The 57,671-nt window shown below is 40.9% G+C and carries 50 protein-coding genes (1 of these 50 running past the window's edge); 21 read left to right on the forward strand and 29 right to left on the reverse strand.

The window, feature by feature from the left end; genetic code table 11:
• Positions 1–47 precede the first annotated feature (47 nt).
• Positions 48–974: a manganese-dependent inorganic pyrophosphatase gene (locus H5158_RS08470; RefSeq protein WP_182739835.1), complete on the reverse strand. Its 927-nt coding sequence runs from the start codon at positions 972–974 to the stop codon at positions 48–50.
• 172 nt (positions 975–1,146) lie between these two features.
• Here H5158_RS08470 and H5158_RS08475 point away from each other — a divergent pair, with 172 nt between their 5' ends.
• A complete protein-coding gene (locus H5158_RS08475) occupies positions 1,147–1,665 on the forward strand; it encodes a hypothetical protein (RefSeq protein ID WP_145234706.1) in 519 nt (172 codons plus the stop codon).
• Between the two features lies 1 nt (position 1,666).
• Positions 1,667–2,476 carry a bifunctional DNA-formamidopyrimidine glycosylase/DNA-(apurinic or apyrimidinic site) lyase gene (mutM, locus tag H5158_RS08480; protein ID WP_182739836.1) on the forward strand — a complete coding sequence of 270 codons (810 nt, stop codon included), beginning with the start codon at positions 1,667–1,669 and terminating at the stop codon, positions 2,474–2,476.
• A gap of 72 nt (positions 2,477–2,548) precedes the next feature.
• Here the strand turns inward: mutM and H5158_RS08485 are convergent, their stop codons facing one another.
• From H5158_RS08485 to H5158_RS08495, 3 genes are read right to left on the reverse strand one after another with little or no spacing between them, the layout of a single operon-like run.
• Positions 2,549–3,049 carry a DUF3299 domain-containing protein gene (locus tag H5158_RS08485; protein WP_182731300.1) on the reverse strand — a complete coding sequence of 167 codons (501 nt, stop codon included), beginning with the start codon at positions 3,047–3,049 and terminating at the stop codon, positions 2,549–2,551.
• A gap of 10 nt (positions 3,050–3,059) precedes the next feature.
• Positions 3,060–4,310, reverse strand: a complete 1,251-nt coding sequence (locus tag H5158_RS08490; protein ID WP_182718341.1) for an FtsX-like permease family protein — start codon at positions 4,308–4,310, stop codon at positions 3,060–3,062.
• The gene (locus tag H5158_RS08495; protein WP_149983162.1) at positions 4,307–4,996 is read right to left on the reverse strand and encodes an ABC transporter ATP-binding protein; all 690 of its coding nucleotides are present in this window, start codon (positions 4,994–4,996) and stop codon (positions 4,307–4,309) included. Before H5158_RS08495 ends, H5158_RS08490 begins: the two co-directional genes overlap by 4 nt.
• Positions 4,997–5,180: 184 nt before the next feature.
• On the opposite strand from H5158_RS08495, the gene H5158_RS08500 reads away from it, so the two are divergent.
• From H5158_RS08500 to H5158_RS08520, 5 genes are all read left to right on the forward strand, one after another.
• Positions 5,181–6,287, forward strand: a complete 1,107-nt coding sequence (locus H5158_RS08500) for a phosphoribosylaminoimidazolesuccinocarboxamide synthase (protein ID WP_182718340.1) — start codon at positions 5,181–5,183, stop codon at positions 6,285–6,287.
• 163 nt (positions 6,288–6,450) lie between these two features.
• A complete protein-coding gene (locus H5158_RS08505; RefSeq protein ID WP_182718339.1) occupies positions 6,451–7,110 on the forward strand; it encodes a methylamine utilization protein in 660 nt (219 codons plus the stop codon).
• Complete coding sequence (locus H5158_RS08510; RefSeq protein WP_182718338.1) at positions 7,103–9,415, forward strand: EAL domain-containing protein; 2,313 nt, start codon at positions 7,103–7,105, stop codon at positions 9,413–9,415. Before H5158_RS08505 ends, H5158_RS08510 begins: the two co-directional genes overlap by 8 nt.
• The gene (locus H5158_RS08515) at positions 9,402–10,235 is read left to right on the forward strand and encodes a DUF3034 family protein (RefSeq protein ID WP_182739837.1); all 834 of its coding nucleotides are present in this window, start codon (positions 9,402–9,404) and stop codon (positions 10,233–10,235) included. Before H5158_RS08510 ends, H5158_RS08515 begins: the two co-directional genes overlap by 14 nt.
• A complete protein-coding gene (locus H5158_RS08520; protein WP_182718336.1) occupies positions 10,235–10,654 on the forward strand; it encodes a group 1 truncated hemoglobin in 420 nt (139 codons plus the stop codon). The genes H5158_RS08515 and H5158_RS08520 overlap by 1 nt, the downstream gene beginning before the upstream one ends.
• Here H5158_RS08520 and H5158_RS08525 read toward each other — a convergent pair.
• Complete coding sequence (locus tag H5158_RS08525) at positions 10,651–11,661, reverse strand: glycosyltransferase family 9 protein (protein ID WP_182718335.1); 1,011 nt, start codon at positions 11,659–11,661, stop codon at positions 10,651–10,653. The two genes, H5158_RS08520 and H5158_RS08525, sit on opposite strands and share 4 nt — an antisense overlap.
• A gap of 257 nt (positions 11,662–11,918) precedes the next feature.
• On the opposite strand from H5158_RS08525, the gene H5158_RS08530 reads away from it, so the two are divergent.
• Positions 11,919–12,773, forward strand: a complete 855-nt coding sequence (locus tag H5158_RS08530) for a sulfurtransferase (protein ID WP_182718334.1) — start codon at positions 11,919–11,921, stop codon at positions 12,771–12,773.
• Here H5158_RS08530 and H5158_RS08535 read toward each other — a convergent pair.
• From H5158_RS08535 to H5158_RS08545, 3 genes are all read right to left on the reverse strand, one after another.
• Positions 12,742–14,286 (reverse strand): tetratricopeptide repeat-containing sulfotransferase family protein, encoded by a 1,545-nt coding sequence (locus H5158_RS08535; RefSeq protein ID WP_259398734.1) that lies wholly within the window; start codon positions 14,284–14,286, stop codon positions 12,742–12,744. The genes H5158_RS08530 and H5158_RS08535 overlap by 32 nt on opposite strands.
• 64 nt (positions 14,287–14,350) lie before the next feature.
• Positions 14,351–16,792, reverse strand: a complete 2,442-nt coding sequence (locus tag H5158_RS08540; protein WP_182739839.1) for a TonB-dependent receptor — start codon at positions 16,790–16,792, stop codon at positions 14,351–14,353.
• Between the two features lie 170 nt (positions 16,793–16,962).
• Complete coding sequence (locus tag H5158_RS08545) at positions 16,963–17,319, reverse strand: DUF5522 domain-containing protein (protein WP_182739840.1); 357 nt, start codon at positions 17,317–17,319, stop codon at positions 16,963–16,965.
• Between the two features lie 57 nt (positions 17,320–17,376).
• Between H5158_RS08545 and H5158_RS08550 the strand changes: the two genes are divergently transcribed.
• On the forward strand, positions 17,377–17,703 hold the full coding sequence (locus H5158_RS08550; RefSeq protein WP_145234738.1) for a hypothetical protein: 327 nt from the start codon (positions 17,377–17,379) through the stop codon (positions 17,701–17,703).
• 153 nt (positions 17,704–17,856) lie between these two features.
• Here H5158_RS08550 and H5158_RS08555 read toward each other — a convergent pair whose 3' ends face one another.
• A complete protein-coding gene (locus tag H5158_RS08555; protein WP_145234740.1) occupies positions 17,857–18,825 on the reverse strand; it encodes a class 1 fructose-bisphosphatase in 969 nt (322 codons plus the stop codon).
• A 161-nt stretch (positions 18,826–18,986) separates the two neighbouring features.
• Between H5158_RS08555 and H5158_RS08560 the strand changes: the two genes are divergently transcribed.
• Together H5158_RS08560 and H5158_RS08565 are read left to right on the forward strand one after the other, a co-directional pair.
• The gene (locus H5158_RS08560; protein WP_182739841.1) at positions 18,987–21,416 is read left to right on the forward strand and encodes a zinc-dependent metalloprotease; all 2,430 of its coding nucleotides are present in this window, start codon (positions 18,987–18,989) and stop codon (positions 21,414–21,416) included.
• Positions 21,417–21,520: 104 nt separating this feature from the next.
• On the forward strand, positions 21,521–22,294 hold the full coding sequence (locus H5158_RS08565) for a YggN family protein (RefSeq protein WP_149983146.1): 774 nt from the start codon (positions 21,521–21,523) through the stop codon (positions 22,292–22,294).
• A 66-nt stretch (positions 22,295–22,360) separates the two neighbouring features.
• Here the strand turns inward: H5158_RS08565 and H5158_RS08570 are convergent, their stop codons facing one another.
• Both H5158_RS08570 and rsuA read right to left on the reverse strand, forming a co-directional pair.
• Positions 22,361–24,031, reverse strand: coding sequence for a methyl-accepting chemotaxis protein (locus H5158_RS08570; protein ID WP_182739842.1), 1,671 nt, complete (start codon positions 24,029–24,031; stop codon positions 22,361–22,363).
• Between the two features lie 83 nt (positions 24,032–24,114).
• Positions 24,115–24,813 (reverse strand): 16S rRNA pseudouridine(516) synthase RsuA, encoded by a 699-nt coding sequence (rsuA, locus tag H5158_RS08575; RefSeq protein ID WP_149983144.1) that lies wholly within the window; start codon positions 24,811–24,813, stop codon positions 24,115–24,117.
• 58 nt (positions 24,814–24,871) lie between these two features.
• On the opposite strand from rsuA, the gene zapE reads away from it, so the two are divergent.
• Positions 24,872–25,981 (forward strand): cell division protein ZapE, encoded by a 1,110-nt coding sequence (gene zapE, locus H5158_RS08580; protein ID WP_182739843.1) that lies wholly within the window; start codon positions 24,872–24,874, stop codon positions 25,979–25,981.
• Positions 25,982–26,312: 331 nt separating this feature from the next.
• Here zapE and H5158_RS08585 read toward each other — a convergent pair whose 3' ends face one another.
• From H5158_RS08585 to H5158_RS08595, 3 genes are all read right to left on the reverse strand, one after another.
• The gene (locus H5158_RS08585) at positions 26,313–26,744 is read right to left on the reverse strand and encodes a GNAT family N-acetyltransferase (RefSeq protein ID WP_182739844.1); all 432 of its coding nucleotides are present in this window, start codon (positions 26,742–26,744) and stop codon (positions 26,313–26,315) included.
• Positions 26,745–27,062: 318 nt separating this feature from the next.
• Complete coding sequence (locus tag H5158_RS08590) at positions 27,063–27,392, reverse strand: 5-carboxymethyl-2-hydroxymuconate Delta-isomerase (RefSeq protein WP_145234757.1); 330 nt, start codon at positions 27,390–27,392, stop codon at positions 27,063–27,065.
• Between the two features lie 17 nt (positions 27,393–27,409).
• Positions 27,410–27,997 (reverse strand): outer membrane beta-barrel protein, encoded by a 588-nt coding sequence (locus tag H5158_RS08595; RefSeq protein WP_182739845.1) that lies wholly within the window; start codon positions 27,995–27,997, stop codon positions 27,410–27,412.
• A gap of 104 nt (positions 27,998–28,101) precedes the next feature.
• Between H5158_RS08595 and H5158_RS08600 the strand changes: the two genes are divergently transcribed.
• From H5158_RS08600 to H5158_RS08630, 7 genes are all read left to right on the forward strand, one after another.
• Positions 28,102–28,572 (forward strand): CreA family protein, encoded by a 471-nt coding sequence (locus H5158_RS08600; RefSeq protein ID WP_182717226.1) that lies wholly within the window; start codon positions 28,102–28,104, stop codon positions 28,570–28,572.
• Between the two features lie 15 nt (positions 28,573–28,587).
• Positions 28,588–29,370 (forward strand): hypothetical protein, encoded by a 783-nt coding sequence (locus tag H5158_RS08605; RefSeq protein ID WP_145234763.1) that lies wholly within the window; start codon positions 28,588–28,590, stop codon positions 29,368–29,370.
• Positions 29,371–29,372: 2 nt separating this feature from the next.
• Positions 29,373–29,996, forward strand: coding sequence for a LysE family transporter (locus H5158_RS08610; protein ID WP_182739846.1), 624 nt, complete (start codon positions 29,373–29,375; stop codon positions 29,994–29,996).
• Between the two features lie 34 nt (positions 29,997–30,030).
• Positions 30,031–30,525, forward strand: a complete 495-nt coding sequence (locus tag H5158_RS08615) for a gamma-glutamylcyclotransferase family protein (RefSeq protein ID WP_145234768.1) — start codon at positions 30,031–30,033, stop codon at positions 30,523–30,525.
• Between the two features lie 29 nt (positions 30,526–30,554).
• Complete coding sequence (locus H5158_RS08620) at positions 30,555–32,099, forward strand: serine hydrolase (RefSeq protein ID WP_182739847.1); 1,545 nt, start codon at positions 30,555–30,557, stop codon at positions 32,097–32,099.
• A 72-nt stretch (positions 32,100–32,171) separates the two neighbouring features.
• A complete protein-coding gene (locus H5158_RS08625; RefSeq protein ID WP_182739848.1) occupies positions 32,172–33,095 on the forward strand; it encodes a histone deacetylase family protein in 924 nt (307 codons plus the stop codon).
• A gap of 78 nt (positions 33,096–33,173) precedes the next feature.
• On the forward strand, positions 33,174–34,250 hold the full coding sequence (locus tag H5158_RS08630) for a DKNYY domain-containing protein (protein ID WP_149983132.1): 1,077 nt from the start codon (positions 33,174–33,176) through the stop codon (positions 34,248–34,250).
• A gap of 65 nt (positions 34,251–34,315) precedes the next feature.
• On the opposite strand, the gene H5158_RS08635 is transcribed toward H5158_RS08630, so the two are convergent.
• The 8 genes from H5158_RS08635 to hemB form a co-directional block, all read right to left on the reverse strand.
• Complete coding sequence (locus tag H5158_RS08635; RefSeq protein WP_179959234.1) at positions 34,316–34,468, reverse strand: hypothetical protein; 153 nt, start codon at positions 34,466–34,468, stop codon at positions 34,316–34,318.
• A gap of 121 nt (positions 34,469–34,589) precedes the next feature.
• Entirely contained in the window at positions 34,590–36,395 is a 1,806-nt protein-coding gene (locus H5158_RS08640; protein ID WP_149983131.1) for a hypothetical protein, read from the reverse strand.
• Between the two features lie 22 nt (positions 36,396–36,417).
• The gene (locus tag H5158_RS08645; RefSeq protein WP_182739849.1) at positions 36,418–37,527 is read right to left on the reverse strand and encodes a VWA domain-containing protein; all 1,110 of its coding nucleotides are present in this window, start codon (positions 37,525–37,527) and stop codon (positions 36,418–36,420) included.
• Complete coding sequence (locus tag H5158_RS08650; protein ID WP_149983129.1) at positions 37,512–39,743, reverse strand: DUF5682 family protein; 2,232 nt, start codon at positions 39,741–39,743, stop codon at positions 37,512–37,514. The genes H5158_RS08645 and H5158_RS08650 overlap by 16 nt, the downstream gene beginning before the upstream one ends.
• Positions 39,731–40,786 carry an AAA family ATPase gene (locus tag H5158_RS08655; protein ID WP_182739850.1) on the reverse strand — a complete coding sequence of 352 codons (1,056 nt, stop codon included), beginning with the start codon at positions 40,784–40,786 and terminating at the stop codon, positions 39,731–39,733. Before H5158_RS08655 ends, H5158_RS08650 begins: the two co-directional genes overlap by 13 nt.
• A gap of 84 nt (positions 40,787–40,870) precedes the next feature.
• The gene (locus tag H5158_RS08660; RefSeq protein ID WP_182739851.1) at positions 40,871–44,599 is read right to left on the reverse strand and encodes a DUF4132 domain-containing protein; all 3,729 of its coding nucleotides are present in this window, start codon (positions 44,597–44,599) and stop codon (positions 40,871–40,873) included.
• An 81-nt stretch (positions 44,600–44,680) separates the two neighbouring features.
• Complete coding sequence (locus H5158_RS08665) at positions 44,681–48,400, reverse strand: DUF4132 domain-containing protein (protein ID WP_182739852.1); 3,720 nt, start codon at positions 48,398–48,400, stop codon at positions 44,681–44,683.
• A 256-nt stretch (positions 48,401–48,656) separates the two neighbouring features.
• Positions 48,657–49,634, reverse strand: a complete 978-nt coding sequence (gene hemB / locus H5158_RS08670) for a porphobilinogen synthase (protein ID WP_182717214.1) — start codon at positions 49,632–49,634, stop codon at positions 48,657–48,659.
• Positions 49,635–49,834: 200 nt separating this feature from the next.
• Here hemB and H5158_RS08675 point away from each other — a divergent pair, with 200 nt between their 5' ends.
• Complete coding sequence (locus H5158_RS08675) at positions 49,835–50,470, forward strand: hypothetical protein (protein WP_182739853.1); 636 nt, start codon at positions 49,835–49,837, stop codon at positions 50,468–50,470.
• 54 nt (positions 50,471–50,524) lie between these two features.
• Here the strand turns inward: H5158_RS08675 and H5158_RS08680 are convergent, their stop codons facing one another.
• The 7 genes from H5158_RS08680 to H5158_RS08710 all read right to left on the reverse strand — a co-directional run bounded on the left by H5158_RS08680 (position 50,525) and on the right by H5158_RS08710 (position 57,436).
• Positions 50,525–51,766, reverse strand: coding sequence for a hypothetical protein (locus tag H5158_RS08680; RefSeq protein ID WP_182739854.1), 1,242 nt, complete (start codon positions 51,764–51,766; stop codon positions 50,525–50,527).
• Positions 51,763–52,500 carry an anti-sigma factor domain-containing protein gene (locus tag H5158_RS08685; RefSeq protein ID WP_182739855.1) on the reverse strand — a complete coding sequence of 246 codons (738 nt, stop codon included), beginning with the start codon at positions 52,498–52,500 and terminating at the stop codon, positions 51,763–51,765. Before H5158_RS08685 ends, H5158_RS08680 begins: the two co-directional genes overlap by 4 nt.
• Positions 52,485–53,033 carry a sigma-70 family RNA polymerase sigma factor gene (locus H5158_RS08690; RefSeq protein WP_182739856.1) on the reverse strand — a complete coding sequence of 183 codons (549 nt, stop codon included), beginning with the start codon at positions 53,031–53,033 and terminating at the stop codon, positions 52,485–52,487. The genes H5158_RS08685 and H5158_RS08690 overlap by 16 nt, the downstream gene beginning before the upstream one ends.
• Positions 53,034–53,097: 64 nt before the next feature.
• Positions 53,098–54,180 (reverse strand): hypothetical protein, encoded by a 1,083-nt coding sequence (locus tag H5158_RS08695; RefSeq protein ID WP_149983120.1) that lies wholly within the window; start codon positions 54,178–54,180, stop codon positions 53,098–53,100.
• Positions 54,164–55,006, reverse strand: coding sequence for a hypothetical protein (locus H5158_RS08700; RefSeq protein ID WP_182739857.1), 843 nt, complete (start codon positions 55,004–55,006; stop codon positions 54,164–54,166). The genes H5158_RS08695 and H5158_RS08700 overlap by 17 nt, the downstream gene beginning before the upstream one ends.
• A gap of 49 nt (positions 55,007–55,055) precedes the next feature.
• The gene (locus H5158_RS08705; RefSeq protein WP_182739858.1) at positions 55,056–57,062 is read right to left on the reverse strand and encodes a hypothetical protein; all 2,007 of its coding nucleotides are present in this window, start codon (positions 57,060–57,062) and stop codon (positions 55,056–55,058) included.
• Positions 57,063–57,139: 77 nt separating this feature from the next.
• Positions 57,140–57,436 carry a DUF4144 family protein gene (locus tag H5158_RS08710; RefSeq protein ID WP_145234779.1) on the reverse strand — a complete coding sequence of 99 codons (297 nt, stop codon included), beginning with the start codon at positions 57,434–57,436 and terminating at the stop codon, positions 57,140–57,142.
• A 79-nt stretch (positions 57,437–57,515) separates the two neighbouring features.
• Here H5158_RS08710 and H5158_RS08715 point away from each other — a divergent pair, with 79 nt between their 5' ends.
• Positions 57,516–57,671, forward strand: partial view of an EAL domain-containing protein gene (locus H5158_RS08715; RefSeq protein ID WP_182739859.1) — the start only. 2,361 nt of this gene lie beyond the right edge of the window; 156 of the gene's 2,517 nt are visible here — the first part of the coding sequence; its start codon is at positions 57,516–57,518; its stop codon lies beyond the right edge, outside the window.

Genomic DNA, 57,671 nt, shown 5'->3' on the forward strand with positions numbered 1-57,671 from the left:
GCACCTAGCACCTAGCACCTAGCACCTAGCACCTAGCACCTAGCACGTTAAAGCTTTGCAAATGCATCTTGCAGTGGTGGTACTACTTGCTTTTTACGGCTCAGTACGCCGTCTAGCCATACTTTTCCGTCTTTGGGCGTTGCACCATAAGCAGTTTCAACTAGTGTTGCATCGTCAGATACGATCAGCATTTGTGAGCCTTCTTTCATGATGTCGGTAAGTAATAAGAATACCGAGTGGCGTCCACCTTCTTCTTTAAGCTTAGCAATATCAGCTTCAAGGTCTGCTTTAATATCATCAAATACCGCTAGATCGATAACTTCTAATTGACCAATACCAACTAGTTTACCGTTCATGTTGAAGTCTTTAAAATCACGCATTACTAAATCACGCGCTGGAGTATTCTCAACCGCTGACTTAACACGGAACATATCCATGCCTAATTCTTTAAAGTCCTCGATGCCGGCAATTTCAGCAAGCGCTTCAACACATTTAATATCAGCTGTGGTGCAGGTTGGTGATTTGAAAATAACCGTATCACTTAAAATTGCACACATCATGATGCCTGCAATGTCTTTTGGAATTTCAACATTGTAGAAGTCATACATCATTTTAATGATCGTGTTTGAGCAGCCAACAGGGCGGATCCAGCATTCAAGAGGTGTAGAGCTGGTTAAATCGCCTAGTTTATGGTGATCAACAACGCCAACAACGCGAGCTTGATCGATATCATCAGGTGCTTGCGTTTTTTCGGTATGGTCAACGATGTAAACATCTTCACCGGCATAACTTAATTTTAGCTCTGGTGCTTCAAAGCCGAATTTATCAAGAATAAACTGCGTTTCAGGTGATATTTCACCAAGACGAGTTGGAATTGCTGGTTCTTCGATTTGGTTTTTCAAATATGCGAGTGCGATTGCACCACAAATAGAATCTGAATCTGGGATTTTATGACCCACTACATACATTGACATGACGGAACTCCTTAAATTTTGCCGTATTTTAGCAAAGTAATTTAACTTTGACACATTCGCGTTGGTGATTTTTTGCAATATTCAGTCTTAACAGTAGTTAAAAAATTCAACTGCCATTTTTATATGTTTTTGGTTACACTTTAACTAATTGAATCTTTTAGGAAGAACTCAAATGCAGTTAGGTCGCAGGGGCTGGAATAATGTGGTTATTTTTTCCATGCTGTTGATGATTTTCTTTTTTAATGGATTACATACAAAACTCAACAGTGGTTCAGAACAATCTAGTGTGCAAAGTGTATTGCCAGCGCAAAACTTTATTTTAGCTCTAGAGTTTCCCGATCAAAAAATAGAGCGCATAGGCACTTCTTGGCGCGCCACTGCATTAATCAATAATGCACCTGCTAGTTTTTGGCAAGCAACAACAGCAAACCTTGTGGCATTAGTAAATGAATGGCAGAGCATGCAATTGTCGGTCGCTGATAATCAGCAAGCATTCCATAATACCTCAGCTTTGACTGTAGCAACCGTATGGTTGGCAGGCGAGCAACTTCCTTGGTTGTATCAATTATATAGCGCACCACAAGGCTATTATTTATTAGATAAAAGCAACCAGCGCGTGTTATCACTTGATAAAGCAACTGCGCAGCGTTTATTCCCTAGTTTTAATTTTTCACAAAGTGAGCCTAAATAGTATGCCTGAATTACCAGAGGTTGAAGTTAGCCGAATGGGGATCACCCCACATATTTTGCAGCAAACAGTTACAAAGGTGAATATTCATAATCCGAATATGCGTTGGCCTGTGCCTGATGATGTGTACAAAATCGCTAACTTAGCTGTGTTAGCTGTTGAGCGTAGGGCAAAGTATTTGCTACTTGAGTGTGAACTGGGCTGCATTATTTTGCATTTAGGTATGTCGGGTAATTTACGAGTTGTTGAACAAAATGAGCCATTAAAAAAGCATGATCATATCGAGTTTATATTTGCCAACGGTAAAGCTCTTAGACTAAATGACCCACGCCGATTTGGTTGTTGTTTATGGCAAGCGCCCGGCGAATGCCATAGCTTACTGAGCAAACTGGGCCCTGAGCCACTCACTGATGAATTTACTGCTAAGCGCGTATATAAGCAGTCACGAAATAAGAAAGTGCCAATCAAACAATTTATTATGGATAACGCTGTGGTGGTTGGGGTGGGTAATATTTACGCTAACGAGTCTCTTTTTAAGGCCGGTATTCATCCAAAACGTGAAGCAGGAAAAGTATCACAAGCGCGCTATCAGCAATTAATCCCTATTATTAAAGATACTTTGGCTGCGGCTATCACCCAAGGTGGCACGACATTAAAAGACTTTGCCCAAAGTGATGGTAAACCAGGTTACTTTGCACAACAGTTATTAGTTTATGGCCGCAAAGGTGAGCCATGTATGGTATGTAAGAAAGCATTAACAGAAATTCGTTTAGGGCAACGTAGTACAGTGTACTGTAGTCAATGCCAAAAATAAGTTAAGGCATGTTGCACTTGAGAGCTGCTATTTGCAGCACTGGGAACAACACGCCTGAGGTATGTATCTGAGTTACAGCTCAAACGGTGCAACGCCGACGGCTGTCATTTTATAGCCCACTTGTGCAATGTCGCCACTCCAGGTTTCAGTGCTGATGACGCCGGTAACTACTATGGCATCGTACAAACTTTCAATTGGCACGCCGCCTTTAATTGTCACATGAACAATTTGATTCGGTGGTGGTGGTGGCACGTGGATGCAAGCACCAAAGTAAGGCACTAATAAAAACTCAGTAATCATTTCGCTGTCACCTTCAAGAGGTACTACAAACCCAGGTAAGCTGACTGATTGGCCATTGAGTTCCTTAACAATTGGTGCATCTAGATCAGGTTGCACCCAATTTTGCTCTGTACCTTCATGGCTAGCTTGATCTTGAGTATCTATTTGTACATGTCCCTTAGGAATTAAATCTTCCCAAAAAATTTCTTTTGGTTCATTGGCATAACTACTAAAATTATAACCAAAGCTAAAAATAACTAAGCAAAGCAAACTGAGCTTTTGAAAGTACTGCATGATATTCCTCTTAAATTTTAATGCTCATGCCATCAGACAATGAGTAAAAATAGGCGCGGGTGGCTGGTATCAAACCAACGATAAAGCCGGCCGCCATAATAGCGCCGATCAATACCAGTTCATAGCTCGATAGCATCGCAATGGTGATTGTGATGCCGGCATTACTTTGCAAGTAACCTGTGGCAAGAGACATTAATAAATAAAATAACCCACAACCTACTAGGCAACCTAAAAAGGTTATCAGTAGTGATTCTATGCTGATCAATGTGAATAAATGCCAAGGACGCGCACCGACAGAGCGTAAAATGGCCAATTCGCGGCGGCGTTGGTTAAGGCTGGCCAATAGGGTCGTTAGCATGCCTAGCAGGCTCACGAGTACCACTACGATAGAAAACAGCAACAAGATTTTTTCAACAATTGTCAGCATTTCCCATAGCTCACGCAAAGTTACACCAGGCATGATGGCAAGCAACGCTTCAGGTTTGTACTGATTAATATTGCGCCTAACTTGTAACGTATAAAGCGGAGAATCAAAACCCACTAAAAACGCGGTGATTTGCTTAGGTTCGCCTGTTAGATCATCATGCTGTTCATGTTCATGTTCATGTTCATGGCTGGTATGGTTACCGCTGTGGATCAGTTCAATAGCCGCTAATGGAATATGTAGGGTTTTATCAACTGGCGTGCCTGTCGCATCTAAAATGCCCACCACAGTGAAGGGATTATCATCATGATGATGAAAGCTGGTATTACCCATACCGTGTGAAATAACGATACTATCACCCAGCGAATAGCCTAGCTTTGCTGCTACCTGCGCGCCCAGTACAACTTCATTTAAATGGGCGAAGGCGCGGCCTTGGCTAAAACTAAGCTGCTGCTTTTTAGCAAATTTATAATGTTGAAAATAATCAGCAGAAGTGCCCAGTACCGCTTGGCCTTTATGGCTGTCCCCTAGTGATAGCGGAATGGTCCAGTTGACGCCGCGTTGCTGTTTTATATATTGGTAGCTTTGCCAGCCAACGCCATTATTAGCATGACCAATGCGAAAAACCGAAGACAATAACAGCTGTATATCTCCGGTACGAGCGCCAACAATTAGATCAGTACCAGAAATGGTATTACTAAAACTACTTTTGGCATCAACCCGCACTCGCTCAATACTCAGCAATAACATGACACTAACAGCAATAGTAAACAGAGTTAAGAATGCACTGGCGCGGCGATTATATAAGCTACTAATAGCAAGTTTTAAGAGGATCATTTACCTTGCTCCTGTAGCGACAGTAAATCAATGTTGCGATTAAAAAGCGGTTGTAAGCTTGTATCATGGCTGACAAAAAGTAAGGTGCTATTCGCTTCGTTTGCTTGTGTAAAAAGTAAGTTGATAAAGGACTGGCGATTGTTTGCATCAAGAGCAGACGTTGGCTCATCGGCAATTATCAATTCTGGGCTGCCAATAAAGGCGCGCGCCGCCGCGACTCGCTGTTGCTGGCCAATACTCAAACTAGCGACATTTTGTTGATGTAATTGCTCGTCTAAGCCCAGTGCATTTAATAGCCTTGAGGCCTCTTGATTAAGGGTTGGACTATTGATTAATGCTTTTTTTTGCCGTGGTTTTGAAAATTGGCAACCTAATGTGACATTATCAATCGGTGATAGGTAAGGAAGTAAATTAAAATTTTGAAAGATATACCCAATATGCTCAGCGCGAAACTTATCGCATTTACTTTTACTTAATTGACCCAGTTCACAGCCTAAAATACTCAGTTGGCCTGATGTAGGGCGGTTAATGCCTGCAAGTAACGATAATAAAGTGGATTTACCACAGCCGCTAGGGCCATGTAAAAACACATGTTCGCCTTTAGCAATGCTAAGTGTTGCAATTGCTAAAGTGGGTTTGACTTGTTGTTTTTGCCATTTAAAACTTAGCTGCTGTATATTAATCATCACGTAAATTACTACTGGATTTTGATGTTATCTTATAACGTGTATAATAAAATACCAACTAAACTGCGTTAAATCACATAGTGCTTTAATTGTGATTTCCCCCGGTCTCGATTATTATTAGCGGCTTATAACCCCATACCCATACAATCGCCCTTACAGGGCGTGCCATATACTCGGAGATAGCATGACTAGCTATAAAGTTTTAGACGTAAACGATGACTTACCAATACGCACTAAGGGCCCCGTTCACAGTGGCAAAGTACGTTCAGTTTATTGGTTAACAGACGAAGACAGCGCACGTTTGATCAGCGAAAAAGGCTATCAAGTACCTAAAGGTACTGAGCTGGCTATTATGGTAATTTCCGATCGTATCTCTGCCTTTGATTGTATTTGGCAAGGTGAAAATGGCCTAAATGGTGTACCAGGCAAAGGTATTGCGTTAAATACTGTTGCATCGCATTGGTTTAAGCTATTTGATCAAGCAGGTCTGGCGGGCAATCATATTGTTGATATTCCACATCCGTATGTATGGATTGTTCGTAAAGCCAGTACTGTGAAAGTAGAGGCAATTGCTCGTCAATATATAACTGGCAGCATGTGGCGTGATTACAGCAAAGGTGTTCGTAATTTTTGTGGTTTAGAATTACCTGAAGGCTTAACCGCTAATCAGCAGTTAGATGATGTGTTAATTACGCCATCAACGAAAGGTATTATTACTGGCGTTGCAGATATTCCTGCTGTGGATGATGTAAATATTACTCGTGACAATATCACTAATAACTTAACTGTGTTTAACTTTAAGTCTGAAGATGATGTTACGCAATACGAAAAACTTCTTGTTGAAGGTTTTACCTTAATTAGCGCTGAGCTGGCTAAATTGGATCAAATCTTCGTCGATACAAAGTTTGAGTTTGGGTATGTAGAAGATATTGATGGTACAGATAAACTTATCTACATCGATGAAGTCGGTACGCCTGATTCATCGCGCATTTGGGATGGTGCTGCGTATCGTGATGGAAAAATTGTTGAGAACTCTAAAGAGGGGTTCCGCCAATTATTAATTAGTAATGTACCTGATAGCGATGTGTTACTGAATAAAGACCGTATGCCTGAGCGAGAGCAACTTGCTAAAGATTACATACTGCCTGAATCAGTTATGTTATCTGTGTCAGAAACATATGTTGGCATTGCCAGTAAAATAGTTGGCTACGATATCGCTATTCCAACAGATCCTCGCGCAGAGGTTATAACTATTTTGGATCAACAATATGGCTTGATTTCCAAGCTTTAGTCACTAGTTATTTGCTTGCTGTTGTTTAAAAGCCTTAAGTTTTCCTATTATTTAGTGTAACTGGGCTTTTATTCTTGCATTTGGAGTCAGTCTCTAATTAACTTAACCTAAGATTAATTAGAGATACTCATATGTTAGTGTTCGCACAACAGGGGATGACCAAATGAGATTGCAAGTAATGGTAACAAAAAGCGTTATAACTCTTTTCGCAATGGCGCTTGCAAGTAAAGGTTATGCACAAGATGTTACGCTCAATATCGTTGATCAATATGGGCAGCCTCTCACCAATGCAGTTGTAGAAATTGCTAGCAAAAGCAATAAAAAATTATCGCAGCAGTTACCTGTACTGATAATGGATCAAGTAGATAAGCAGTTTTCACCAACACTTTTGATTGCTCATCAAGGGCAGCAAGTGAACTTTCCTAATAGCGATAATATTCGCCACCACGTGTATTCTTTCTCTGAAGCTAAACCATTTCAGTTAAAGTTATATTCAGGGCAACCAGAAAACCCGATTACATTTGAAAATCAAGGGGTTGTGGTGCTTGGCTGTAATATCCATGACTCTATGCTAGGGTATATTTATGTTGCAAAAAGCGCTGATGTTTATCAAAGTGATGAGCGTGGAAATGTGCAACTAAGTGGCCTAACTTTGCCAGTACAGCTAACTCTTTGGCATTCTTTACAAAAGAACACACTTGAAGAAAAGCAGTCGCTAACGTTAGCTGTAAATTCGCCTCATAGTTTACAAGTAACACTGCAAACAACTGAGCCTAAGCCACGTAATACTTTTGGTAGTAAGTTTAAGGGTGGGAATGACTAATAGTTTAAAAAATCGCATAACTATTTTATGTGTAGGCTTAGTGTTATTAACTACAGTTATGAGCTTATTTAGTTTCTGGTGGTCGACTAGTCAATTTAATGAAAAAAAGGTCACCCAAGATATTAATGTGGCTGAAAATGTCTATAAGCAGTACTTAGCGTCGAAAGAAAGTTTATTGCTCACAGCTGCAAAAGTATTGACTGCTGATTTTGGTTTTAAACAAGCGGTTGCCACTAAGGATGCAAATACGATTAGTAGCGTATTGTATAATCATAGTCAGCGAATTAATGCTGATTTAATGTTGTTATTGGACTTATCAGGTAAGTTGGTATCAACTAATCGACAACAAGACTTTGATAATAATTTACAAGCGTTAATGAGTGAGTTGCTCAACAATACCGAGCAATCTAGCTTTGTTGTGCTAAATAATGAGCTATATCAGGTTATTTTATTACCTATTAAAGCCCCACGTACTATCGCGCACAGTTTAGTCGGCTTTAAAATTGATGATAAGGTTGCGGTTGAGCTAAAAAACTTAACCGGTATGGATGTAAGCTTTATTGCTAACAGCGATAATTTGGTTAAAAGCTCTTTGTTAGAGCGCCCGACGCCGTTTATTCCGACTGAATATTTTCATAAAACAACCACGCAACGAATTTTTGGTGAACAACTGGTATATCGCAATCGCGATGTACACCTACCTTCCCTTGACGATCATCCCGTTAATGTATTACTGAGTGCTGATCTAACGCAGAGTTACAGTGAATTTGAGCGATTGTTTTACACGCTAGTCATTCTTGCGTCTTTAACGATTTTTATCGGTGTTATTACCAGTAGTTTATTGGCCAAAAACTTAACCATGCCATTATCACAATTAGTGACTTTAGCGCGGCAGTTTGCCCGAGGAAACTACAGTGTTGACGCGATGAGCAAAAAGCAAAGCAATGAAATAGCTACATTAATTGATGCTTTTAAAAACATGGGTAATGATATCCAAGAGCGTGAACAACAAATTAGCTTTGCTGCAAAGCATGATTCTTTAACTGGTTTTTATAATCGTTCTGCAATGCTGGAAGTGTTGAGCGAAAATCTTCAACAAGACCAAGAATATACCTTAGTGGCAATTGATATTCGTGGCCTTAGGCATATTAACGATAAGCTAGGAGCTCGTATTGGCGATGACTGCTTAAAAGCTGTAGCTTTACGTATTGCTGAGTTTTCAGATGAGTTTGGTGGTTTACATGCACGTATTGGTGGTGATGAATTTTTAACCGCGTTTCCTAGTAGTGCAGGGCGTAATCTTAAAAGTGGCATAGTCGGGTTAATGGCGCAGTTACAAGCTGGTTATACTATTCAAAAGCTTAAAATCAATTTACGTTTTAGTGCTGGTGTGGTGGAGTATCCTTCGCAAGGGTTACAAGCGGATGATTTAATGCGTCGGGTATTGATTGCTGTGGATAGTGCCGCAAGTGCTCATGAAAATATTCATTATTACCTGCCTGGAGAGGATGAAGCGCATCTTGATAGGCTCATTATGATCGATGAGCTCAAGCAAGCGATTAATGATGACGATGGTCAATTGTTTATGACTTATCAGCCTAAATTACATATCGCTACACAACAAATCAATAAAGTGGAATCGCTTATTCGTTGGCAACGCAAGGATGGTAGTTGGGTATCGCCGGAGCTATTTATTGACCTAGCTGAACAATCGGGATTAATTGTTGACCTTACCGGTTGGGTGGTAAAAACAGTAATAGCACAGGTCGGACTTTGGCAACAGCAAGGCATTTATATGCAAGCTGCAATTAATGTTTCAGCCCAAGATATCGCTTATCCCGGCTTTCACTCCAATTTAATTCGTACATTAAAACAGTTTTCAGTTGCACCTGCGCTTATCACGATTGAATTAACAGAGCGCGATATGATTGAAAATGAAGAAAAGGGCATTCACGCGCTGGAGAATCTTAAAGCGATCGGTGTCAAAATATCTCTTGATGATTATGGGGTTGGGCAAACATCGCTAGGGCGCTTGAAAATGTTACCTATTGACGAGCTGAAATTAGATAAATGTTTTATTCTTAAACTTGATGAATCTGAAAAGGATCAGTTTATTGTTGAATCCACAATTACCTTAGGTCATCAGCTTGGCTTCTCTGTCGTAGCCGAAGGGGTTGAAACATTAGGATCGCTAGAGCTGTTACAAAAAATGCAGTGTGATCATGTGCAAGGGTATTATCTAAGTCGTCCACTCAAAGCCGATGCGTTTGAGCAATGGTTGGAGCAGTATAATGAAAAAGCTTAAATTATTATTTTTAGCTGTTATCGCATTATCTGCATTTAATAGCTTTGCCTCAAAAGGCAAGCTGCTAGCAACGCCTGGAGTATCGCAAGTAGAAGGTAGTGGTGGTGGTGGTATCGTGCCTTGGGCGCAGCTTGCGGGTTATGCCAGCGAAGATGAGTTTTCTATTAATGGCTTTTGTAGTCGGGCTGATGTTACCGATTACAGCTTAGATGTATGCGGTGCCCAAGTTAACTTGTTTAATCGCGTTGAGCTTAGCTATGCACAGCAAAACTTTGCTGTGCCGGCGCTAAATACCGAGATAGAACAAGAAATCACCGGTGTTAAGATTAGGCTCTATGGTGATATTGTTTATAGTGACTGGCCTCAACTTTCGCTGGGAGTACAATACAAATCCCTTGATGATGGCGCAGTCGCGACATTAGTAGGGGCTAATGACACCTCAGGTATAGATATTTACCTTGCTGCAAGCAAGTTACATTTAGGGGCCATTGCAGGTTATAACTGGTTTTGGAATGTTACCACGCGTTATAGTGAAGCAAATCAGCTTGGCTTACTTGGATACGGTGGAGCGAATAGCAATGAAAAACTCTTATTTGAAGCTAGTACTGCCATTTTTCTTAGTCGAGAAGTTGCTGTTGGAATAGAGTATCGTCAAAAATCAAATAATCTCGGATTGGGTGAGCAAGATTGGCAAGATGTATTTGTTGCTTGGATGCCAAATAAATACGTAAGTGTCACTGCCGCATACCTTGATTTAGGTAGTATTGCTGGAGCAAAAGACCAAACCGGTTGGTACTTATCGGTAACAGGATATTGGTAATGGAAAAAATACTAACAACGATAGTGTTAATAGCCAGCTTAGCTGGTTGTTCATCGGCTTCAAATCTAACGTTTTATCAGCAACTTGATGGTAAAGCAGGGCTACAAAGACTGGTTGATAGTTTCATTAATCAAATCGGTAATGACGAACAAATTATTCATTACTTTGAGCATGCAAATATTAGCCATTTCCGCGAAGGCTTTATTAATCATTTGTGTGTATTAACTGATGGGCCCTGTGAGTACACGCGTGATAGTATGGTTGATATTCATACTGGCATGCACATCACGGAGGCTGACTTTAATCATGTGGTTGATTTGTTAATCAATGCCATGAATGAACAAAATATTAGTCATACAGTGCAAAATAAAATACTCGCGAAAATGGCACCACTGAGAGCTGAAATTATTAAGATTTAGTGATCCAGTAACTTTAAAGCAGCTTCACTGACGTGATGTGGCTTTATTTCGTTAATAATATCTTTTTCAAGTAGCTGATCGCCATTTGCAATTAACGTAATGGCATTAGTTACTTTGGGTGCCACAACACTCCATGGCGAAGTTCCTAAGCCCACAACAGCAACAAAAGGAATATTGAATGCAGCTGCAATATGCATGGGACCAGAATCGATTGTCAGTAATAAATCAAGCTCACCGATAGCGTCTATCATAGTAATAATCGAGGTTTTCCCAGCAAGGACGACAGAGTCAATTTTTTGCTGGTTTAGCCGCTCCTGTAATTGTTGGGTATCTTCAAGCTCACCGTTATCACCAAAAATATAAAATGTGCAGTCAATATTTTTAGCTATATCAACCATTGCAACAAATGAAAGCTCATTAGGGTAATGACGCAAGCCTTTATTTTTTCCGCCAAAATAAACCCCGATAGATTTTTTGTTCTGTTTAGGGATTAACAGGCTCGGCTCTTTTACGATTGCTGTTTTTGGTATAGAGCTAAACGGATTACCATGTGGCTCATTCACAAGTCGGCAGTAGCGAAATATATAGTGGTGATTTTCGTCTAATTTCAGTTTGTGTGTTAACAGTGGTGAGCGACCATTTTTTGCATAACCTACTCGGTATTTGATACTTGCTAAAAAGCAAAGTATTGCTTCAGACAATGAGTTGCGCATAATTACTGCAAGCTCAATGTTAGCATTTTTGAGTATTTTTGCTTGTGCCCACATAGAGATGGGTTTGTTATTATCAAAGCGTTCATCCACGATAACACAGTAGTCAGTCTCGCGTTTAAACATCTCAGCTAAGTGAGGTCTAACAAATAAGATAATGCTTTTAGTTGGATAAAGGTCTTTAAGTAGTTGTAAAGCCGGTGTGCAATTGACTGCATCACCAATAAATTTTGGTAGTACTACTAAAATATTGCCTGCTATTTGGCTGCTTACTATTTGTTGATTATTTTTTTTCATCTAAGTTTAGCCTTTAGAACTGTCAATATTAAGATATTTTAAAATCATCTTTGTATCACATTGTTTGCAATATAATGCCTAGTATAAATGTATATAATTGTAGAAAAAATATTTTTTAGTTTATTCTTGATAATTTAAGTAATTTACAGTGTATATAGAAACTGGCAAAATTATTGTGCAAAATGTACCGTAACTATTTTAATAATAGGCTCTGGTAGAGAAGGCTTAGTAATATGTAACAGAAGTAAAGGAACACAATGAAAAACATAGTAACTTGCCAATGGCTAAACGAGCACTTAAACGACCCAAAGCTGGTTATCTTTGATGCTGGCATGGTGCGCCCAGGTAAGCTGGGTGAGTATAAACCGCAGGCTAAGTTGCCAAATGCACAGCGTTTTGACTTTAAAAAGCAATTAGCCGATCAAGACAATCCGCTACCGCATACCATGTGCAGTGCGGAGCAATTTACTCAGCAGATGCAGTTAATGGGGGTTGATAAAGATTCCTTAGTTATCATCTACGAAGACCAAGGCTTATTTAGTGCTGCAAGAGGTTGGTGGATGTTTAAAGCCATGGGCTTTGATAATGTCAAAGTACTCAGTGGTGGCCTTGCTAAGTGGCAGTCGTTGGGTTATTTAACGCAAATTGAATATAGTCGCCATTATCATAAAGGTAACTTTGTTGCCAAACCGCGAGTTGGTTACTTTATTGATGCGGCTGCAGTCTTTCAGGGCATAGATGATGAACATACCGTACTACTTGATGCACGAGGTTATCAGCGTTATTTAGGTGAAATGGCAGAGCCGAGAGCTGGGATGCGCAGCGGCCATATTCCTAATAGCCGCGCTTTACCTTTTGTTGAATTATTGGATGATGGCGAAGCAAAACCATTCGTTGACATTAAAGCTGCTTTCGAGGCTGTACTTGGCGATCAAGCAGATCTGCAAACTACCTTGCAATTTAGTTGTGGCTCCGGCGTTACTGCATGTATCTTGGCGTTATTTGCCGATGAGTGTGGATATGAAAATCTGCATGTTTATGACGGCTCATGGAGTGAGTGGGGCGGCCGAGACGAACTACCTATCGAAACGGGTCCCTGTCCTTCGCGTTAAACGCAAATCCGTAGTGCTGCCAGTAATCAATGGCTTTTTTATTGAGAGGCTGGCGTACTTGTACTTTGCTTGCTGTTGCCGACGGGCTATGTTGTTTATGAAAATCCAGACACTTAACTTGCCAAGGTAAATCACAAAAATCATAGAGCTGTTGCGTGCTTGTGATTGGCTCTGATACTAATGTTTCGTATTGCATAATCATCACATTATCCGGGTGTTTTGCTGCAAAATGATTTATCAAAGAGCTGTAATCTTGATAAAAACTATCGATGTCTTGCAGGTTATAGCTATAGTGATGAAACGCACTGGCTGGGCTGTACAGTTGGCGGTAATTAGCTATACAGCTAGCTTTTCGGCCTCGTTGCATGCAAATGATTTTAGCCTTCGGGAAAGCCGCTAAAATTAAATCGATATAGTAAAAATTAAATGGCTGTTTGTCGCAGCTGCGTAGCTGTGGTGCTACTAGTTGACTAATACGCTGTTTATACTGACTCAACTGCGCCATTAACGCAGCATTTTTATATGCATCATTGAGCACCACGCTATTTAATGCCTGAGCATTATTACCTTGGCAAAGCTGGGCAATATCATTGAGTTCACCAACACCTTGCACCAAATCTGATTGATTCATTATTTTTTCTAGCAAAGTAGTCCCTGAGCGCGGCATACCAACAATAAATATCGGGGTAAAATCGCTGTCGCTTAAGGGCGGCGTATACTCGTGACTTAAGGTTATTAGTTGCTGGCAAAATGCTTTGTGAGCTTGCGCATCATATTTTACATGCTGACAGATCGCTTGCTTACTTGTAGTAATGTGGGCAAAGGCTTGCTTATAATCAGCGCAGTGCTCGTGATTGAGTGCAATCGCATGGTGCAGAAATTGTTGCTGCATCGGCGTTTTAGCGTATTCGGTTAAAGTTAACAGCTGTTGTAAATGCTGCTTAGCCTGCTTGTTATTGTTAAGTTCAGCGAGCGAGTAGTGAGCTTGAAAATGCTGCGGATGTAACTCTGTAAGTGTACGCAGTAGCTGTATAGCATCATTCAATTGCCCCATGATTTTATAGGCCACAGCTAAGTTATAACTTATTTGCGGATTGTTAGGGGCTTGTTGATAGGCCCGTAATTGAAACTCGAGCGCCAGTGGATAATGGCCTAAACGAGTCAGTACATTAGCAATTAAATCGCATTCAATAACTTCATAATATGGATGTTTTATTGCTTCAGTTATATATTGCTGCGCATCTAACAGCTGCCCGCGCAGTACGGCAAATTTGGCTGAGTGAGCAAAATATAAAGGTAGGGGCGTAATACTAATCGCTTTGTTTAAGAGTTTATTTGCTTTGCTTATATCATTTGCTGCAACATTTACTTGCGCCAGCAAAAAATAGCTAAAGTGATCATCTGGTGTGTTTTTAATATTACTGATCAGTAATAAATGCGCGTCATTAAGCTTGCTATGATTAATAGCGTGCTCAATTTGTTGTTGTAGGTTTTTTTGTATCGATGTCAGCATGGCAATAAGCATAAAAGCCTTGGCGTAAAACACCAAGGCTTTTTTAGTTTATAGATAACCGTTATTACAGTTCAAAGTTATACGTAAACTTCATGCCGATAGTACGCGGTGTTGTAGTGTAGTGACCATACACACGTTGTAGTTCAGGCAGGTCTTTATTTAGCTCTTCATATTTTGCCATGCCCGCCCATGATTTATCACGGCGCACCGAGGTAAATGCATACTTATCGAATAAGTTATCAACGTAAATGGTTGCGGACCACATATCACCGGTTAGCTTGGCTGATAAGTTACTCAAGGCATAGCCTGCAAGTGTTTCACCATCGGCTTTTAAGCCAACTTTAGTGATCACGTCACTTTGCGCGGTCATACCGTAGTTAATGCTTAGTAGTTTATCGTCTAGTACATCTTGTTCATAACGCAGGCCAAACGAAAGCTGATGCTCAGGTGCGCCTGGTAGGCGGTCTCCATCGGCACCATTGTAGTATGCTTGATACTGGGCATACTTTTCATCTAACTCGCCAAATAAAATTGGCACATTTTCAGTTAGCTGAGCTTGTGCATAGGCGTAAGTTGCGTAGGCCGTCCAGTTATCAGCTATTATAGCGCGAGATGAAATTTCTACGCCTTTTGAATTAGCTGAACCGGCGTTCGAAGTTATAAGCTCCTGACCATTAACTGTTGAAGAACCAACTTGCGCATCCTTCCAATCAACATTAAACAATGCCGCGTTAAAGTGTAAGCGGTTTTTAAACCAGCTCGATTTAAAACCAAGTTCATAGTTTACTGTGGTATCTGGTTTATAATCTTGCTCATTTGGCAATGTACAAATAACTTGTTGTTCAGGCAGTACATCTGGGCAAAGGGGAATGCCATTGTCACCGCCAATTCTGAAGCCTTCACTTACGGTAAAATAAGCAAGCACACCAGAATCAAAAGTATAGTTTGCGTTAAACTTAAACAGGCTACCGCTATCATTGGTTTTTATATTCGAGAATTCAATTTTATCCAGCGATGAAATGTAGTTGTCGTCCTCTATATAGAGTGGGGTGGCTGAGCCAATATTAGATGAAATGTCATATTCATACACGCGTGCACCAAGCGTTACATTCAACTTTTCAGTAAAGCTATAACTTATCTCACCAAATAATGCTTTCTCTGTGGTTTCTGAATTAGTTAATAAAATATACTCAAGGTCAGTTTCTATGTTTGGGATTTCATCCCCCCAGAACTCAGTTAAACCGGGTGTGTATTCACGGTCATTAACATGGCTTTCAAGTTTGTTGTAATAACCACCGACAATCCAGTTGAAGGCACTATCAGAGTTAGACACTAAGCGAATTTCTTGAGTGAAATTATCACGTTTGGATGTATCCCGTGTTTGCGCTACAAATGCTGGAAATTCAGCGTAGCCTGAATATATATCGTAAAGCAGGTCAGTTTGGTCACGTTGCCCTGATTGCTCATAGCTTGACCATCCAGAGGCAGATACTAATTCTGCAAAGCCTAGATCCGCTTTAATTTCCAAGCTCAATAAGTCGTTTTCTTCTTCACCAGGCTCAAGTATGCGGGCGGCATTTTCGTATTGACCCACCATACCTTTTAAGGCACTGCTGTCACTTAATGAATTATATTGCGATGTAGAATTACCGCCATTTTCTTGTTTTTGATAAAAATAGTTTAGCGTTGCCTCTACAGCTTCATTAGCTTGCCAGCGAAGTGACACACGACCTGTGGTAATTTGCTCATCATTTACATCACTGACATTGCGCAAGTTAGCACTAACATCCTGTGGGTTGGTAAAATCAGGATTTAGGTTTGATACGCCTGGGTTTTGTACTACGAAGTTATAATCGATATAACCTGGGTTGGTGTAGTAATTGACGCTAGCGCGGATTGCCAATACATCGTCAATTAATGGCGTATTAAATACTAAACCAAACTCACCGCCAGTGCCGTCACTTTCGTTTAAGCTAAACACATCACCAGTGACTTGGCCTTCGGTAATATCGAGCTGAGGTTGTTTTAATAAGTAACGAATTGCACCACCTAATGTTCCCGCTCCGTATAATGTACCTTGTGGACCGATAAGCACTTCAACACGCTCTACGTCTGTTAAACGTAAATCAATATTAAGTGGGATCTCACCCACGTAAGTGGCAACTGTGCCACCATCAGAAATACGATCTGAAGTATTGGTATTTAAGCCACGGACAATAATTGGTGAACCTTCACGGCCACCTTGATCAGAAATAGTTAAACCTGGCACCCAGCGTGCCACATCTTCAAGATCACCAATGTTTTGATCTTTGATCACATCACCATCAAGGGCGGTAATATTAAGTGGTGCCTCTTGCACTGAGCCCGCACGACGAGTCGCGGTAATTTGAATTGTTTCTATTGCTTTGTCTGCTTGGGTTGTTGACTGCGCAGCAGCAAGATGGTGGCTATTAAATAAAATAGCAGAAACAGCTGATGCAAGAAGTGCTGGCCTAAAGGTGTTCATGTTCATTTTCCGAATAAGTTACAGTGATTTTATGCTTAAAAATCAAGCCAAGTTGATTATTTAAACAAAATACATTGGATATTTAGTGAATTTATATCCAATTATAGTGTATTTTTATTCTTTTCGTCATGCTTTATTTGTATGTTTATGCTGTTATTTTGAATAAATATCTAAGTTTTTTTGTAAGGACAGTTTTTACAGTTGTTTTTACAGCACTTTCCGCGCTTTAAGAAAAACCAACGACTGAATACCATATAACTATTTTGCATTTCATAATCGAGGTGTTCGATTAAATTATCGTTACTGTGAAAAGGCTTTGCGAAAGTAAGTTGTTCTTTGAGAGGGCGTTTATAGAGAGTATTTAGAAATTGGTTCATTTTCGCCAAGATACAATCTCTGCATAAACAGCTGGTGGTTGTGCTATCAAGCGGTAAAATAGCAGGCAGCTCATTGCACCAACAGGCATTGATATCATCAACATTGCAGTTAAGAGTCGCTTGGCATTGCGAGCAGGCTAAAATAGTCATTAGATATATTTTAATCTTTAATGAAATAGTCAGTTACAGGATAACAGATAATTAAAAATGAACAGAGCACAAGCGTTAGCAGAATTTGTCACTTTTGGTAAATACAAAGACGAGGCAATAAGTATTATTGTTGCATCAACAATAGATAACCAAGGCCCAATTTACATATTGACGCTCGCAACTGTTTTGGATGTGCTCACTCGCTGCCAAGCAGATGAGATTGATTTAGACGATCTGGAGTTGTGGGCGAATGTTATAGAATCTAGAACCGACATCGACTACAGCGGCGTCGAAGGGGTTATCTATGCCCTCAGCAACAGCGAACAAATGGGCGAGCTTGATAAGAGTAAAGTTGCGAAGTTGGTTGAATTATTAGCAAGTTAGTAGGGGCTAGGTTCTAGGGATATTGCGGCTAACTTCGCCTTGATATGGCTGAAAATAAAAAACGCGGCATAAAGCCGCGCCTACGATGTGATTGTTATCTGAGGAAATCACTTTCCTAGAGCCTTTTACCTAGCTCCTCTATCCTAAAGTCTATTACTTATGATATCCCAAGCAGGTTTCTACTTCGTTTTTCGAACCTAAAATCACCGCTACGCGTTGGTGGATAGCGTCGGGTTGAATATCCATAATGCGTTCTGTGCCAGTTGAGGCGATGCCGCCGGCTTGCTCGATCAGCATAGCCATTGGGTTTGCTTCGTAAAGTAGGCGTAGCTTATTTGGTTTGTTTGGATCTTTAGTGTCGGTTGGGTAGGTAAAAATACCACCGCGACATAACACGCGATGAACATCACCGACCATGGCGGCAATCCAGCGCATGTTAAAGTTACGCGCTCGTGGGCCTGTTTCGCCAGCCATTAAGTCATTTATGTAGTTTTGCATCGCAGGCTGCCAATGGCGTTGATTTGACGCATTGATGGCGTATTCGTTGGTCTCTTCTGGTACTTGGGCAAAATCTTGAGTTAATAAGAAGCTGCCGTGTGTTTTATCTAGCGTGAAGAAACGAGTACCTTTGCCAGTCGTTAATGCAAGCACTGTAGATGGGCCATATAATACATATCCCGCAGCGACTTGGCTTTTACCCGGTTGCATAAAGATACTTTGATCTGCAGGATCTGAGCCTTCAGGCGCTTTCATTACTGAGAAAATAGTACCAACCAGTGAATTGATATCGGTATTTGATGAGCCATCAAGTGGGTCAAACGCAACGATATATTCTGCATTCGGGTTACCAGCTACTGTGTAGTCTTCTTCTTCTGAGGCTATCGCTTTTACGTAGCCTGACTCCAGTAAAATATCTTTAAGTAGTTGGTTGGTCAGAACATCGAGTTTCTTTTGTGTTTCGCCTTGAATGTTTTCATCAAGCGTTGAACCTAGTACACCGGACAGGGCACCTTGGCCGACGCGGAATGAAATTTCTTTACAGGCCGCTAAAATCGTTCTGATCAATGAGATTAACTCTCTAGGGCAACCGTCTTCAAGTAATACCGGAGGTAGTCTACGCATTCTATTTTCCTGATAACGTTATGGGCCATGATAATCATAGGGTGAGAGGGATCATCACAGCAAGCGCTGAATTTCGTCTTAAATAACTGTATTTTAGGTGCAACATCCTATACTGGACACACCTTAACCGTATTTAAAACGCGAATAACAAAGATAAGATTATGCAAAAAATACCATTGATACGTTACATACTCTTTACTGTGTTGCTAACTATGATAACCCAAGCGCACGCAGCAATTAAGTCTATTAATGATTTTACTGAACAAATGAATCATTTTCCGGGCTACTTCTCTTTTTATTACGACACTCAAAACGGTAAAATTTATTTAAAAGTTGATAAACTCAAGCAGCAATTTTTATTACAGCAAAGCTTGCCTTATGGTGTCGGCTCTAACGATATTGGCCTTGATCGCGGCCAGTTAGGCAATACGCATCTAGTACAGTTTGAGCGCTTTGGCGATAAAGTTATGTTACGGGCTATTAATACCTACTACCGTGCAAATACCAGCAATAAAGCCGAACAAAAAAGTATTCAAGAAGCCTTTGCATCAAGTATTTTAGCGGGTTTTAAAGTGGTTGCACAAAGCCCGCAAGCTGTATTGATTGATTATACGCCCTATTTACTGAGCGATGTACATGGTGTGGGTCGAACGCTTGCTGCACGTAAACAAGGCAATTTTAGCCTTGATGAAAGTCGCAGTGCAGTAAATATGGATCGCTCAAAAGCGTTTATGAAAAATACTGAACTTGAAGCTGTGCTGACATTTAATGGCACTCAACCGGGTGAGTATATTCGTCAGGTCAGTGCTGACCCTTACGCATTAACCGTGCATATGCATCACTCTTTAATACAGTTACCTGATGATAATTACACGCCACGTGCGTTTCATCCGCAATCAGGTTATTGGAGTATTGAACATAAAGATTATGCCGCGCCATTAAGTGAATCAATGTTGGTACGTTATATTCCGCGTCATCGTCTAGCGAAAAAAGACCCAAGCTTACCTATTAGCGACCCCGTTGAGCCGATTATTTATTATTTAGATCCAGGCGTACCAGAGCCGGTAAAAACAGCGTTACTCGATGGCGCAAAATGGTGGGATGATGCGTTTTCTCAAGCGGGTTATAAAAATGCATTTATTGTTAAAGTGTTACCAGATAACGCCGATCCTATGGATGTGCGTTATAACGTGATCCAGTGGGTGCATCGTGCAACGCGCGGTTGGTCTTATGGCAGCTCGGTGATCGATCCGCGTACAGGTGAGATTTTAAAAGGTCACGTTACATTAGGCTCACTGCGTGTGCGCCAAGATATTTTAATCGCTGAAGCACTTGCAGCGCCTTATTTAGAAGGTAATGAAGTGGCAAAAACGTTACAAGCAATGGCACTTGATCGTATTCGCCAGCTCAGTGCTCACGAAATTGGTCACACACTTGGTATAGCGCATAATTTCTCTGCGTCAGTGGCTGATCGTGCTTCGGTGATGGATTATCCGCACCCACTAGTGGGCTTTAATGACCAAGGTGAACTCGATGTGAGCCGAGGTTATGCACAAGGTATGGGGCAGTGGGATACGCAAGTTATAAAGTACGGTTACAGTGATTTTCGTAACCTTGATGAAGATGCAGAACTAAGTGCAATTTTAGCGGATAACCAAGCTAAAGGGCTGGAGTTTATTTCTGATAGTGATGCACGAGCGCAAGGTGGCGCGCATCCAACAGCACATTTATGGGATAACGGCAGTTCGCCAAGTGAAGAGCTATTAAGAGTGCTTGACGTAAGACAACAAGCACTCGCTAAATTTGGTATTAACAATATCAAAGAAGGGACGTCACTATCTCAGCTAGAAGAGATGCTGGTGCCGCTGTATTTATTCCATCGTTATCAGGTCGAGTCTGCTGTAAAACTGATTGCAGGTGTTGATTATGATTACGAAGTACGTGGTCAAGGTATGGTAAAAGGTGCACAAGTTGTTGCAAAGGCAACTCAACAGCTCGCTTTAAAGGCCATCTTAGCTACCCTAAATGCTGACAATTTAGTATTACCAGAATCAGTGTTAGCGCTAATTCCACCCAAGGCCTATGGCGAATCTAAAAGCCGAGAAAGCATTGTTGGCCGCACTGGCTTAACCTTAGATGCAATGGCGCTACCCGAAGTGGCTGCACAACATAGTTTAGCGTTATTGCTAAATAGCCAACGATTAAATCGTTTAGCACAGCAACAAGCGCGCAGTGATGCATTTTTTAGCTTAGATGAACTGCTTGCAAAAGTTTATCAGCAGGTGTTTTTGATTCAGAGTAAAAAAGGCATGGCAGGCAAAATCACTCAGCGGGTGCAGTTATTAACAGCAAAGCAGTTTGCTGATTTAGTCGCCAGTGATAAAGTTGCTCCAGAGGTGCAAGCTCAGTTGCGTTATTACTTAGTAAAACTGAGTAAGGCGTATCAGCAAGAGTCTTTACTTAGCAGTGCTGATGTTGGTGAAAGTGCGTTTAAGCAATACTTAGCCGATCAAATTAAACAGTTTCTGGCTACCGGCAATTGGCCTACAAATTTTACTGCATTACCAATCCCACCAGGATCACCAATTTAAATGTTATCTATAAGGCCCTAGAAGCTAGGGCCTAGTTTCTCTTGCATAAAACTGGTTTTTTGTTAACCTAGCCGCCTTCCATTTTTAGTCTTTTTGAGGTGTTTATGGCGTTTTTATCTCGTTCGATATTGGCGATGTCCATAGCACTATCAAGTCTTAATGTCAGCGCTAAAGCCGTGTGCGAAGTAGAGCTAAGGCATGGTTTGATCATCACTGATGATGTCATTCGTATTGTTGATAAGGGCCAAACCCGCGTACAAATAAATAATGATAATCAACTATTTATCCGTGGCTATTGGATTGATCTAACGTCAGATGAAACCCTAGTGTTAAAACAGTTTAGCGCGGGTATTCGCGATACGGTGCCTGAGTTGGTAGAGTTGGCAACTGACGGTGTTAATCTTGGCTTAAGTGCGATAGAGCAAGTTGTTGAAGGTATGTCGGACAAAGAGTCGGAAGTGCTAAAAACGCAACTGCAATATGTTGAGCGCGCTTTAATGGATAAATTTAAACGCGGTGATGATTTCTTTTTTATTGCCCCACAATCACTATCTAAAATTGATGATTTTTTTACCGAAGAGATCAGTCAAAAAATTCACTCTGCAGTTCATGGCTCTCTCGGCGCTATTTTAGTTTCTCTAGGTGATGCATTTAAGTCCCGCGAAGGTAATATTGAAGATCGTATCAATGACATGGGACAGCGCATGGATATTATTTCAAAAGAAATCGATAAGTCATTGCAGAAAAAAGCTCAACAGTTAGAGTTAAAAGCCTCAGAATACTGTGAATGTTTAAACTCGCTTGATGTCACCGAATCACGATTACAAATGATAGTACCAAGTATGGCTGATTTTGATTTAGTACAAATTAAATCTTAACTTAATCAATTCAATTAAAAAGCCCGCGTAATTAACGCGGGCTTTTTAGTTTTAGGTAACCAATTACTAGGATCTAAACTTGCCGGTTTCAGCTTCTAAATCGCTCGTCAGTCCTTTTATCAAGTCCGTTGCGGCATGGGCTTGATGCGATAGGTCTGCGGTCTGTGAGGCGGTGTCAGAGATGGTCACAATGCGTCTTGCTGTGTCTTCCCCTGCATCGAGCTGCTCTTTAGCTGCAATGGCTATTTGATGGCTCATTTGTGCTATGGCACTCAAAGATGCAGCAACACGCTGCAACTCTTCACTGGCATCTTTAGATTTCGCTACGGTTTGTTCACTGGTGGCAATACTTAAGTTAACTGAAGTTTTTGCATCTTTAGTGGCGGATTGTAATTTACCGATCATAGTACGAATTTCTTCTGTGCTAGTTTGCGTGCGCTGCGCTAGTTGACGTACTTCATCCGCAACGACCGCAAAGCCTCTTCCTTGTTCACCGGCACGGGCAGCTTCAATGGCTGCATTGAGTGCTAACAGGTTAGTTTGCTCGGCAATACTTTGAATAACAGTAAGCACATTTGCAATATTATTTACTTCATCATCAAGGAGTTGGATGTTATTACCAGCGCTGTCAATTTGTTGCTCTAAAAGAGCTATGGTATTTGCTGCCTCAGCAGTTAAATGACTGGCATTTTGTCCTTGGCTTTCGGCTTCTTGTACTGAAAAGGCGGCTTGCTCGGCATGCTCAACCACTGTTTGCGCAGAGGCTGTTAGCTCAGTGATAGCTGATGCGACCATATGGGTTTCTTCGTTTAGGCTGCGGGTCAGTTTATCAAGCTCAGTTGAGCGGGATTCGTTATCTAAACTCTGATTTTTTAGACTATCAGTAACATCTTTAATACTGCCAACTACACCCCGTAGCCCTTGTTGCATATAGTGCATGGCAGCAATAATGCTTTCAGGTTGGGCGTCAGTACGAATATGCGAATTTAAGTTGCCACGAGAAACTTGCTTAACAATACCAATTACCTCAGTGACTTCACCGCCTAACGCGTTGCTTAAAGAAATACCAAAGCGAGCAATTGCAGCAGTTAAAGCAAGGGCAATAAGTAGTGACAAGCCTAGTAACCATTTAGCGGTATTCCAGTAACGCTGATCAACTTCTTTTTCGCTGATCCCGGTACCAACATACCAACCAAAGTAAGGGGTTTTTTGTACCACAGAGGTTAGGTCAACGGTTTCACCATCACGGACAGAATCCCAATGATAAGTAATAATTTTGTTGGTTTGATTACCGACTAATTGTTCAACCATACGACCAATACTGTTACCGCTGGCATCTTTGAAATCATTAAAACTGGTGTTGTGTAGCTGCGGATCGTGCGGTGTGGCAATAAAGTCGAGTTTATCATTCACTACGTAGACATATTCACTGTCGTGGTATTTGTTTTCACGCAACATTTGCGTGGCAAAGTCACGCGCTTGTTGCTCGGTTAGTTGCCCATTTTTAGCAAGTAACTCAAATTGCTCGACAATATTTGTCGTGCTTTTCATGAGTTGATTGATACGGGCAATATTATCGTTTTCACTAGCGTGACGAAGAGATTGTAAGCCCAGTAATGCTATAGCATTGAGTGCTATAAACATTGCTCCAGCGAACAAGATTATTTTAGTTCTTAATGCTAAACCTGACAGCACATCGAGCCCCTTATTATTGTTATGACCATGATTTTCTACCATGTTTGTCGGCTAGATGTTAGCTTTAATTAACAATAATAACGGAATTAGACGTGACTTTTACTCAAGTTTCCACTGTAGGTAATTTAAAGTAAAATTTCTGCTGCGCTTAAAAGTCGATATTCTCCGCTGGCAAGGGTCTCATCAAGCTCGATATTTGCTACTTTTTCTCTATGTAATTCAACTACCTTATTACCGACTGCGGCGAGCATACGTTTAACCTGATGATATTTACCTTCGCAGATCGACAAACGCATACGGTATGTGGCAAGTTGCTCTGCAATTGCGGGTCTGGTTAGCTCTTTTTCGTTGTGTAATTGCACCCCTTGGCGCAGTTTTTCCAGCGCATCATCCGTTAGAGGTTCTTGCGTTTCAATCAGGTAAGTCTTGAATTTGTTATGTTTTGGGGAGGTGATTTTATGTGACCAATCGCCATCATTGGTAATGATCACAAGTCCAGTCGTATCGAGATCAAGCCGACCTGCAACATGAAAATCACTCATGTTAGGTTCATCGAGTAAATCAAATACCGTTGGGTGTAACTCGTCACTGTTGGCGCATACATAACCGACCGGTTTATTCAGCATATAATAACGTTTACCTAAAAAAACTAGCGGCTTACCTTGCCATAATACGTTATCAGTTGCTGTGATTGGATGATCATAAGCGCAGATCACCTCGCCATTTACGCTGGCATCTTTACGCTTTATTCCTGCCCTCGCTTTGGTGCGTGGCGTTTCTGCTAGATGGCTAATAAATTTATCTAGGCGGCAAGGGAATTTCATTGGGTTCACACTTCTAGTCGACTACAATGGCGGCGAGTATAACGGATCGTGATAACGCATGACAGTACACAGCGGACAAATATTAGCATATTATCAACAGCAAATAGCCACCGGTAAATTGCAATTTGATGATGCCCAATTAGCAGCGGTAAATGCACTAGACAATCTCGCAATTGCCATTGATAAACCGCATCATTGGTGGCAAAAATCGGTATCTTTGCAGGGCATTTATTTGTATGGACCTGTTGGACGGGGTAAATCGATGCTAATGGATGTGTTTTTTGAGACTGTAGCTATTAAACAAAAAACACGGTTACACTTCCATCATTTTATTGCTCAAGTACATACTCGCCTAGGACAGTTGCAAGGGGTTAAAAACCCGCTGGATAAAATAGCCAATGAGTGGTCAGAAACGCTGAGACTAATTTGTTTTGATGAGTTTTTTGTCTCTGATATTGGCGATGCTATGATCATGGCCGGCCTATTTAAAGCCTTGTTTGCCAAAGGCATCATTTTGGTTGCTACGTCAAATTGTCAACCTGAGCAGCTTTATTATAACGGCTTGCAGCGAGCGCGCTTTTTACCCACCATAGCGTTAATTAAAGCGCATTGTCATATTATTAATGTCACAGGCTCTGTTGACCACCGATTTCGTTTTGGTAAGCACGCAACTCATTATTTTAACAGCTCGGCTAACTCTGAACTGGATGCTGATTTTTTGGCTTTTGCAGATAACTTACAAACAGCAACTGATATTTCTATTTACGGGCGTAAACTGGCGTGTTTAAGGCTCAGCAATAATGCCATTATGTTTGATTTTATGGCGTTGTGCTCAGGCCCGCGTAGTACCGCTGATTATATTCATTTAGCAAAGTACTATCAGCGTGTGTATATCTGTAATGTGCCAGTAATGGGCGCTGCGGCAACAGGTAAGCAAATATTGCATGGTATTGAAGATAGCTATCAGCGTGAAAAACAAGATTTACAAGAACATACACTAGACGATGAAGCGCGACGCTTTATTGCTTTAGTGGATGAATTTTACGACCGTGGCAAGTTATTGATACTGAGTAGCGAGGTTGGCATTGCTGATTTATATCAAGGTAAAAAGCTGGCATTTGAATACGCACGCACCGAGTCAAGATTAATAGAAATGCAAAACTGGTAGTCACGCTACTGATTATAAACGTTTACTATCTACTTATAAGTAAGAGTTGCATTCTCTTTATCTGTAGTAGCTCATATCTGATTTTGCAGTTTTGACGAATAGGTTTAGATTTAACCTGACAGGCAACTATGAGCGATAACCGGACTGTCGGGTCAACTCGTTTTTGGACAAAACCTTCTTAGCCCAAATGACTAAGTGGCACAGTTCAGATGAGAAAAAGTATTTTGAAACTTTAAACGTTTGTATTGGATTTTTCACCGTATACGGAAACGCCCAAAGTTATTAGCTTTGGGCGTTTCTTCTAACAAACTTGGTTACGACAAACCGAGCTTTAAAGTGTCATATGCAGGATTGGAAAAGGTTTTCCCATATCATCAAGTGGTGAACGAGAAACTACTTTAAAACCCATATGGTCGTAGAAGCCTACTGCTTGCGGGTTTTGTTCGTTTACATCGACTTTGGTTGCACCTAACTGCTCTATTGCGTATTGCAGTAGCACCTTACCAATACCTTGCCCTCTTGCCTCGTTTAAAATGAACAGCATTTCAACCTTAGAATCATGGATACCCACGAAGCCTAGAATTGAGCCATCATTACTTTTAATACATCTTAACGTGACAGCAGGAAAAGCCTGCTCAATGATAATTGGTTTAAAAAACTCAATATCTTCTTCTGTTATGAAGTCATGAGTTGCCCGGACTGAGTTTTCCCAAACATTCAGCATTTCTGCGTAATCTTCAGGAAGCACATTTTTTACAATCATCGTATTCTCTCTAAAGTTGACTGAAATTCATGTGCAGCCGCGAGTGCGTATTTTATCCGAAAATAATTAAGTAGTCTAATGATGTAAGCAAAGGGTTCTGGCTTGGAATGGTGCATAGATGAGTCAGTTCTAATGTCCGCTCATGACACATATGCGATTTTCAGATTTGATTGAGTCCTGTTAATCGAATCTGACAGATCAAGTTAAGACTTGTTCACTTTTATCTGACGCGACCAAGGAAGGCATTTAAGACCACCTTCTTTCGAAGATGGTGCTGTTATTGCAAATTGATTAGAGATTGAAATTTACTTTAAATATTTAACACTTTCGGTAAATTTCGTGTTCCATATCGTGAACGTTAACGCTTAAGCTGTCTGATTCTCGGCAGTATATTTTTAAACAGTCTAACAACTGCTCGCTGAGTTGTTGCTTTTGTTTAATCGTACGTCCTTGCATAATGTGTGCGCCAATATGGATAAAACCTTCCTTACCATCGCCTAATTGATAATGTGTATAGGCTATAGCGCGAGTTTTAATCGTTGCTAATTCAAACAAGCCACTGTTAAACGTTGCTTGATGAATTTTTTCAACCAATACCTGCGGTAATACCGGTAAATCTTCAGAATGTTCAATGATGATATGTGGCATGTTATCTATTTGCTCCCCTAAAAACGATATGTGAAACCTAAGCTGGTTTGAAACTGATTGAGTACATCACCATCAAAATGCCACAAGCATTGCTTGTTTTCGTCTGTTGGTAATGCACATGAAACGTTACTGGCATTATTGACGATCGTTGCAAGCCAGCGAGTTTCAAATAAGATGCGAGCTTGATCGCTAAATAAGTATTCTAAACCGCCATACAGGCCGCTGGCAAAGAAAGTATCAGAGCTGGTGAAGTTAGGACTTATGTAATTTGCACCAATTTGTGCGCCGACATAACTATTAATGTGGTTGCTTAAAGGGACTTCAACAGCACTTTGAAACATAAAATACTGCATTTCAACGTTTTTATCAGGGGAGGATTGAAAGTCACTTTCGGTGTTTGAAAAGTAAAAACCATAACGAGCTGAGTCAATTGTTCTATCAATACTAAAAGCAAGATGGTTACTATCTTTGAGCTCTATTGCTAAAGCGTTTTTAGTTTCTAATGATTGATTAAAGCTTTTACCAGTATAAAGACTCAGTGAATAACCAGCTAACGCACTCTGACTTACTAACAGTAAGCACAGTAAAACAAATACTTTTTTCATGGTGTCGTGCTCGTTGTTGTGATTAATTTAAGTTAGTATTGAAACATAGCTGAATATTAAATGTAAGCCACGAATCGTTTACCCCTACATGGAGCAAGTAATATATGAAACCTATAATGATAGGCGTATTGACAGGTTTATTGATCACCTTAGCGGGCTGCTCTGATGATGTTGCATCAGTTAGTTTGGGATTATTTACCACTAAAGATATTAAAGTTAACTCGCAGCAAGACCCGTTAGTAAAAGGCGTAACCTGTCATATTAGCCATATCGAAGCGAACTTAGATTTTGCTGATCCTTCTGATATGTCTATTTCGTGTCGCCAAACTGGACCAATTACTGCCGACCAATTACAAGCGATTGACCGTAGTAAGTCGGGTGAGGTGGTATTTAAATCATCAAAAAGTATTTTATTTAAATCATTAAAAGTGCGTCGAATTTATGATGCGCAAACGCGAACTCTGTTATATCTGTCGTATTCAACTAAAGAGTCAACCGGCAGTCATCATCATGCGTTATCCACTGTGCCATTGTATAACACCCAAGCATGGGCATGGGCACAAGAGCAAGAATAAGCAAAAGAGCAAACTATGTTAGCGTTATTTAAAAGCAAACCTTTATTAGATGAACAAGAGCAGCAATGGCTGATTGATACTTTTGTGTGGGCGGTGGAAAATTTTGACAGCGATTATTTCATTAATAACTCGCAATTAGTTTTGCCAAACCACCAATGCTTTCCCGATGCGGTTTCAAGCATTGAAGAAATGGCCAGTAAAGTGTTTGAGCGAGTGGTTGGCTATGCGGGGCTGCAAGCTTGGCCAATTACGCTGGTGGCTCCACAGCAATTGCAGCCGCAAGTATTTCCTCATTTTGCTTTTAGTAATCAGTTACGTGGTGATAATAGCCAATTAATTGTGCCGCCAAGCCATACGGTTAATGTGTCATTTAATCCAAATCAAATTAATCAGCCACAAGATTTAGTGGCCAGCTTTGCCGGTACTTTAGCGACAATTATGATCCACCATGTGGGCGTGTTACCACCAGGCGGTAAAGAGTTTTTACCACAAGCCGCCGATGCCGTGGCATGTTTTTTAGGTTTTGGGGTAATGATGAGCAATACGGTGTATCAGTTTAAAGGGGGCTGTGGCTCGTGTTACAACCCCTATGCGAACAGGCAAGCTGCACTTAGTGAACCGCAAACCTTATTTATGCATGCCCTTATTTGCCACTTTAAAGGCTATAAAGATTCTAAAAAGCATTTAAAGCCGCACTTACGCAGCCAATTCAAAAAGGCGCAAAAAGAAATAAAAGCCTTAGTTAATAGTACTGCTAATCCGTTGTTGTTAGCGCTTGATGATAAAAAAGCGGGGTAATCGTGGCTTATTTAGATGAGTTTTTATTGATTGCACTGGCACACTTTTTTGCTGTAGCAAGCCCTGGCCCAGATTTTGCCATTGTGCTTAAACAAAGTGTTCAGCAGGGGCGTCGTAATGCATTGTGGACCAGCTTTGGGGTAGGCCTGGCTATTTTATTACATGTTAGTTATTGCTTACTCGGGGTTGCGGTTTTATTAACGCAATCGCCAAACGTATTTATGGCATTAAAATATTTAGCGGGTGCATACTTGGCCTACATTGGTGTGCAAGCGCTTAGAAGTGCTAGACCGGCGCCAGCGCAGCAAGAAACTGTTCTTCAATCTCAAGGTGTTGAATCCAGTTGGATTGCATTTCGTCGCGGCTTTTTAACCAATGCGTTAAACCCAAAAGCCACGTTATTTTTTATGTCGTTGTTTACTTTAGTGATCAGCCAGTCAACGCCATTAATTGTGCAAGCAGGCTATGGGCTGTATATGGCATTGGCAACGTGGGCGTGGTTTTCGTTTCTATCCTTGGTGCTATCAAAGCCTAGTGTTCGCGGTTTTTTTCAAAAAAGTGGCTATTGGTTTGACCGTGGTATTGGCGTGATTTTGATCGCTCTAGCAATAAGAATTGTAGTGTAAGTGTTGTTTTAACAGAAATCTGTAGTAGGTGAATATGGCTGTATATAATTTTTCGTTTGGTTCAAATATGTCGTCGAGTCGTTTATTGGCGCGTTTACCAAACGCTACTCGTATTGGTACGGCAATACTAGCCGGTTACGAGTTAACCTTTGATATGGTAAGTACTGATGGCTCAGGAAAAGGCAATGTACGCCCATCAAATGATAAGAACGCGCAAGTATATGGCGTGGTATATCAACTCAATGACGCAGAAAAAACGATTTTAGACGCCATCGAAGGGCCCCGTTATGACTGCGTGGATATTCAAGTAACATTACTTGATGGGCAACAAGTAGCGGCGCATTGTTATATTGCCAACACCACTGATGCGCAGATACTGCCTTACGATTGGTATATGCAGCACGTTCATCGCGGTGCGCTTGAAGCTGGTGTGCCAAATGCGTACAGTGATGCCATAAAGTCTCGGCCAACCTGCCAAGATAGTGACAGTGCGCGTGCAGCCATTGAGTTTGCTGTACATCAAAAATAAAAACTAAAATGATAACTCCAAGGATTGTTATGAAATTAACTAAACTAGCGATTGCGGCCACCTTATTAGCAGGCTGTGCATTTAATAGCTATGCCGATATTGATACCAAGCACATCAATCAAGTGATTGAAAATTCAATGGCGCGTTTTGATGTGCCGGGTATGGCCGTGGCGATTGTTGAAAACGATAAGGTTATTTTTGCTAAAGGCTTTGGTGTTAGTAACTTAGATACTGGTAGCAAGGTGAATAAAGACACCTTATTTGGTATTGCATCAAATACTAAAGCATTTACAGTTGCAGCATTGGCAAAATTAGTTGATGAAGAAAAGCTCAGTTGGGATGACAAGGTAATTGATCACCTTCCTGAATTTCGTTTATACGACCCTTATGTAACCCGCGAAATGACGATCCGTGATTTATTAAGTCACCGTAGTGGTTTAGGGCTAGGCCAAGGTGATTTAATGATTTGGCCATCAACCGATAAATCAATCGAAGAAATTCTCGCAGGCCTTAAATATTTAAAACCAGCTAGTAGCTTTCGCAGCACATACGCTTATAACAACTTGATGTTTGTGACCGCTGGCGAGGTAGTCGCGCGGGTCTCAGGTATGAGCTGGAATGATTATATTGAAAAGAATATTCTCCAGCCTTTGCACATGGATAACTCACGCGCTGGTTTTTCGCGTATTCCAAAAAGTAATAAGAACTGGGCAACGGGTCATATTCCTATGGATGGTCAATTACATCCATTTTTCGTTAATTACTTAGAGGATTTTCGTGGTGCCGGCGCGATTGCATCCAGTGTGAATGATATGAGCCAATGGCTACGTACACAATTAGCCCATGGTAAAATGCCAAATGGCGAGCAGTTGTTTAGTGAAAAACAACAAGAGCAAATGTGGCATCCACATATTACCTCACTGGCGTCAAAAAGCGCTTATGAGGCTTATCATCAGCAATTTAGAGGTTATGGTTTAGGTTGGAGCATTGAAGACTACCACGGTATTAAAAAATTAGGCCATGGTGGTGGTATTTTAGGAATGGTATCGCAGGTGACGTTATTGCCTGAGAAAAACCTCGGGATTGTTATTTTATCTAATCAGCAAGCATTCGGTGCGCTCTCTGCTATTACTCATGAAGTGCTTGAAGACGCCCTTGAACTTGAAGATAAAGATTGGGTAGCAGAGTTGGCTAAAAAGCATTTTGAAGGTAAGCAAAAAGCGTATGCTAATGCTAAGCCGGACGCTCCTGCAGACTATCAACCACAGTTACCAAATATTAGCTACACCGGCACTTTGCATGATGATTGGTATGGTGATGTTATTATTGAAGAGCTGGACGGTAAGCTACGTATTGATTTCACGCATACTAAACGTTTAAAAGGGCAGCTTGAGCATTACACGGGCAACACATTTATCGTCAAGTGGGATGAAAAGCTACTCGAAGCTGATGCGTATATTAGCTTTGATATGAGCACTAACAATCGTGTTAATGAAGCGACAATGCGTGCAGTATCAACAGCGGTGACTGATTTCAGTTTTGATTTTAGAAATCTTCATTTGCAAGCTAAATAGTAAACCAAAGTCGCAAAGCCACCAAAGGGTGGCTTTGTTATAGTTACAGTCGTTAACTCATTTGGAGCATTTATGCGTACTGCGATTATTTCTCATCCTTTTTGCCGTAAACACAAAATGATCGCGGATCATCCAGAGTGTCCTGAGCGCTTAGATGCTATTACCGATCGTCTCTTGGCCAGTGGCTTGGATATTGCTGTGCAGCAAAAGCAAGCGCCTAAAGCATTACGTGATCATTACTTATTAGCCCATGATGAGGCCCTTGTATCGCTGGTGGAAAACACCCTCCCGGAACAAGGTTTAGTATCACTTGATGGCGACACTTGGTTATGCCCAGAGTCATTTTTGGCAATTGAGCGGGCGGTAGGTGCAGGGCTATTAGCCGTCGATGAAATATTAGCGGATAACCTCGATGCCGCATTTTGCTCCGTACGGCCACCGGGTCATCATGCAAACCGTACAACCTCTGCCGGCTTTTGTGTGTTTAATAACTTAGCAATTTCGGTGAAGTACGCGCAAAGTAAAGGGATTAAGCGCATTGCGATTGTCGATTTTGATGTTCACCACGGTAATGGCACGCAAGACATTTTTATCGATGATGACAATGTGTTGCTTTGCTCATTATTTCAGCATCCTTTTTACCCTAATACCGCCGTTGAAAATAACGATACATTGGTTAATTCACCGTTGCCCATAGCCAGCGATGGCAATGATTTAAAAACGTTGTATAACCAACAGTGGTTACCTAAATTAACAGAGTTTAAGCCAGAATTATTGTTTATCAGCGCAGGGTTTGATGCGCATTTTGAAGATGATATGGCAAGCCTCAAATTTGTTGAGGCTGATTATGCCTGGTTGACACAACAGCTGTGTGACATGGTAAAAAGTACTGGCTGTAAAGGGATTATCTCTTATTTAGAAGGAGGATATAATTTATCAGCGCTAGGGCGCAGCGCCATAGAACATATTAGAGTGTTTACACAAGCAGAAGAGTAGCTTTATATTCATTCTACAATTAAGTAAAAATATTGGTTGTTGTATGATACCAATACCACTAATTAAACAAGGAAGATAATGTCTGTAGTAATTAATATCTTAGTCACGTTGGCACTGTGCTTTTGGGGAAGCATGATGATGATGTCGCCGATGATGTTTGGTGCCCCTGGCGCGATGAATAATAAGCAAAAAGTGTTCTCTGCCATACTCATATTAAGTTTTCCAGTACCATTATTTTTGCTTATTGGTTTATTTGGCGGCAGTTATTTTGGTATTGATAGTTATAAAATGGCGCTGATAAGTGCTGTTGTTATTGGGTTTTTCTTTGTGATATTTGGCTATACGGGTATGATCAGTAATCTGCTTCGAGGTATTGCCAATGCGGGTTATTGCGTTGTTGACCAGCATGTTTACTTTAATGCTAAGTTAATAGAAAACGCTGACGCTGAAAGCTTTACTACTTACAGTTTAGCCAATTTGAATACCTATGACGCTGCATTATACGCCAAAGATAAACAGCACCTTTACTACTGTGGTAACGCCATTAGCGGTGTTAACTCTGATAATCTAAAGGCTAAGATTATTGGTACTGATCTTTATTGGATTAATGATTCGCAAGTGGTTAAAGGCGAGCGTATTGTTGCAGGAGCTGATCCTAAAAGTTATAAGGCCTATTCTTATAGCTTTTGGAATATCTCTGGAAGGAAAGGCCGACAAGTCATTTACCATAACGATGAGCCAGTGCCTGAAATAGATGCGCAGTCATTTAAACCTATCGATGATAGTTACGGTAAAGACCAGCAACATATCTTTTACGCAAATATAGCCATCTTAACTGACATTGATGTAGATACCGCCAGTTTTACACGATTAGACGAGAACTTTGCTAGCGATAATCAGCATATTTTTTACTTAAATGGTGAAGATAGTCATGTATTGATGGGGGCTGATCCCAGCAATTTTGAAATTTTTCAACGCGACTACTATCGCAGTGGTGAGACTGTTTATTACGTAACTCAATATAAGTCGGCAAAGCCGATGACACAAGTCGATGCTGACAGCTTTAAAGTCACTCAATATGATGAACAAACTCATTCGGATGCTTACGATAAATATCATTATTATTTTCGCGGTGAGATTGTTGCAACGCGCTAAGTTTAGAAAAATATAGGACCTGTTAGGGCGTTGCGATGAACGAGGTAATTTGCTGTTGAAAATGATTAAACAGAAGGAAGTTTATTCATACTCTTTGGTAACTTGCCTACGTTTGTTTGCGTTGCATCAACTTGGTTTATATCGATAAAATTAAGCTCCCCGTTAGCGATGATCTGCTCACCATTACTCAGTTTTAATCGTGTAGGGGCAAAACCCATGCGGATCTCCCGACTCCAATTACAAGCATGCGTACCGTTTTGGCAGCGCAAAAGGGCTTACTGTTATACTCAATAATACTCCCTAAAAAAATGCATAATATAGCTGAACTTTAATCAGCACTTAGTTTTTCAGCTCATTGAACTTTACAGGTTTAAGACTGCTTAACTGTAGTAGCTGCTCGGCGCAGTAAGCTGCTTTTAAACGATGTTCTGGCCCAGAGTTACTTAAAAAATGGCTCAACGTGCGCAGTCCTAATTTTTGCGCCATTTCACTGAGTGATTGCTGAGGCATAATATGGCTTTGTGCTAATTCATCGAGCACTTTTAGCAAAAATTGCTGCACTTTATCTCGTCTTGGCGATGACAGTTGCGGCTGTGGAGATTGTTTTGCAAGCCAGTTGCTAAATATATTAGTTGTTTTGTTGTCGGTTAAATCATCAAAATAGAGATTAATCCAACGATCCAGTTTTACAGTAATCGGACGTAACTGCCACTGCGTGCTATCGCGCTCAATACGAGCCACAATGAGCTGTGGCAATTGCTGCTTAAATAGCATCATATTATTGATCGCATGGTGTGCCAGCTCGCTATAAGGCAAGCTAAAAAAGATCGTATTGTGCTGTTTATCTTGATAGCTAAGCCGCATACATTGCGTGGCTTCATCAAATGTGTGTTGATGACTATAACTTGGCGCAAAACATACATAGTCGTTTTGCCAATCAATCAGTGTTATATCATCGATGAATTGTGGATTTAGTGGTTGTTCGCTTGGTTCAACATAGGTCTTTTTAAGTTGGCGAAGCCGCTGCCAGCCATTGAGCTGAGCGTTTGAAATACGTTGTGTTTGCCCAAACCAATTGCTGCCAGAAGGCGCACCTTCAAGTAATTGGTTTGCTTGCCAGATTTGGCTATAGTTAAGTGTTTGCTCGGTTGTTGTGCGACTTTCGGCAAGCGTAATAAAGCGGCCGTATTCGTCTTGTAAAACCAACGTCAATCCATGTGCGCCACTGCTACGACGCCACGGATAACCGCCTAAACATAACAACTGCTGTGGAGGACAAATATGTTCAGCATCTTGCGTTTGTGTTTGCTCTTGGCGTTCAAGCATCACCAAAACGTGTGCTAGTTCAAGCAAAACAGTGCGTTTGTCTCGCAGATGTTCACCACTAAGATAGCGTGCGAGTGTGCCGCATAAACGTTTTAGTGGTGCAATGTTAAAGCCTGCCTTTTCCATCGGGATCTGCAGTAATTCAATAGTGAGCAGTGATTCACTGCGCAGTTGCGCTAAGGGTACTCCTGCAAGCATAATGAGCTCAGCGTAGCATGCCTGCTTAAGCTGCGTTTGTGTTTGGTTTAATAGTGTTTTTTGGTGCTCTTGTTCTAGTTGCAACCAGTCGGGCCATTGCAGCATTTCACCTTGTTGCTCAAGCCACAAGTAAACGCCCAGTAGTGCGTATGCTTGGCTATCTTCATTGCAGATAATATCATTAATTGTGGTTACGTTAGTAAAATGGAGCGTGTGCTCCTTGATAGTAATGCAAACCTGCGCGCTTTGTTGCACGATGTCAGCTTGCCAACGACGCTGAACTTGACGATAAAGCTGGCGTATTTTTACTTTGCCAGCACTGGCTAATAACGTATTAGTATCGATTTGCGGCACTTCATTTTCTTCAATCGTTGCTGCAGATACTGGCGCTTGTTGCCAAGCAAATATGCTGGCTGCAATGATATGCTTACAAATACCATTTGCGGCGCAATCACATTGGCTATTATTAGGATTATGTAAATCCAGTACACCTTGCTGGCCTTCGAATGTAAACTGAATTGGCGAAGCGCCACTTATATGTGGGCTGGATTTATCGAGCGCTTTTTGTGCTCGGCGGACTAACCCCGCACTGGCGAGGGTTTCAAAAATACTGATATCCATTATTGTTTTATGCTCATGCTGCTCATTTTTGTAATCCCATCGTGGATGCTAGCCAATTTGCAAAGTGGTCAGGCGTTAATGAAGCAATCTGCATTTTCATACGGCTAAGTTTGGCTGTCGCATTAGTATCATAAAAAGGTATTGATTCAGGGCTCAATGCGGTCATGCCTAACATTGTCACCCCACTATCAATAAGATGCTGAGCTTGTTGAAACATTGCTTGCTCAGGGCCACCTTCACAAAAATCAGACACGGTAGCAATAATGGTACGCGAAGGAGTCTCGATTAGCTGCTCACAGTATTGCCATGCTTTAGCAATTAAAGTGCCACCACCAAGTTGAGTCGAGAGCAATACTTTTACGGGATCGTCAGCTTGATCGGTCAGATCTACGACTTGTGTATCGAATACCACCAGCGAGAGTTTAATACACGGTAGTTGTTTTAAAATACCAGCGATCACCGCTGAATACACAATAGAACTGGACATAGAGCCTGATTGGTCGATACATAAAACAACGTGCCAAGGCAATTGTGGTTGCTGGCGAGCATGAAAGTAAATGCGCTCAAATAGCACGCGTTTGCCATCAAAGTGTTTAAGGTTCTTGCGAATACTTGTTTGCCAATCTAAGTTAGCAAGTCGTTTTTGTGGACTGTGCGCTTGGCGATTTAGCTTACCATTGAGCTTGTTATTAAACAGTGGTCGTAATTGCTTTAGCAAATCCTCTACTACAGTTGTAATGATTTGTTGCACTTGCTGCTGTAATTTAGGGTTGGTATGCGCTGAAATACTCATTAATTGCTTTAACAACCCCATAGAGGGTGAAATATTTTGTAGTACTCGTGGTTCTTCTAACAGCTGCTTAAGATTAAAGCGCTCTAATGCTTGATGTTGCAAGGTGTCATTAACACTTTTAGGAAACAGCTTTTCAGCGTTATCGAGCCACTGTACTACCGATGGCTGGCTTGCTTCTAAGCCCCCCGATATTTGAAAACCTCGCTCTTTTAAACCCTGTTGGTAGAGTTGCTCAAGGACTTGGTCTTGTTGATTTTGCTCACTTGATAAACTGGTATCAAGTGATTCAGCATAGCGCCCTAATACTAAACGCCAGCGCTGTTTTAGCGAGTAGTCCATGCACTTAATCCTTGTTCAAGCAGTTGCTGTTGTAATTGTTTATCTAATAACATTGCTTGGTTTACATCATGCTCGCTGATATCTTCATTGAGCCAATTTAATTGCTGTTGCCATTGATTAAGTGTACCGAGTTGCTGGCTAATACCATCAATTTCTCGTGCATCTTTATCGCAAAATAGCCCACGTAATTGTGGTAACTGCTCAACAAACTGCTCATCATCGAGTTGCTCAATACTGTGATTGAGCAGTGGCAATAACCCGTTTTGATAATTGAGCCAATGGGGCACAACCGTCAGCAGTGTGCGCAAAATAGTGAAACGGTCGCCGCTATAGCGTTGTAGTTCATTTAATAAAGAGGCAGGGTCTAACTCATCTAAGTCTACAGCCAACGCTTTAAGCGCAAACCAAAGGGTAGGGGTGTGTTCATTGTGTTCTATTAGCCAGTGTAAACGCTCACGCCAAGGTTGTTTAAGTACTTCCATTTGTTGGCGTGCAATAGCTTGTAATGACAACAGTACTTGTAGCGCTTCATCTTCAGGTAGTTGATTTAACGAGGGCAAGTGAAAGCTTAATTGACGCCACAACGGTGTAATTAATGCGTCGAGTTGCTGGTGGTAGTCATTAAAAAGCGGGTGCTTACTGGTGCGATATAACTTAATGAAGCTATCTGATAGTATTTTTATGGTACTGCAATCGTTTATTTCACGGGTTATTGCAACCGAGTTAAATTGATATTGCATGCCTAATTGAAGTGACAGTATTAATTTATCAAGCATTTGTGGCAAATCGCTTTCACTTTGTTGCGCCAAGCGATGCTGTACAACTGTTTTGAGAGTGCCGCCTAAAGTACTTAATTCAATTAATGCCACTTCTACTGAAGGGGTCCAATGGTAGCGCCAGCTCTCATGCTTTGCGGCTGTATGAATATTATAAAAGGCATGCATGCTTTGTTCGTATTGGCAAAAGCCGATGTCTAAAAATAGTAATTGGCTCAATAGTTGGCGGCGCTGGCGTTGCCGCTCGGTTAATTCATATAAAGAAAAATGGCTACGATTAATTGTACCAATTGTCAGCTGTACATGTTTGCAATGGGCTAATACATCATCGACTAATGGCAAATTACGTTGATTTGCTGGTAGTTGTCCCATGTTTTCGCCACGCAACAGCTGCTGCCAAGGTCGATAGTCGCGCGAGCTACTTTGTTGTTTAAATTGGCAACTTCCTAAAGAATCGAGTAGATCATAGCAACCAGCGCGCACAATTCCCCGCAACTGACAGAGCTGACTTAGATGCTCAAAAACATTTTGTTTAGCTATCAGCGTTAACTTAGGCATTTGTGCTAATAAATACAGTAGCCAATCACAGGCTGATAATGAACGTTGTTCAAACAGCCAACGGCAAAACGCAGGGTAGGGCATTCCCGCCTGGTAGCCTTGATGAGCATCAAGTAAAGAATCGCTGTAACGGATCACAAAACTATCCTCAGTACTTTTACGAATAGAAGTTGATTCTTGCTCGTAATCAAACAGTGCACTGGTATGGAAACCGCCGGTCATTACCGCGATGCGTTGATAATCATGACTAGCTGCGCGAATGCAGGCACGCATTTGTTTCTCGCGGTCTAGATCGCCTAGTTGCTGCAAACTTTTTTGATCATAATAAAGGCGGCTAGCAGCACAAAATAGTAATACTTGCTCAAAAAAATCATTCGCACTTTCAAAATTTTGTAGCTCAAATAAGCGCAGCCAAAGCTCATCGGCATCACGGCAACCCATGGTTTGTTGTAGCTGACGACTATAGCTTGAGCTTAAAATACGGGCATCGCTGTAGCGATCAAGTGGTTCTTCTTGCTGCTCGTCAGTGCTGTCTAAGTCAATAAATTGTACTGGCACGTGGTTGTCGCCAGCCCAGCGCAGTGCTTGCCACTCAGGGCTATTTTCAGCGAAAGGAAAATAGCTTTGCTGTTGATAAACTGCAATCGGTGGCACCACATGCTTGTTTTGCAATAGGCCAAGGTGTTGCCCAAAACTGTGCGGTGCTTCAATCAATACAACATCTGGTTGCCAAGCGTTTAATTGAGCTAAAGCAAAATGCGCACAAGCAGGGCTGTGATGACGCACAGGTAACCAACGTACTTTTTCATCATGTAAATAACGTTGGCTGAGCTTTGCTAATGCTTGGCTAAAGCCGTTGTTATCTGGTGTTATTTCATCCACAACGCTTTACCTGCATCAAAAAAAGCACGCCACTCTTTGCGTTCACGTACAACAGCATCAAGATAGTGAGCCAATTTTTTAATGTCATCGGGTTTATCTTTAATCAAGGTGCCGTGCATCTGTTGTACTAACTGCTCAGCACTCATGGGTTGATGCCAATAGAGACTATGTAAGGCACAAGAATGCACAATATTGACCGCTTCGGCAGTTGATAAAGTAGCATCTAAAGATTGTGCACCAAAGTTGTTACGCAAGTCATGAAATACCTGTACTAATAACTGTACTAACTCTTCATTAATTTGTGGTTGCTGTGCTTCGTTAATAAAGCGGGCATTGACCTGAGATAAAATAAGCTCTTTCTCTAGTTTTACATCATTAAGTACTGGCACTGTTTCAAAATTAAAGCGACGTTTAAGGGCGCTCGACATCTCATTTACGCCGCGGTCGAGTAAGTTGGCGGTGGCAATTACATTAAATCCTGGTTTGGCTTGAATGGCGATCCCCAGCTCTGGGATCGTGAGTGTTTTTTCCGACATTAAGGAAATAAGCACATCTTGGATTTCCTGCGGGCAGCGAGTGATCTCTTCAATACGAACTAATTTACCTTGCTCCATAGCAGTATAAATAGGACTTTTTAGTAGCGCATCAAAGCTTGGGCCATTGGCTAGCAGCATGGCAAAATTCCAACTATATTTTACCTGCTCTTCTGTGGTGCCAGCAGTGCCTTGAATGAGTAACTCACTGGTACCGCTTATTGCTGCGGCAAGTAGTTCTGAGAGCATTGATTTTGCAGTGCCGGGTTCACCGACCATCATCAAGCCATTGTTGCCCATTAGGCTGACAATCGCACGTTCAACAAGCGCATCATCACCATAATATTTACGGCTGATATTGTGCTGTTTATCGCCACAAATAAAGCGTTTTACGGCACTTGCTGAAAGCTGCCAGCCGCTCGGGCGAGCACCACTATCAGTGGCAATGAGCTGTGCTAATTCAACTTGATAGCGTTGTTCGGCGCGAGCACGAATAATCTGTTTATTCATTAGGTACGTCCTTTACTACAGTTCTGACTGTATATAGCGTTCTTTGCCGGAGTCAGGGCAAACAACGAAGTATAAATAACTTTGTTACCACGGTAATTTTGATAGCCAATTAGGATCTGCATGGCATTTTTTTGCAACATGTTGATAATCCAGTGCGATAGCGTTGAGTAGATTTGCTGGCGCTTGCGCAAGTGGTATCGTTTTATAGCGATTACGCGTGCGAGAACCTTGAATTTGCTGAAATATTTTGCAGCCATAAATGGCAACGGGTTCATTTTCCTCTGGTAAATAGTTACCACTAAACTCAAATTGAATGCGAAGTCCTACCTGCTCAAATGATTTTTCGTAGTAATTAAAAAACGCCCCATCTTCTGTTTCACCGCGTTGGTAACCGAGTTTGGTTAGTAAACCGCGCAGAGTAAAAGCATCACTCATAAGGCCCAAATGATGCTCCAATGAAATTTGCTTAGGTGTAACACTAATATCAGCGGATTTGAGCTGCTCAAAAAGTGGCTTTATTTTGTAATCTTTTAAGTGTAGCTGCCATGCTTTAAGGGCGGCTTTATCAAGCTGATTAGCACTGAGCAAACGAGTATTTGCACCCGATATTAGCGTAACCTCGTCATCATTTACATCGACTAAACTACCATCTTCAGTCGGGCGAAAGGTATGCCAATCATTATCAAGTTGTACTTGCCATAAGGTGCGTTGTAGTAAGCGAAACATCACCGGATGTTGGTGTAAATATTCATGCCACTCATCAACAGGCCAGTGACGCTCGGTGATCATGGCAGCATATAGGCGGGCATGTTGTTGTTCAATCACTTGCTTTAGCTCTTTTTTACAACCACTAAACCATTTTTTAGTTTGGTTGATCTGCTCTTCGCTATCCTCTTTGCGTGGTTGTGGCAGCGATTTAATCACCTTGCCTTCTTCGTTTAGTAGTTGCAGCTTAAGTGAGTCGCTCAGTTGCAGTTGTAAAGTGCGATTGCCAAAGCTAAACGGTGTTGGATCTTGTATATGCTCTAAGCCAGTGGTTTGGATGGTGCGATCTGCCAATTCATCAGTCGTCCAGCTGTTACGCTTTGCAATTTGGCCAACTAGCTCGCGCGCCAACGCTTGTATTGATTGGGTACGATGTTGGCGGGCTATCGACAGCATAAATTGGATAATCACTGTATTGTTGATGTGAGCGATGGCGCTGATCATCGCTTCTATTTGTGTACGGCGCAGATAGTGTTTTTTCATATACGGCTGGATCAGTGCTAACAACGCTTGGGGATTACCACCATTAATTAATGCCAGTAAGCCTTTTTCTTTAATAGCCGAGCCATGCAATTGAGATTTATATAAGTTGTAACATGCATTGTAAGCATCGAGTAATGTGCGTGTAGCGTATTCTTGGCCCCAATCATATTGCGCTAAATCTTGGTACCTGTTGTACTCGCGTTGCTTATTTGCTTGCGCATAGTCATGCGCCTGTTGATCAGAAGGGGCAAGCGTATCTTGACTTATAAAAGCAGATAATAAAAAGTGGCCTAGGCGAGCCTGACTGTCATCATCGAGTAGTGATAAATATAACCTTAATAGGTTGCTCCCTTGGGGTTGTTTAAGCTTTACGGCTAACACACACCACCAATATATAATGCTTGGCTCCACAGGGTCGCCATGACGAAAGTGGCAATTGGGTAACATAGCTTTTTGTAGCCACGCCATATGTTTAGGGGCTGCTTTTTTGAGCCCTGTAGCTGCTTCTTCAGCTAAAATAGCGGGGGTGATAAAATAGCTAATATCACCGCCGCATTGTTGTAGCGCATCTAATAATTGGTTACGAGTAGTGGTATCTTTTTCTGTGGTGATCGCGTCTTGCAGTGCGGGCTTCGCATTAGGGTGTTGCAGGTGAGTTAACCACTGTGCAGTGAGGTTGCGGGTTTCTTTATTACTTGATGCTAAACCTGTCGTTATTTTTTCAATGAGTAATTCATGCTGCTGCACGGCGTATTGCGCTAACTTGCGCACTTGTTTGCGATTATCAAAGGCGAGTTGATATATGCGTTCGAGCCAATAGGGCGGTATCGTAGGAAAATCAGCTAATAGGGCCAATGCTTGTTCAGTAGTGCGCGTGCTATCGATACGATCATTTAGACGTGGCTCAATGATCCATGAGTCGGTACTTGAACTAAATGTTGCGCTGCTCAGTTGGCCATCAAGTGCTAGCGTCATCGTTTGTGGATAGTGCGCAAATAGCGGCCATATTTCAAATGACTCTAAAGCTATCGGGAGGCTGCCACTAGGTTCATGTCTAATATCAAGGATGTAATTAGTTAAATCGCTAGGGCTAATACCAAAAGGGTGCAGTACTGGCTGTAACTGGCGTATATCTTTGATATCACGTTGGATCAATTTACTAGGGTGAGGCTCTTCGAGTACCGTTGAAAGCCCATAAAATAAACCAGTAGCTAATAGGAAAAAGTGCACTAGTTGAGCATCACTTTGGTTCATCAGTTTAGCTTCGCCAATAATTTGGGCTGCGTATTTATTATCAACTAGCCTATAAATAATATCGTAGCCGGGCTGTGTTTGTATTTGGCGTTGCTGTAGCTGGGCGAGCGCTTGGGCAAGTTGTTCTGGCGTAAGTGAGCGTAGCCCTTGTAAGTCGGCACGATCAGATGCCAAACGTTGCTGCCTTTGGTGACAATTTTGCGGATAATCCAAAAGCGCTTGCTGCGCCGTTGCAATTTCTTGTTCCGCTTTGGCTATTTCTGTGATTAACACTTGCTGGCAAACATCAAGCCAACGCTCTGGAAAATCATGGCTGATAGAAATGGGGGAGAGGCTTGGTAGTTGCCAATCAAAATACTGACTTTTTTGTATCAGCTGATATTCATGCTGTGTTTGTGTGATCTGTTGCTGCAACACGTTACTTTTTGTTTCACTTAGCCATTGAGTTAAAAGTGGTTGCGCTGCATCATAACGGCTAATAAGCGTAATCCAATGGGCTTGGGTGGTGGTGTTAGCACTTTGATAGTGTTTTTTAAGGTAGTTGACCCACATTGCTGTATCAAGGCGTGTGAAGGCAAGCGCCGCCGCCTGACGTACTTTGTTGGTGGAATCATCCGCTAATGTCATTACTAGCGGTAGTAAGGTGTTGGGTAGTTCACAGTACTTTGTCAGTTGACAACAGAAAATGTAACGACCTTCGCTATGAAGTTGTTGTAGCTGTTGGTCGAAATCAGGCTCGTTGCTGACACTTAGCCAGTTGGTATGTGTGAGTAAATATTGGGCATACTCTGCTGGAACATACTTGTTATTACGCTCTAATATAAAAGCATCAATATACCAGCTAGGTAATTGATATATTTTTAATAATTCCAGCAGTGTGTGTCGATTGGGTAATTGCTCTACAGATGACGCTGTATGCGTTTTAAATTGCCTGTTCAGGAAGTTTAGAAGATAGGCAAACCAGTTATCAAAGCTCGAAAGTACATGGCTAAACGCATCAAAATAGGGCTCGTTAAAACAAGCAACGACTAAACCTAAGCGATGCAAAAAGTCCAGTTGCTGGCTTTGAGTAGACATGAGTACTTGCCACATCGCTTCTGCTGCTTCCCAGTCATAGCAACCAGGTGCCTGTTTACTTTCTGTATCGGGAAGCTGTGCTAAAGTAATTAAACAACGGGGATTTTCCCCATGTAATAAGTAATGTGTAACGTTATGAGCGAGACCTGATTCTGCTATTTCATAGCCTTTACAGGCAAGAGTTAATAGTTCAGCAATGTCTGTGTTCGGAGGCGTGTTTAACGTATTAAGCATAAAACATCCTTGCTAGATAGATCATCTTGATTTCTAAACGCTGGCCATCGTTAATGTGGCCAGCATTTACTGTTATAGCGGCTAATTAAACGGTAGTTTTTGCTGCCACAGTGGATCTGCATGACACTTTTTCGCCACCTCTTCGTAATCCAAGGCGATAGCGTTAAGCAGATTAGCAGGGACTTGAGTAAGCGGTAATGCATCATAGCGGTTCCAGCCACGTGCTTTTGGATTAAATTGCCATACTGTGATGCTATAAATAGCTGCAGAAACATTCTCTTCGGGGACACAGTTACCACTGAAGTCAAATTGAACTCTAAGTCCTAATTGATCAAACAGTTTATAGTAATGATCAAAAAATCCTGCGTCTTCAGGGTCGCCTTGCTTGTAGTCTTTTTTGGTCAATAAGCTGCGTAGTGTGAAGGTATCAGTCATCAAGCCTTTATGATGATCCAATGCTAACTGTTCTGCAGTTATATTTACTTCAAGCGACTTGAGTTGCTCAAACAGCGGTTTAATTTTGTAATCTTTTAAGTGGGCCTGCCAAGCTTGGCTTGCTTCACTATTGAGTTGATTACCACTTAGCAAGCGGATAGTGGCCTGGGCTGGTAATTCAATTTCATCATCTTCTGTATCAATGAGTGCGCCATCTTCTGTGGGGCGAAAACTGTGCCAACCATCATCAAGCTGTACTTGCCAAAGCGTACGTTGCAGTAAACGAAACATGATAGGATGCTGATGTAAATATTCTTGCCAGTCGCTTGCAGGCCAATGACGCTCAGTAACCATAGACTCATATAGACGACTAGTTTGTTGCGTTATTACCTGTTTTAGCTCTTTTTTACAGCTGCTAAACCATTTTTTAGTTTCGCTGATGGCTGCATCGTCATCATCTTTACGCGCTTGCGGCAGTGACTTAAGCACCTTGCCTTCTTCGTTGAGTAGTTGAAATTTAAGATCATCGCTTAGCTGGAGTTGCAGCGTACGCTGACCTAAATTAAAAGGTGTTGGCCCTTGCGTGTTTTCAAAGCCTGCAGTTTGAATGGTACGATCGCCTAGTTCATCGGTCGTCCAGCCGTTTCGCTGGGCAATTTTATCAACTAACTGACGTGCTAACTCTTGGATTGATTTGGTGCGGTAACGTCGCGATAACGACAGCATAAATTGAATAATTATCGGATCATTAATATTGGCGATAGCATTCAATATTGCTTCAATCTGCGCTCGACGTACATAATACTGCTTCATATATGGTTGTAGTAGGGCTAAAAGCTCATTCGGTTTACCGCCAATAATTAAGGCGAGCAAACCTTTTTCTTTAATAGCACTACCTAATAGCTCTGACTTTTTCTGTTTGTAACACGCATTATATGCATCTTCCAAAGTATGCGTTTTGTACTGTTTCCCCCATTCACTTTGAGCCCAACGTTGATACATATCAAACTCTTGCTGCTTATGAGCTTGGGCGTATTCATGCGCTTGTTGCTCGGTGGGGCAAAGTGTATCTTGGGTGATAAATGCTGATAATAAACAGTGAGCGAGTTGTGCTTGGCTATTATCATCAAGCAGTGATAAATACAAATGTAGCAAGTTACTACCTTCGGGCTGTTTTAGTTTAACGGCGAGCACACACCACCAATAAATAATATCAGTGTCGACTGCTTCACCATTAACAAATTTACAGCTAGGTAGCCTATCTCGTTGCAGCCAAAGCATATTTTTAGGCACTGCTTTTTGAAGCCCTGCAGCTGCTTCTTCAGCCAATGCAGTTGGTGAGGTAAATTCACTAATATCACCGCCACATTGCTGCAAGGCATCTAACATTTGCGCACGAATTGCGGTATCTTTTTCTTTTCTAATTGCTTGTTGTAGTGCTGGTTGGGCATCACTGAGCGCCAGTGTTTGCAGCCATTTTGCTGCAATACTACGAGTATCATTGCCGCTTGATAGTAATTCTTTGCTGACTCGCTCAACAACGATGCCATGCTTTTGTGCGGTCGCTTGTGCCGTGAAGCGCACTGATTTTCGACTATCAAACGCTAATTGATAGATGCGTTGTAACCAATGGGGAGGAAGTTTAGGAAAATCAGCTAATAAAGCCAGCGTCTGGTTGATAACCATATAGTTATCATAGTTATCCTTGGAGTCGAGGCGATCGATAATCGTTGGCTTTGTGTTATCTCCTTGCTGGATGAGCTTTGTGTATAGGCCATCAAGTGCGTAATCTATTGTTTCTGGGTACTCGGCGAATAAGGGCCACACATCAATTGATTCTAACGCCAATGGGCGAGTACCCAACTCTTCACCATGGGAACTTACAAGTATGTTCGTTAAGTCACAAACGCTAAAATTAAATTCTGCTAGTAATGGCAGTAATTGGCGAACATCGCTAAGATTCTCTTGCAGTAATTTGCTCGTATTGGCTGCATTTAACAGGTTATTAATGTGCCATCTGCCAATTTTCTGCAGTTGAAAAAAATGTGCTATTGCAATGTTTGGCTGTTTGAGTAACTTAGCTTCATCGATAATGTCATAAAAGATGTCATTACCAAGCTTTTGACCTTGTTCTAGAGCGTTTAAAGCTTGAACAACATCATCTTTAGTGATCGTTTTATATATCGCAAGCTCTTCTTTTTCACGCTCTATCGCTTTTGCCCAGTAGCTGCCGGGTGCTTCGGGCTTGCTGTTTTTTATATATCGTTCAGAACCTGCAATGAGCTTTTCTAAGCTTTGCATACAGTCTTCAACCCAATGCGCTGGAAACTCACCGTGAAAGTTCACGTTTGTGTATGCAGGCAACTGCCAATCAAAGTTGTCGCTTTGCTGCTTTAACTGATATTGCTCAATGGCGAGTGTAAGTTTAGTGTGTACTGATGCTGTTTTTTCACTGGCTTGCCATGTTTCAAGTAATATTAATGCATTACTACACTCAGCCACACTGCTTATCCAGTGAGTTCGTGTGCTTGCATTCGCCTTTTCATAATGTTCAGAGAAAAACTCAAGGCATTGTGCATCATCGATTTTACGGATCACACTGTTAGCTGACAGACGCACCTGACTGGACTTATCAGCACTAAGCTGTGCTAAAAACGGTAATAACGAAGTTGGAATTACGGGCTGCTTAAGTAGAAACTGGCAAAGCGTATTACGACCGCTGGCATCGATTTTTTGTAGTTGTTGGCACTTTTCAGGTGTTGAACAAATCGTTATCCAATCACTATTTGCTAGCAAATGATCTGGATAGATAAGGCCTCTTTGTGCATAGGAGCGCTCAAGAATATAGGCATCAATATACCACAGCGGTTGGTCATACGTTTCTAGCAGAGTAAGCAGTTCATCACGACTAGGGAATTGAGTTGCCTTGGTGTCATATTCAAAATCAGTGTGTTGGTTGAAATAAAAAAGTAAGAAGGCAAACCAGCCTGTTAGTTTAGACTCCATATGATTTAAATAGTGATGCTTTACAATCGCCTCTGTTACTAAACCTAAACGATGTAAAAAGTCGTTTTGATGGCCTGTAGCTGACTTTAAAACATGCTGCATGGCTACTAAAGAGCGTCTATCATACTCGCCATTATTATTTACCGAGTAGTGGCCTGGCAGTTGCGAATGGCGCGAATTAGGTAGTTGATTTAATATGTTAAGACAATCAGCTCCTTCTCCTGTTACTAAGTAATGAGCAACCTTAGCGGCTAAGCCTGTTTGCGTATGGTTATAGCCTTGGCAAGCAACTATTAATAAATCTTTGATGGTTATTTGTTTATCTTCACCGAAAAGCTTACTAGTAAATTTTTTGAACATAGTACTTCCTTGATTATTCAAAGTTGTGGTGATTATTGACTCTTTTTATCGGTTATCTATGAGCAATATTTGTAAAAACACAGCAAACATTACTTATCCCCACTCTATAAAACAAGACAAATTATGATTTACGAGATCAAGTTTTGTTTTTTAATTTTTGCGCATGTAACACGTTAAGATATTTACGTAGGTTTAAACTAAGCCAATATAGGGTTAGCGTGTTCTAAAATGTTACATGCCCAAAAAATTACCACTGTTATTCTTTTAACCACTGTGCAACTTGTTTTGTATAATAACTCACTATTAAGTCAGCGCCTGCACGTTTGAAGCCGGTCAGTGTTTCAAATACCACTTTCTTTTCATCAAGGGCACCTGCTAAAGCTGCAAATTTAATAGCGGCATACTCACCACCAACTTGGTAGGCAGCTAAAGGTAAGTTTGTTTTCTCTCTCAAGCTGCTAAGGACATCAAGATAGGGCGTGCCTGGTTTCACCATTAGAATATCAGCGCCTTCTTGTTCATCAAGAAGGGCTTCTTGAAGCGCTTGACGAATATTTGCGTAATCCATTTGATAGCCTTTGCGATCACCACTTAATTCACAATCAACAGCAGCTCTAAATGGACCATAGAAAGATGAAGCAAATTTAATGGCGTGAGCTAAAATGGCAACATGTTCAAACCCTGCATTATCAAGGCCTTCTCGAATAGCTTTAACTTGACCATCCATCATCGCAGATGGGGCTAGCATATCGGCACCTGCTTTTGCTGCGCACACACTCTGCTTTACAAGATTAGCAACAGTTTCGTCGTTACAAACTTGATTATCTTCAACAACGCCACAGTGTCCATGATCTGTATATTCACAAAAACAAATGTCGGGTATTACCATCATCTCGGGGCATGTTTGTTTGATTGTTTTAATCATACGTGCCAGTAAACCATCATCGTGCCATGTATCACTGCCAACACTGTCTTTATGATGCGATATGCCAAAAGGCATAACATACTGAATTCCTAATCTATGCAGTTCAGTAATTTCTTGGGCTAATGCATGTTCAGGAATGCGCTGTATACCAGGCATAGTGGATATTTCTAGACTTTCAGTTAACGACTCTTCGATAAAAATAGGATGGATAAGATCGCCAATATTAAAATCAAATTCGCGTACTAACTGTCGCATTGCGTCACTGTGGCGAAGCCTGCGCATGCGTCTTGATAAATTAGGTGTACTCATTGCTATATGCCTTACTGAGCTGAGTATAACGAGATGTTTATAATATCATTTTTATCACTGTAAACGATATGCGTTAAATCAATATTAAAGGCGTGTTCATGATAGTAAGCTTTTTCTTTATTTGTAATAAATAAACTGTAATTGTTGTAATTGCTGGGTTAGAGTTGTGTTGTTTATTTAATAATTTAAAGTTGATGAAAATGAAGTGGCTATTAGTTAGTTTTTTTTCTTGCTCTGCATTTGCTAATACAGCTATTAACTCCCTTTCTTTTGAGGATGATGCGTTTAAAGATTGTATCAAAACAACAGCAAGTGATAATCAATGGCGTTATGTAGAAGAGTTTATTGCTATAAAATGTCATGGAATGGGTATTGATAATGCGCAAGAGCTTAACCAGTTTATAAATTTACAGTCGTTGTCTTTGTTTAATAATAATTTGCAGTCCCTAGATCTAAGGAAACTATCACAGCTAACATTATTAAATTTAGCGAATAATGATTTGCACTTACTACAAATTAACTCTTTGAATCAGTTGGAAAAACTTTATTTATTTAAAAACCAACTTATTACGCTCGACATGTCTGGTTTAAGTTCGTTGCATACTGTAAGAATGATGCAAAATCAGCTTAAAACGCTCGATATATCAGCACTGAAAAACTTAAATACGGGCTATTTTTTCGATAATAAACTTGTTGACCTGCAAATTAATGGCCTCGATAAACTTGAATTTTTAGATGTTCGCCAAAACCCGATGCCAGATGCCCTCTACGACTTTTACGATGAGCAAGAAGGTGTAGTAATTAGTCATGATGGCAATGCTGATGATTGGAAGTAACCACAGTGATTACTTGGATATAAGCGCAATAAAATAGTGAGCTTATATCCTAAACTAAAAGTTATAAGAGGCCGATACTTCAACTGTAGATAAGTCAAAGTTTGCGATATTCGAGTATAAACCTGTGTCTTTTGCTTGGTAATAAGCGGCTAATAACTTAAATTCCCATTTACGAGAATAACGCCACGCCAGCTCTAAATCGAGCTCATTGCCTAGCTTTTTATTATTAGCAAGAGATTCAAAGCTATGAGCTACTAACTTCCAACGTATTTTAGCTTTACGACCAGCGTATGATAAATAAGTGTCGCTCAAGCCAGCTAATTCATCATAGCGGCTAAATACATCTGCCCACCCTAAAAATTTATGGTTAGTACCTAAGCTAGTTTGAAAGGCGGTGTTGTTATCATCGCCTAAATATTCATAGCCAACGTCTAATCGGTGACTGCGATATTGAACACCTAGCTCCGCTAATAAATACCATGCTTGATAATTTTTAGGATTGTTGGTTGCATCTTTTTGCCATGCTATTTCCGCACTGTAGTTATATTTCAGTTGATCAGGTTTTGCTGCGCCTTCTAAGTGCAGCCCCAGTGTGTTTGATGAAAACTCGGCTGCAGTTTTATTATCCACTAAGTAAGCGAAGCTACTAATTGTTACATTAGGATTGAACTTATAGGAAAGATTAATCAAGTGACTATTATGCTGATGATTGCCAAGTTCGCTAGTTGGTCGTATTAGAGTCTCTGGATATCGAGAATCGGAGCTGGGTAACCGAGCGATACTGTGATCTCCAAAAATACGATGAACTTTGTTTACATAGCTATAGTTAAACTGCCAGTTAAAACCATTTCTATATTGCAGTGTTGCAGCATCAAATGTTTGATCGTTTTGCCAATATGCAGCGTTGCCAACATGGCGTTCATTATCAAAGCTAATTACTTGGCGGCCTACGACTGCTCGCCAATCGACCAAAAACTGCCACTGCAGATTAAGTTGATTAAGCTCACCTCCAGGTGGATCAGGAATAGGGGCGTGATCATTAAAGTAAGTGATGGAGTTATAGCTATCTTTATCCAATGCCCAAACATAATCATATTGACCAAACAAGGTTAGTTCATAGTCTGTTATGAAACTGCCCTCAACACGTGTCAGTAGGGTTGTTGCTTTGGCATTTTTAAGAGATTGATCGTTTACTTGCTGGTGGCGCAAACGAAAGCTCGCATCATATTCAAATGTGTTGGACATTGCAGAGCAGGAATAGCCAATCAAAGTGATAGTTAAAATTAGTTTGATCATGAATTTTCCTGCCAGCCAGCCATTCTGATACAAGGACCTTTAGAGACTTGTACGCCCATTGGCTCACCAATGGACGAGCCACCCTTTTCTTCTAAAGTAAGTAGTAAGTTTTCAGAGTCTTTAATTAAGCGCCACTCAGGTTCGCTAAGAGGGCGATTAAATACATTACTGGTAGTAGGAATAACACCTAAACTTCGTACCTGTTTATCTGTTTTTGAGGTCACCCATAGTTCTAAACTCATTTCATTAGGGACTGTTGGTGTATCAATAAGCTCAATGGATAGGGTACGGCTATTTCCATAAGTCGCTGCAACCAATTGTGGTTGCTGATTTGTATCATTCATAACAGCCAAGTAGCTAAGTGGATCGGTTTTATCTTTTGGTTGCAATACGAATAGGGCTAGTGCTAAAAAAAATACAGACAAAGCGCTCGTTGCTTGATAAAAGCCAAGGCCAAACCAGTTATGAAAACTACTTTTGGTTTTTTGATTAAACTGTAATTGCTGTTCAATCGCTTTTAAAGTGGTTTTTTTTGGCGAAATCTCAGGTGTTTTATTATTTAGAGGGGCAAATTTTTGTTCCCAATAATCTATTCGTTGGTCTAATGCTGTGTATTGCATTCTTAAACGTGAGATCCGCTTACGAACTCGTATTGGTTGTGTACCGAGCACATATTGCTGTGCAAGGTGCTCTATTAACGCTTGGTTTTGATAACGTTTTATTGTGCTAGGCATTGTTGTAACCTCGTTAATCCTCGTTTTAACCAAGACTTCACTGTATTTAACGGCTTCTTTAATTTAATTGCGATCTCATCACGGCTAAATCCATGATAGTAAGCCATTAAAACACTGTCTCGTTGTAACTGCTCTAATTGATTTAGACAATCTTCTAGCTGTTGTCCTATATCGCACAATAACGTTGTAGCTTGGTCGTTAGTTGTGAAGTGCTCTTCGTCTTCATTTGTATCGGTTGTTAGTTTACTTTCAACACGTCTGTTTTCACTACGAATTCGATCGTAACATCGGTATCTAACGATGGCCGCCATCCATGTGAAAGGCTCTGCTTTGGCTGCTCTAAACTCATTAGCGTTATACCAAATCTGCACGAAGGCTTCTTGTAGAATTTCGTTGGCATTGTCTCGATTATTTAAAATTCGATATGCAATACTGAGCAATTTACCAGACGTTTGTTCGTACAGATTTCTAAATGCTTGCTGATCCCGCAAAGCGACTTTAGCAATCAAGTCAGGTAGGTTTTCTTTATTCATATTAATTTTACCTTGGCTCCATTTAAAACGGAGTATACAGCGCTTTAAATGGAGCCTGTTAGAGCTAAAAATAGAAGTGTGTTTGTAAAAATAACTTATCGTTATTTCGTTGTTTAAACTGTGGAATACTATCTGCGATCCGCACCCCTGCTCTTAACTGTATATGGGATATTGGCGTATATTCACCAATTAAAGAGAAGCGGGTTTCTTGGTCTTCATCAATATCAGTATTAGGATCAAAATACTCTGAAGTTAGCTTTATATTGACCCCTTGCTGCCATTGATAGTTGATTTCAAATAGGCCAACAAGTTGGCTATTATCAACGCCATTTTGTTGTGTCTTGATCCAATCTAATTCACTTAAAAGCGTAAAATCAGCAATAGTATAGGCACCGTATACGTTTAGTATTTTTTGTTGTGATGTATCACTGTCATTTAACACCAAGGTGCTGCCAATCCGCATATTGTCAAATAGATGCTCACCGCGAATACCATATAAAAATTTATTGTCGTCATTACTGACCGAGCTGGTGCCATTTGATACGAATATATTAACCGTTGTTTTTGTGTAATCTAGCCCAACTTCTATACCGTTATCGCTGCTATCAAAGTTAAACCCAGTGGCTTGTCTAACATAAGCAGAATCATCTTCGAGACGAATACCAAAGGGGATATACATTTTGCCCACTTTTATAAAGTGGTTATTTTTAAATTTATACATGGCAAAAGCTTCGCGGTTTACAGCCGCACCCGGTGCGATTTGCTGGTCAAGATAAAAAGTCATTCCCAGCTCTTTTGCGCTTAATGCTAAATAAAGTTGCGCGGAGTCAATTCTAAACGAGGCATTTTCACTTTTTACGTCGTTTTCATCTTTACTGTATTCTAGGTTACTACGGAAATTTCCGCCTAGTTGTAAATAGTCGCTAATTTTTCCTATATCTGCAGAGCTTAATTTTAGCTGGTCAACGGGCAGCATTGCATGACCATATAAATTGCCAAAGCTGGTTCGTAAACCACCACCGTTAGGGTTCACATGACAGGTGCCACACTTTAGATTATTTTTATAGGCTATATAAGGTTCCGCTAGCACTGGTAAACTAAAACCAAAAGTGGCGATGACTAAAAAGAGTTTAAAAACGTGTTTCATAATTGAATGCTCCGCCTGGTTGACCATCAGAATTACCGTCTAATTGTTGCCCAAAAGTACTCATAACAGAGCTCAATGAGTTGTCATTTATTATCAATTTTAATGCTGTCGGGGTTGTTGGTTTTTGAATTTTTATATTTACTAATCGATTGCTTTTCCATATCAGCTCATAGGGTTCAGATAACGGCTCTTTATCTTGGTATATCAAAATTTGATCAGCAGTTAGTGTTGATTTGTCTACATCAACACTAAAATTAATATTTATTTCTACAGTGTTTTGAATGTTTTTTTGATTGATACTGGTAATAAATAAAGATGCATTATTGACCTCAATATTTGCACCGTTATCAATCCATTGACCAATAGCTGCGATGCTTTCATTTGACAAAGCAGGCTGATTAAGCGGCATTCTGTTCCCTGCTCGCGGATCACCCATCACTTTTAAATAAATGAAGCTGTTTTCTTTATTTCCAGGGGTAACTCTTAAAAATTCAGAGTTACCAATTGCTTGCACATTTATTAGATTTTTAGCCGTGTTGTCTAAAGTATCAAACTGCAATCCATAAGGAGCGTTTGCACCCGAATGGCAGACAGAGCAAATAGGTGTAAAAATAGTTTCCTGTAACAAGCTAAGTGTTGCGGCGTTGTTATCATTTTCAGGTGGGATAGGTTTGTTTACATCATCATCAGGATCAGCAGAGGGTTTATCACCGGTTGCTTCAGGTGGTAACTGACCATTGGCATTTAAGGAGCTACCATCGCCAGCACCACACCCAGTAAGTGTTTGTAACAGCAGCAAACAAACAATAAAGAATTGAAATTTCATTATTAAAAACCTTATATAAGCCGGATAGAATCCGGCTTTTTATTGTTTATTATTGACGAGCTAGAGGCCATTGCGCGTAGTCACCAAAGGTGTCGCCCTGCTTGCTATCTGCAGTAAAGAAATAAAGCGGTTTACCTTTATAAGCCCATTGACGTTTTTTACTACCGTCATCTTCATTGCGCTCTATAATGCTAAATAAGCCAGTTGCTTGATCATTGTCATTGGCATAAAGAGGCGGCCATGTAGTTGCACAGCTGCCCATACATGTAGATTGCCCTGAGTCTGTCACATCAACATCAAAGGTATATAAGGTTAAGTTGTTTTGTGCCTCTGCATTTTTACCTAGGCTATTTTCTGTCGGGGAGTTGGCAACAAAGAACGTGCCTTTACTAGCGTGGTTAAGTAAGCGAACAGGAGCTGGACGTGCAACGTACCAAACATCGCCTACGCCTTCACCAGCCGTTGTTTGCGCGTCAGTATCAGGCGTAAAGAAGTAAAGCGGTTTGCCATTTATAGCCCACTGTTTGAAGCCATCAGCTCTATCGATAATGCTGTATGGCCCGTTCGCTTGGTCTTCGCTATTTGCAAGCAGGGGTGGCCATGTATCAATACATTGGTCGGAATTACAATTTGAGGCGTTGATGTCATCAACGTTAAATATATATAAAGCAAAGTCTGATTTATCTTGTATTGTAGGCATGAGTTTACCGTTATCATCCCTTAACAGGACGAGCACATTGCCAGATACTGTAACGCTTTGCCCTAGGTTTGTTTGCTCTTGCTTAAATTGCGTACTCGCAACTGACGGAGCTTTATCAGCCGCAGGGGTAATAACATGCCAAACACCGCCTAAACCATCGCCATTAGTTTGCCCTTTAGCAGTGTCGTTTTTAAAAAAGTACACAGGTTTAGTTTTGTATGCCCACTGCTTGAATCCATCTGTACGGGTAAACATTGTAAAATCACCAGTGGCTTTACTTTGCTCATCCGCTAAAAAGGGTGGCCAAGTAACGGCGCAATCATCATTGCAGTTTGATGTGTTATCAGCGTCGTTATCAAAAGTATATAACGTGAATTGATCGAGATTAGCTTTGCTTGCTTTATCAGCTTCGGGTATTAATACTTCTCCATTAGCACTAAGCAGGGTTCCTGCATCATTAGTTCTGAACGTTGCAGGTTCAGTGGTTGCTAAGTGCCAAACGTTGCCAAGGTTATCGCCAAGTTTGTCATCTTTAGTTTTATCATTAGCAAATAAATATAATGGCTTTCCATTATAAGCCCACTGTTTTAGCTCACCACGTTCAACTAACGACAGCTTACCGTCGATATGAGCGCCAGCATCAGCCATAACCGGGGGCCATGTATTAACACAGTTATCACTGGTGCAATTGGCTTTATTCAGTTCGTCTAAATCAAATGTGTATAAGCTAAATTGATCTTTATTGACTCGCGCGAGCTCTAATACCTCAGAGGCAGACGTTGCACTCACTACAACGCCATTAGCCATTAGCTGAGTAGAATTCATTGCAATTGGATTAGGGCGAGATAAATGCCATATATTATTTAAACCATCTCCATTTGTATCGCCTTCGCTGCTGTCATTGGCAAACTGGTATAGCGGATGACCATTCCATGCCCATTGAAAAGTACCATCGTTACGCTCAATAGTCGAAAACTGCGCATTTTCAGGGCGTTGTTGGTCTGCAAGCAAAGGAGGCCATATTGCTGCAAAGCTACTCTTATCATTGCTTTTACCTGCTTCGGCACCTTGCTCTGCATTACAGTTCGATTTATTTTGTGAATCATTATCAAAAAGATAAAGAGATAAGCCAAGTTCACTGATAAAGATAGTTCCCTTTTCATCCAGTGTTACCATTTTTGGTATTACGGATTGTTCAGGAAATTCAATGCTACTTGGTTTGGCCGGCGGGGTTACCGGTGTAGAAGTCGCTGGTGGGGTTTGCTGTTCTTTATTGTTATCGCTACCACCACACGCGACTAAACTCATGGATAAAACGGCTGATGCAACTAAACGTGCTATTTTACTAATTTTCATTAATTACTCTCTTAATTATTATGTATCGAAGAGCAATTACGCGTTTTAGCTAAAAAAGTTGCAGTAAAAAATTATTTTTATTTTATTCCTAATAGATCAAATGCTTGGGGAGCTGTTAGGCTGGTTATTTTAGTTAAGCAGCAGTGTCCTTCTTGTGCTAAGTGCTGCGTTACTCTGCGAGCTAACTCTATATTAGTCAGCGGTGTTGCAAGGTTAAATGCTAAATCAAAATATTCGCCTTGTTTATTCAATATCACACAGTGCTGCTGTTGTTCAGCGGTTAAACTGTGTAGATAGTCATTTAAATCCCGTTGTTCATTAATAATTTCTAGCTCGTTGTCACTACATATCAAGTAAGGGAAGTAAGTATGCATGTATTTATTGTCCTGTATCAAATAGCGCGAGCAATATAATAATATAATTATAGTTCGTATTATACTAAGGACGAATATTATGAAACAAACTCGCCACCCTCAACAGGTATCAGATATCTTTTCAAGGAAATTAGTATGTTGTTCCACCGATACCTCTTTAGTTGATGCTGTACGGTTGATGCAGGTTCATAATATAAGTGCAATTTTTATAAAAAAACGGCAAGAAATCGTTGGT

The organism is Pseudoalteromonas sp. SR45-6, assembly GCF_014163545.1.
GTDB lineage: Bacteria > Pseudomonadota > Gammaproteobacteria > Enterobacterales > Alteromonadaceae > Pseudoalteromonas > Pseudoalteromonas rhizosphaerae.

Bases quoted from the DNA above. Each gene is read 5' to 3' on its own strand.
- H5158_RS08470 (WP_182739835.1), bottom strand. From the start codon at position 974: ATGTCAATGTATGTAGTGGGTCATAAAATCCCAGATTCAGATTCTATT.
- H5158_RS08475 (WP_145234706.1), top strand. From the start codon at position 1,147: ATGCAGTTAGGTCGCAGGGGCTGGAATAATGTGGTTATTTTTTCCATG.
- mutM (WP_182739836.1), top strand. From the start codon at position 1,667: ATGCCTGAATTACCAGAGGTTGAAGTTAGCCGAATGGGGATCACCCCA.
- H5158_RS08485 (WP_182731300.1), bottom strand. From the start codon at position 3,049: ATGCAGTACTTTCAAAAGCTCAGTTTGCTTTGCTTAGTTATTTTTAGC.
- H5158_RS08490 (WP_182718341.1), bottom strand. From the start codon at position 4,310: ATGATCCTCTTAAAACTTGCTATTAGTAGCTTATATAATCGCCGCGCC.
- H5158_RS08495 (WP_149983162.1), bottom strand. From the start codon at position 4,996: ATGATTAATATACAGCAGCTAAGTTTTAAATGGCAAAAACAACAAGTC.
- H5158_RS08500 (WP_182718340.1), top strand. From the start codon at position 5,181: ATGACTAGCTATAAAGTTTTAGACGTAAACGATGACTTACCAATACGC.
- H5158_RS08505 (WP_182718339.1), top strand. From the start codon at position 6,451: ATGAGATTGCAAGTAATGGTAACAAAAAGCGTTATAACTCTTTTCGCA.
- H5158_RS08510 (WP_182718338.1), top strand. From the start codon at position 7,103: ATGACTAATAGTTTAAAAAATCGCATAACTATTTTATGTGTAGGCTTA.
- H5158_RS08515 (WP_182739837.1), top strand. From the start codon at position 9,402: ATGAAAAAGCTTAAATTATTATTTTTAGCTGTTATCGCATTATCTGCA.
- H5158_RS08520 (WP_182718336.1), top strand. From the start codon at position 10,235: ATGGAAAAAATACTAACAACGATAGTGTTAATAGCCAGCTTAGCTGGT.
- H5158_RS08525 (WP_182718335.1), bottom strand. From the start codon at position 11,661: ATGAAAAAAAATAATCAACAAATAGTAAGCAGCCAAATAGCAGGCAAT.
- H5158_RS08530 (WP_182718334.1), top strand. From the start codon at position 11,919: ATGAAAAACATAGTAACTTGCCAATGGCTAAACGAGCACTTAAACGAC.
- H5158_RS08535 (WP_259398734.1), bottom strand. From the start codon at position 14,286: ATGCTGACATCGATACAAAAAAACCTACAACAACAAATTGAGCACGCT.
- H5158_RS08540 (WP_182739839.1), bottom strand. From the start codon at position 16,792: ATGAACACCTTTAGGCCAGCACTTCTTGCATCAGCTGTTTCTGCTATT.
- H5158_RS08545 (WP_182739840.1), bottom strand. From the start codon at position 17,319: ATGACTATTTTAGCCTGCTCGCAATGCCAAGCGACTCTTAACTGCAAT.
- H5158_RS08550 (WP_145234738.1), top strand. From the start codon at position 17,377: ATGAACAGAGCACAAGCGTTAGCAGAATTTGTCACTTTTGGTAAATAC.
- H5158_RS08555 (WP_145234740.1), bottom strand. From the start codon at position 18,825: ATGCGTAGACTACCTCCGGTATTACTTGAAGACGGTTGCCCTAGAGAG.
- H5158_RS08560 (WP_182739841.1), top strand. From the start codon at position 18,987: ATGCAAAAAATACCATTGATACGTTACATACTCTTTACTGTGTTGCTA.
- H5158_RS08565 (WP_149983146.1), top strand. From the start codon at position 21,521: ATGGCGTTTTTATCTCGTTCGATATTGGCGATGTCCATAGCACTATCA.
- H5158_RS08570 (WP_182739842.1), bottom strand. From the start codon at position 24,031: ATGGTAGAAAATCATGGTCATAACAATAATAAGGGGCTCGATGTGCTG.
- rsuA (WP_149983144.1), bottom strand. From the start codon at position 24,813: ATGAAATTCCCTTGCCGCCTAGATAAATTTATTAGCCATCTAGCAGAA.
- zapE (WP_182739843.1), top strand. From the start codon at position 24,872: ATGACAGTACACAGCGGACAAATATTAGCATATTATCAACAGCAAATA.
- H5158_RS08585 (WP_182739844.1), bottom strand. From the start codon at position 26,744: ATGATTGTAAAAAATGTGCTTCCTGAAGATTACGCAGAAATGCTGAAT.
- H5158_RS08590 (WP_145234757.1), bottom strand. From the start codon at position 27,392: ATGCCACATATCATCATTGAACATTCTGAAGATTTACCGGTATTACCG.
- H5158_RS08595 (WP_182739845.1), bottom strand. From the start codon at position 27,997: ATGAAAAAAGTATTTGTTTTACTGTGCTTACTGTTAGTAAGTCAGAGT.
- H5158_RS08600 (WP_182717226.1), top strand. From the start codon at position 28,102: ATGAAACCTATAATGATAGGCGTATTGACAGGTTTATTGATCACCTTA.
- H5158_RS08605 (WP_145234763.1), top strand. From the start codon at position 28,588: ATGTTAGCGTTATTTAAAAGCAAACCTTTATTAGATGAACAAGAGCAG.
- H5158_RS08615 (WP_145234768.1), top strand. From the start codon at position 30,031: ATGGCTGTATATAATTTTTCGTTTGGTTCAAATATGTCGTCGAGTCGT.
- H5158_RS08620 (WP_182739847.1), top strand. From the start codon at position 30,555: ATGAAATTAACTAAACTAGCGATTGCGGCCACCTTATTAGCAGGCTGT.
- H5158_RS08625 (WP_182739848.1), top strand. From the start codon at position 32,172: ATGCGTACTGCGATTATTTCTCATCCTTTTTGCCGTAAACACAAAATG.
- H5158_RS08630 (WP_149983132.1), top strand. From the start codon at position 33,174: ATGTCTGTAGTAATTAATATCTTAGTCACGTTGGCACTGTGCTTTTGG.
- H5158_RS08635 (WP_179959234.1), bottom strand. From the start codon at position 34,468: ATGGGTTTTGCCCCTACACGATTAAAACTGAGTAATGGTGAGCAGATC.
- H5158_RS08640 (WP_149983131.1), bottom strand. From the start codon at position 36,395: ATGGATATCAGTATTTTTGAAACCCTCGCCAGTGCGGGGTTAGTCCGC.
- H5158_RS08645 (WP_182739849.1), bottom strand. From the start codon at position 37,527: ATGGACTACTCGCTAAAACAGCGCTGGCGTTTAGTATTAGGGCGCTAT.
- H5158_RS08655 (WP_182739850.1), bottom strand. From the start codon at position 40,786: ATGAATAAACAGATTATTCGTGCTCGCGCCGAACAACGCTATCAAGTT.
- H5158_RS08660 (WP_182739851.1), bottom strand. From the start codon at position 44,599: ATGCTTAATACGTTAAACACGCCTCCGAACACAGACATTGCTGAACTA.
- H5158_RS08665 (WP_182739852.1), bottom strand. From the start codon at position 48,400: ATGTTCAAAAAATTTACTAGTAAGCTTTTCGGTGAAGATAAACAAATA.
- hemB (WP_182717214.1), bottom strand. From the start codon at position 49,634: ATGAGTACACCTAATTTATCAAGACGCATGCGCAGGCTTCGCCACAGT.
- H5158_RS08675 (WP_182739853.1), top strand. From the start codon at position 49,835: ATGAAGTGGCTATTAGTTAGTTTTTTTTCTTGCTCTGCATTTGCTAAT.
- H5158_RS08680 (WP_182739854.1), bottom strand. From the start codon at position 51,766: ATGATCAAACTAATTTTAACTATCACTTTGATTGGCTATTCCTGCTCT.
- H5158_RS08685 (WP_182739855.1), bottom strand. From the start codon at position 52,500: ATGCCTAGCACAATAAAACGTTATCAAAACCAAGCGTTAATAGAGCAC.
- H5158_RS08690 (WP_182739856.1), bottom strand. From the start codon at position 53,033: ATGAATAAAGAAAACCTACCTGACTTGATTGCTAAAGTCGCTTTGCGG.
- H5158_RS08695 (WP_149983120.1), bottom strand. From the start codon at position 54,180: ATGAAACACGTTTTTAAACTCTTTTTAGTCATCGCCACTTTTGGTTTT.
- H5158_RS08700 (WP_182739857.1), bottom strand. From the start codon at position 55,006: ATGAAATTTCAATTCTTTATTGTTTGTTTGCTGCTGTTACAAACACTT.
- H5158_RS08705 (WP_182739858.1), bottom strand. From the start codon at position 57,062: ATGAAAATTAGTAAAATAGCACGTTTAGTTGCATCAGCCGTTTTATCC.
- H5158_RS08710 (WP_145234779.1), bottom strand. From the start codon at position 57,436: ATGCATACTTACTTCCCTTACTTGATATGTAGTGACAACGAGCTAGAA.